Source organism: Halobaculum sp. EA56 (assembly GCF_051195075.1).
Taxonomy (GTDB): Archaea; Halobacteriota; Halobacteria; order Halobacteriales; family Haloferacaceae; genus Halobaculum.
This window is the reverse complement of sequence record NZ_JBNTJX010000008.1, coordinates 1-54,024: the sequence shown is the minus strand read 5'-3', so window position 1 is coordinate 54,024 and position 54,024 is coordinate 1. Positions and strand designations below refer to the sequence as shown.

Sequence of the window (54,024 nt, the reverse complement as noted above, 5' to 3'; positions counted from 1 at the left end):
CGAACGCGACGACGGCGAGGTCGACGTCGTACTCGTCGCCGAGGTCGGCGAAGCCGTCGTGGGGCTTCGTGTCGCCGCCGTGGAAGACCGTCGCGTCGCCGTACCGGATCACGTAGCCGACGGGGTGGGTCGCGTCGGCGTCGCTGACCTCCACCACGTCCACGTCGAACCCCCCGACGGAGAACGAGTCGCCCTCGGCGACCTCGACGAGCTGGTCGTCGGTCACCTCCCAGTTCTCGGTCCACCCCTCCTCCTCCGTCACCGCGAGGGAGTCGTCGGCGGCGTAGAACTGCGCCCCGGAGTTGGCGAGGATCGGCGCCTGCGAGGGGCCGTGGACGTGGTCGGTGTGCTCGTGGGTGGCGAGGACGGCGTCCGCGTCGTACACGTCGTGCGGATCGAACGGCACCGGGATCATCCGGACGGTGCGCGGCGGGTCGCCGAGGCCGACGTAGGGGTCGATCCACAGGCTGGTCCCGTCGCCCGCCTTCAGGACGAAGCCGTTGCAGCCGAGGTACCACAGCGCCACGCCGTCGGGCTCGGCCGCCTCGACGGTCCGCGGCAGCCAGTCGCCCCAGTCGGATGCGATCGTCGGGTCGCTCGCGTCGCTCATGCGCCGTCGTTCCGGGGGGCGGCGGTAATGCCTATCGGCTCGCCGTGCGGTCTCGGCGTCGGCCTGCCGTCCGGTTATGCACACGGTTCGGGACGGTAAGCCGGCAGGTAACTATGCGACCTGATACCGTGCCCGGAAAGCATATGCCGGAGAGCGCGAACGACGACGACATGGCGACGGGAGCACGGCGGACGCTGGAGTTCGCGGCGATGCGGCACAACATCGCCGAGTGCGTCACCCTGGTCGACGAACAGACGTTCGGGCGTCCGGCGAAGTGAGGCCGCGCGCCGGGTCGACACCGGCGGTCCCGCCCGTTCGACGGCCGCCTCACGGGTCGGTCGCGACCGACCTATCGTCCCTTCCAGGACCGGTAGATGTCGTGGCCGACCATCCCGATCCCGGGGAGGCCGACGACCCAGTTGATCAGGCCGCCGAGCACCGGGATCGCGGTCACGAGCGCCAGCACGAGCGCGCCGACCAGCACCTCGGAGCCGCCGGGGTCGTCCCCGCCGGTGAGGAGGCTGCCGACGACGCCCACCATCACGGCCGAGCCGACGATCCCCACGACCGCGAGGACGATCACCCCGGGGATGGCCACCACCAGCCCGATGATCGTGATCGCGAGGATCGCCAGCGCGATCGGGACGCCGACGCCGACGATCAACCCCCACACGACCGTCTCTGCGGGGTCGTCGCGGAACTCCCCGAGCTTTCGCGCGGCGTACTCTGGGCCGAGCGCGACGAGCGCGCCGCCCAGGAGGAGGTTGACCACGAACCCCGCGCCGAAGCTCACCGCGAGCCTGGTCCCGAGGTCGAGCGACGACCGCGGGTCGTTCACCCCGGGCTGAGCGGCCGCGACGCCGACGGCGGCGGCGACGAACGCGAGGGTGCAGAGCGCGCCGACCGCGCTGCGGGCTGTGCGTGCGGAGGGCTTCGCTGCGGAGGGCATCGAACGTGGCAGGTATCCGAGGGGACGAATAGCTTCCGGTCCGTCGGCGGCCCCCGCGGCGGCGGAGTGCCGGGGACGGCGACGGTCGGTCCTCTCCCCTACCAGGTGCCGTGAAAGGTGTCGAACTCCAGGTCCTCGAGCGGCTTGTTCCCGACGGCGATCTCGTACTCGCCGGGGGTGAGCATCGGCTTGTGGAACTGCGGGCCGTCGTCGGTCGTGATGCGCGGACAGCCCGTGTTGACGAACGCGTCGAAGTCGAAGTTGCGCAGGCGGTCCGGCGTCACCTCGTCCATCGTGATGAGGTGGGCGTTCTCGTTCTCCTCGACGATCTCCTCGGCCGTCTCCCAGCGGCCCTGGCCGATCTTGGTGCAGAAGATGACGCCGAAGGTGTCGGCGTCCATCGCGCGGTGGACGGCGCCGTAGCGCTGCTTGAGGAACTTCTCGGTGTCGGCGATCGTGACGACGTTGTTGACGGGGTCGCCGATGACGACCGTCTTGTCGGGGTGTTCCATCGCCAGCCCGAGCGGGTGGAACTTGCCGCCGCCGACGTACAGCACCTGGTCGGCGTCGATGTCGGCGCTGGCGTAGTTGCACCCGAGCACCTGCCCCTCGTGGGTGAGGCGGTCGTCGCCGCGGCGGGTGTGGACCTCGTAGCCGCGCTCCTCCAGCCACTCGACCATGTCGCCGAAGAGGTTCATGTGCTGGGCGGTCGTCACCAACCCGACGTCGGGGTCGTCCTCGGGGTCGGCGAGCTCCTCCAGCGACTCCTCCATGATCGGGAAGGGGTCGACGTTCGAGAAGAGGGGGACGTAGATGATCTTGTCCGACTCCTTCATCGGCGAGTGGCCGAAGTGGACGAACACGTCACACCGCCGCATCAGGTAGGTGTCGAGGTCGCAGGCGCCGTAGCACGGCTGGCCGGAGATGAGGTACGTGACGTCCTCGGTCAGCTCCCGGAGGTCGTCGGCGACCGCGGGCGCGCGGCGCTTCAGGCCCTCGGGGAACTGGAGACCGACTTTGTCGGCGTCGCGCTCCTCGACCGCCTCGACGATCCGGTCGAGCTCGTAGTCCCACTCGCGGTCGTGTTTGAGCGACATCCCCGTGTTGGTGAGGTCGCCCTCGCTCCGCTGGCTCATTGCACCCCGCTAACTACCGGAGGCGGTTAAGGGGTCCGCTCCCCGGATCCCCGCGCGAACGGCTCGCACGGCCCCGGTACACCCTTTAGGCCCCCCGACGCAGTCGTCGACGTGACCGGACACCGGCCCCCCGCCGTCGACGGCGGATCCCCGTCTGCCCGCGGAACGACGTTCCACGTGGTCGACGTGTTCGCCCGCGACGGCGAGCGCTTCACCGGCAACCAGCTCGCCGTGTTCCACGACGCCGCGGACCTCCCGGACGACGAACTGCTCGCGCTCACCCGGGAGACGAACTTCTCGGAGTGCACCTTCGTCGAGGGGACGACGGACGGCGGGTTCGACGTCCGCATCTTCGACCCGGCCGAGGAGATCCCGTTCGCGGGCCACCCGACGCTCGGCACCGCGGCGGTCCTGCGCGAGTTGGTCGGGGACGACCCGACGGGCCGCGGCGAGCCGGCGACCCCCGGCGACGACGGCGCGGACGCCGCCCGCGACGATGCCGCGACGGACCGCGGCGCCGTCGGCGACGAGCTGACGCTGAACCTCGGCGTCGGCCCGATCGACGTGTGGGTCGAACGCGCCGACGGCGGCGACCGCGATGGCGGCGACCACGACTGCGCCGACACGGCGAGCGACGACGCCCGCGAGGAATACTGGATGCGCCAGGTCCCGCCCGAGTTCGGGGAGACGGTCCCCGCCGAGGTCGCCGCGGACGTGCTCGGCCTCGACCCCGCCGATGTCGACGCCGAGTACCCAGTGCAAGCGATGTCGACGGGGCTCCCGACGCTGGTGGTCCCGCTCGCGTCGGTCGACGCGGTCGAGCGCGCGGCCACGACCGAGCCCGCGTACGGCGAGTTCATCGACGAGCACGGGGGTCACAACGTCCTCGCGTTCGCCCGCGGCGGCGTCGACGGCGGCGACCTCCACGCGCGGGTGTTCGCGGACTGGGCGGGGGTCCCCGAGGACCCCGCGACCGGGTCGGCCGCCGGCTGTCTCGCCGGTTGGCTGCTCGAACACGGCTACCTCGGGGCGGGGCCGGTCGCGGCGACCGTCGAGCAGGGGTACGAGCTGGGCCGGCCCTCGCGGCTTCGCCTCCGCGCCCACCGCGACGCGGACGGGGACCCGACTGTCGAGGTCGGCGGCGCGGTCGTCCCGGTCGCCGAGGGACGGCTGCTGTAGCTCGCCGGGCGTCGACGTCTCCGGCCGGGTCGGTGGCGCAACGCCGCCGCGGCGCGACGGCACCCTACCTCGGCTACGCGATGTCGCGGGAGGTGTCGATGGCGACCTGCTCCTCCAGCTTCAGTTTCACCGTCTCGTCGAGCGCGCGGCCGCCGCGGAACTTCGGGACGGCGAGCTTGTTGATCACGTCGTTGCCGCGGACCTGCGTGTCGAGGTCCCACACGACGTCGGCGACGTGCTCGGTCATCGCGCGGTTCCGCGGCTCGTCGCCGCCCTTCATCGCGTGGAGGAACGCGACGCTGTCGGTGTTGACCATCGTGGTCTGCAGTTCGTTGAGGAAGCGCCGGTACCGCGAGCGCTCGGTCCGCTCCAGCGGGTCGAGCGCGTCGACGATCAGGTTGGCGTTCTCGGGGAGCGCGCCGATCAGCCTGTTGGCGGCGTCCAGCGGGGCGTCGCCGCCGACGTCCCGAACCGTCGGCGTCCCGACCCGGGACTTCGTCCGCTGGATGGCGTCGGAGACGGCCTGGTCCGAGCGCAGCGTCGTGAGGTACAGCGTTCCCCGCGCGGCCGTGAGTTCGTACAGCAGCAGCTCCGACTGGCTCGCCGGGTCCGCCGAGAACAGCACGATGCTGCCCGCGGGGATCCCCCCGTCGAGCCGGCGATCGAGCACCTCGATGCCGGTCGGGAGCCGCTGGGCCATGCCCCAATCTGACTACCTACTGGGACATAACCGTTTCCTCGCGTCAGACGCCGCGCACGCGGGCCGGCGCCTCGACCGCCAGCGCCGCCGCCGCCTCCGCGTACGCTGCCCGGACCCGCTCGTCGTCGAGCGGGGGCGCCGACCCGCGGGGCACGGACGCGACGACCGGGCAGCCGAGCGCGTCGGCGACGCCGGGCGGGACGGCGGTCGCTCGGGTCACCGCCGCGGCGACGACGGGCGTCCCGAGCGCCCGGGCCATCCCGGCCGTCTTGACGGCGTCGCGCACCGCCGCCGCGCACGGCTCGGTCACGAGAACGGCTCCGTCGGCGACGCCCAGCGGGGCGACGGCGTCCGGTCCGGCGCCCGCGGGACAGTCGACGAGGACGACCGTCCCCTCCGGGGTGTCCCGCCGGATCGCCCGAAGGACGCGACCGGGGTCGCGCTCCGCGGGCGTCGCCGGCGCGGGGAGCACGCGCACGTCGGCCGCGTCGCGGTGGCCGTCCGCGTCGTCGAGACGGAACGCGACCGAGAGCGGCGACGCCGCGGCCTCGCCGTCGGTGAACTCCGTCCGCCGTGGTCCGCCCGCAAGCGCGCCCAGATCCGGGAGGTCCCAGTCGGCGTCGACGGCGACGACCGCCGTGCCCGCCGCCGCGAACGCCCGCGCGAGCCCGAGCGTCGTCGTCGTCTTCCCCGTGCCGCCCTTGCCGCCGGTGACCGCGAGCATGGGGGCGGCTGCGTCGCTATCGGGTTTCAACTCTCGCGAAGCGAACGGGCGTCGCGGGCCGACCGAACGGGGAACGAACCGGGGTCGCCGACCGGGCGGCTCAGTCCTTACAACAGCCGCCGGCTTCGCCGCCGAAGTCGACGTCGAGGGGCGCGGAGACGGCCTCGTTCAGCGTCTCCAGGCGGTCCTGTAGGTCGTCCTGCGCCGCGACGTACTCCCGCATCACGTCCAGCGAGTGGAGTTCCTGCTGGGCCGCCTGTACCTTCTCCATCGCCTCCTGATCCGCACGTCCGGCCTGGCGGGCCATCGCGAACTCCTGACGGAGCTGCTCGAACTCGGAGATGCGCTCCTGGGCCTCCTCGTCGTCGCGCACGGCCGCCTTCGCCTCCTCGAAGCGCCGGTACTCCGGCGTCTCGGCTATCGCCTCGCCCAGCTCCGCCGCCAGTTCCTCGACGGGGTCGTCCGCCGCCGCGGCCTCGGGGGCGTCCGTCTCGATGCTCATGGCTCGCCTTGGAATCGGTCGCTGTTAAGCCCCGCGACTGTGGACACGGCGGTGGACGGGGATCGATCGCCGCCCCCAAGTCGCGGGACCGTCGGTCGCGACAGCCGGGGTCGGTCACGTCGCCACGGCGTACGCGCCGGCGGCGAGGGTGACCACGACGACGAGGACCGTCCAGTTCCGCGGCGTATCGAACGACCCGTACGGTCCGCCCTTGCGGGTGAACAGGTACGCGAAGTAGACCACGAGCGGGGCCACCCGTGCCGCGAGGGGGACGGGGACGCCGGCGAGCAGGTCGAGCCCGACGGTCAGCGCGACCGCGCCGAGGGCGGCGGCGCCGGCGACAGCGAGGTCCTCGCGTGCGTCGCTGAGATCCATCTGTGGGTGGATGGGTGAAGCGGAAGTAATCGGTGTCGGTTCAACGGGGCGACCGCGCGAGCGGGGTTACTCCTCGGCGTCCTCGAGCTCCTCGACGAGTTCGTCGGCGTCGACGTCGACGTCGTCCATGTCCACGTCGTCGAGGGCCTCCTCGATGTCCTCGCCGCCCATGCCGCCGCCCATACCGCCCATCATGCCGCCCATACCGCCCATCATGCCGCCGCCGGAGCCGTCGATGACCTCCTCGATGACGACCCGGTCGAGGTCCAGCCGGCCCATGATGTCCTGGGCGATCTGCTGCTTCGAGAACATCCACTGCTGGTTCATCTGCATCATCGGCGTCGCCTCGATGTACAGCGAGCGCTTCTCGACCTCCTTCGTCTCGGTCTCGCGCTCGACCTCGCCGGTCTCCTCGTCCTCGTGGGCCTCGACGGTGACCTCCTCCTCGACGGTCTCGGTCTCGATGCGGACCTCGGGGGCCTCCTGGAGGTACATGCCGATGAGTCCGGCGGCCTTCTCCTCGTCGTCGTCGACGAGCCCGACGATCTCGTAGTCGTACTCCAGGTCGTCGCCGGCCAGCGGGTGGTTGAAGTCGACGCGCGAGCGCCCGCCGATGACCGTCTCGACGTAGCCCTGCTCGCCGTCGATGGTGACCTGCGCGCCGGGGTAGCGGTCGTCCTCGGGGATCTTCTCGGCGCTCACGGTGCGCACGTCGTCGGGGTCGAACTCGCCGAACGCCTCCTCGGCGGGCACGGTGACGACGTTCGAGTCGCCGACCTCGCGGCCGACGAGGTCGTCGTCGACGGAGGCGAAGACGTGGCCCTCGCCGACGACGACGGTGCGCGGGGAGAAGTCGTACTCGTCGTCGTCGATGCCGGCCTCCTCGGCGACCTCCTTCGAGGTCGTGTCGACGACCCGGCCCTCCTCCTCGTCCTCGCCGGGCACGGTCCGGACGGTGTACTCCAGCCGGACGAAGTCGCCGTTCTCGATCCCGTCGGCGGACTCCTCGGTCTCGACCTCGGCGTCCTCGCTCGCCTCATCGCCGGCGTCGGCGGCCTCCGCCGCCTCCGCCTGCTCTTCTTCGCTCATGTCCGGACCGTCGCTCGTCCGCTTCTTAACACTCACGTTTCGGCCGGACGGCAGATCCCGCCCGATCGGGCCGAGACGGCCCGCCTCCCGGCGGCTCGCGACACGCTTTTCCCCCGCCCCGCGGACCGTCGGCGTATGGACGAGGTGGGCGGATGTACGAGGTCGAGGTGAAGGTGCGCGCCGACCACGACGCGGTGCGCGACCGACTCGCCGACCGCGACGCCGACCGCCTGCGCACCGTCGAGCAGGTGGACACGTACTACGACGCGCCCCACCGCGACTTCGCGGAGACGGACGAGGCGCTCCGGCTTCGCCGGGAGACGGTCGTCTCCGGAGGGGACGCCGGCGACACGGACGGCGAACCGTCGACGGAGACGAGGGTCACCTACAAGGGGCCGCTCGTCGAGGCCGAGTCGAAGACCCGCGAGGAGTTCGAAACCGGCGTCGCCGACGCGGAGGCGACCGAGGGGATCCTCGCGGGGCTGGGCTTCGAACCCGCCGCGACCGTCGAGAAGGACCGGGCGTTCTACGCGCTCGACGGCTACACCGTCACCCTCGACGAGATACCCGGCCTCGGACAGTTCGTCGAGGTCGAGCGCGAGGCCGAGGAGGCGGACATCGAGTCGGTTCGCGAGGGCGCCTACGACGTGCTCGCCGACCTCGGGCTGGACCCCGACGAACAGATCCGGACCTCCTACCTCGGCCTGCTGCTCGCGTCGCAAGATTCGCCAGATAATACTCGGTAGTTATCTCCGACGGCGTATCTGTTTTCGCAAGTTATAGTTCGGCCCGTCTCCTCACCGCGACTAATGAGGAACATCCAGGTCTCCGAGCTCGACCGACGCGCGGTCGAGGACCAGGAGGTAGAGATCGTCGAGCGAAAGGGGATCGGCCACCCCGACTCCATCTGCGACGGCATCGCGGAGGCCGTCTCCCGCGGCCTCTCACAGCTGTACCTCGACCGCGTGGGGAAGGTGCTCCACTACAACACCGACGAGACACAGCTCGTCGCCGGGCGTGCCGCGCCCTCCTACGGGGGCGGGGAGATGCTCGACCCGATCTACGTGCTCATCGTCGGTCGGGCGACCAAGACGTACGAACTCGACGACGGCACGGAGCTGACGCTCCCCGTCGAGCGCGTCGCGCTGGAGTCGGCCCGCGCGTACCTGGAGGAGCACGTCCCCGAACTGGACGTCGGCACCGACATCGTCCTCGACGTCGACCTGGGCGAGGGCTCGGGGGACCTCCAGGACGTCTTCGGCGAGGAGGACGCGCAGGTGCCGATGGCCAACGACACCTCCTTCGGCGTCGGCCACGCGCCGCTCACCGAGACCGAGCGGATCGTCCTCGACGCCGAGCGCGAGCTCAACGGTCCCTACGCCGACGAACACCCCGAGCTCGGCCCGGACGTGAAGATCATGGGCAAGCGTGAGGGCGACCAGATCGACATCACCGTCGCGGCGGCGATGATCGACGCCCACGTCGGCGGCCTCGACGACTACCGCGAGGCGACCGAGCGGGTCGAGCGGTTCGTCACGGATCTCGCCGAGGACTACACCGACCGCGAGGTGCACGTCGACGTGAACACGGCCGACGACTTGGAGGAGGGCTCCATCTACCTCACGACGACCGGGACCTCCGCGGAGCAGGGCGACGACGGCTCCGTCGGCCGCGGCAACCGCGCGAACGGACTGATCACGCCGAACCGCCCGATGAGCATGGAGGCCACCTCCGGCAAGAACCCCGTGAACCACATCGGGAAGATCTACAACCTCCTGTCGACGGACATCGCCGAGGCCGTCGTCGAGGAGGTCGACGGCATCCGCGACCTGCAGGTCCGACTGCTCTCACAGATCGGTCGTCCCATCGACGAGCCCCACGTCGCCGACGCGCAGGTCGTCACCGAGGAGGGTGTCGCCGTCTCCGACATCGAGGCCGACGCACGCGCCATCATCGACCGGCGCCTCGCGAACGTCACCGACGTGACCCGCCGGGTCATCGAGGGCGACCTCTCGACGTTCTGAGCCGGCGCGGTCGCTCGGTCCCCGCCTACCCCCGCGTCGGTTTCGCGTACACCCGGCGGTGACCGTTCGCGCGGCGGCTCCGCCGGGGATTTCGCTCCCCGCCACGCGGCGATCCTCAGGTCACGCGGGGGGTGGCCCCGTCTTCCCGCAAAAGGGTTCGCGCCGCCTCGGGTCGCGCTCGTCCCCGCCGCTCGCTCGTTCCCGTCTCAGTCGCCGCCGAGTTCCCGAGCGAGGTACGTGGCGATGTCCGTGTCCGCGGACTCGACGAACCGGGCGACCTCCTCGCCGTCGGCGAAGACGATCACCGTCGGGATGCGGGTGACGCCGTACTCGTCCATGCCCGGCCCCTCCTTCTCGCCGTCGACCTTCTCGACGGGGTACTGCTCGACGCGGTCGGCGGGGACGCCGGCGGCCTCCAGGGCCGCTGCGAAGCCCGGCAGTTGTCCCGTGCAGTCGGGGCACCAGTCGCCGCCCCAGACCTTGTACGTCAGGCCGTCGGCACCGAGGGCCGCGGCCACGTCGGGGTCGACGTCGGCCGCGTCGTCGGGCTCCATCGTCGCGAGCGTCGCGCTCATACCGGATCTGGATCGCCGACCCGGTTAAGCGCGACGCCGGCGGCAGACCCGACGGACGGAAGGTTTCCGGACCCTCCGGGGTGCGCCCCGCCACGCTCGTGCGCTCCGACCGCCCGAGGGCTTGCCGGCGACGCGGGTGGCTTTAGGCGCGACGCGAGTATCCGGGGTATGGACGATTCCGTACTCGACACCGTCGGCTCGCCGCTCGTGCGGGTCGACTCCCCGCCCGGCGCGACCGTCGCGGCGAAGCTGGAGTCGCGCAACCCGGGCGGATCGGCGAAGGACCGCCCGGCGTTGCGCATGATCGAGCGCGCGGAGGCGGACGGGACGCTGGAACCGGGCGACGAACTGGTCGAACCCACCTCCGGCAACACGGGGATCGGACTGGCGATGGTCGGCGCGGCGAAGGGGTACGACGTGACGCTCGTGATGCCGGCCTCCAAGAGCGAGGAGCGCCGGCGGATCATGGCGGCCTACGGCGCCGACCTCGAACTCGTCGACGGCGATATCGACGCCGCGAAGGAGCGCGCCGACGAGCTGGAGGCCGAGGGAAAGGTCCAGCTCAGACAGTTCGAGAACGCGGCCAACCCCGACTCCCACTACGAGCTGACGGGCGGGGAGGTGCTGGAACAGCTCGACGGCCGGGAGCCGGACGCGCTCGTCGCGGGCGTCGGCACCGGCGGCACGGTCACCGGGATCGGCCGCCGGCTCCGCGAGGAGTTCCCCGCGATGGACGTGGTCGCGGTGGAGCCGACCGACTCCGCGGTCCTCTCGGGCGAGGAGCCCACCGCCGACTCCTTCCAGGGGATGGGCCCGGGGTTCGTCAGCCCGAACCTCGACACGGACCTCCTCGACGGCGTGCTCACCGTCGACGTCGAGGAGGCGGAGGCGGAGTGCCGCCGGCTCGCCCGCGAGGAGGGGATCCTCGTCGGGCAGTCGTCGGGCGGGTCGAACGTCCGCGCACGCGACGTGGCGGCGGCGTTCGCCGCCGGCGACGACCCCGGCTACCGCGACGTGGCCGTCGACGGGTGGGAGCCCCGGGAGGACGACAGGGTCGGCGTCGCCGGCGACGACCCGCTCGTGCTCACGGTGTTCTGGGACTCCGGCGAGCGATACATGTCGACCGGGCTGTACGACTGAGCGGGCGGGAGGGACTCGGCGCCCGGACGGCACCCGCGGTCGCTCAGTTCTCGAACTCCTCGCGGGTGACGCGGACGCCGACTGTCTCGTCCACGTCCCGGAGGTCGTACTCCGGGAGCTCCGCGTCGTCGCTGCGGGCGAGGTACATGGGCTCGACCAGCCGGCCCTCCTCGACCCCGTACAGCTTCAGGAAGCGGTCGGTCTCCTCGCGCCGGATCGCGTCGTTGCGGACGGCGGTCGCCAGTTTCCGGGAGAGCCACTCCTCGCTCGACACCGACGGCTCCCGGATCAGCACCTCGTCGGCGAACCGCACGAGGTACCAGTTGAGGTCGTTGCACAGCGACACCGCCGCGCCGAGGCTGACGGTGTCGAGGGCGACGGCGTTCTCGTAGGGGGCCCGGAGGTCGTACGTCGCGAGCGCGTCCCGCGCCGTCTCCCGCGAGAGCAGCTCGTAGCGGAGGTCCACCTCGGGGTCGCCGACGAGACAGACCGTGGTCATACGACCGCGTCGCCGCCGGCGGGCAAAGCGGTTACGCTCCCCGGGCGGACGGCGCGGTCCACCGACCCCTCCTCCCGGGGCGGACGCGAGGGTGGCGGGACCCGTCGCTCACTCCTCGGCGGCCCACTCCAGCGCCGCCCGGAGGTCGTGGTTCGGGGGCGAGCACGTGAACTCCCGGCAGGCGTACGCGGTCGGCTCGCCGTCGCGGGCCTCGCGTCCCCGCCAGACGGGCGGCGCCTCGTCGACGCCGATCCGCTCCAGCCACGGGTCGAGCGCGTTGTCCGTCGGCGGGCGCGGCGCGACGAGGACGCCGGGGAGGTAGCGGCCGGCGAGGGTGTCCCACCACTCCTCGGGCAGGTCCTCGCAGGCGAGCGTCAGCTCGAACGGCCCGCTCTCGGCGCGGGCGGCCGCCAACGCCAGCGTGACGTGTTCCAACGGCGCCGCCGTCACGTCGTCCGCGTGCGTCGCGAGCACGTCGCGGGCGACGTCCTCGAAGCCCTCGTCGGGCGCGAAGGGGTCCAGGTCGAGCAGCAGCCGCGTCGCCACGCCGAGGCTCGACGGCGTCGACGCGTCGGTCGGCTCCTGCGGGCGGACGACGAGGTCCTCGGCGTCCTCGGGGGTCGCGTAGATGGTGGCGTCGTCGGCGTCGTAGAAGGCGTCGACGACGACCCGAGCGAGGTCGAGCGCGAACGCGAGGTGGTCCACCTCGCCGGTGACGCCGTACAGCTCCAGCGCCGCGCGCCCGAGGTACGCGTAGTCCTCCAGGTAGCCGATCCCCTTCACCTCGCCCTCGCCGACGTCGTCGCCCTCGGTCTCGATGTAGCGCCGGCCGAGCCGGTCGCCGTCCCAGAGGTGCTCGCGGACGAACCCGAGCGCGTCGACCCCGCGGTCGGCCAGCGACGGGTCGAGCGTGCGCGCGCCGGCGGCGAACGCCGATATCGCGAGCCCGTTCCACCCCGCCAGCACCTTCTCGTCGCGGGGCGGGCGCTCGCGGGTCGCCTCGCGGCGGTCGAACAGCGCGGTCCGCGCCCGCATCAGCCGCTCGCGGACGTCCTCGACCGCGAGGTCGTACTCCTCGGCGAGGTCGGCGACCGGGCGCGACCGCGTGAGCACGGTCGTGCCGCGCTCGAAGTTGCCGCCGGGCTCGACGCCGAAGCGGTCGCACACGAGGTCGGCCGTCTCGCCGTCGTCGAGGCCGGCGGCCGCCAGCGCCCCGGCGACGGAGTCGGGCGTCCACACGTAGAACTCGCCCTCGCCCTCGCCGGAGTCGGCGTCGAGGGTGCCGTAGAAGCCGCCCTCGGGGTGGGAGAGCTCGCGGTCGAGGAACGCAAGCGTCTCCTGTCCCACGAGGCCGTACGTCGGGCGCCCGAGCAGCCGGTGGGCGTCGAGGTAGACCCGCGCGAGTTCGGCGTTGTCGTACAGCATCTTCTCGAAGTGGGGGACCACCCACTCGCGGTCGGTGCAGTAGCGGTGGAAGCCGCCGCCGACCTGGTCGTAGAGGCCGCCGTTCGCCATCGCGTCGAGCGTCTCGACGGCGACGCTCAGCGGCTCCTCCCGGCCGCTGCGGGCGTATGCCTGCATGAGCAGGTCGAGCCGGCCGGTCTGGGGGAACTTGGGGCCCTGACGACCGAATCCGCCGTGTTCGCGGTCGGCGCTCCGGAGCGCGGCGGTCACGGCGCCCGAGAGCACGTCCGCGTCGGGGAGGCCGTCGGCCGCCCCGCCCTCTCCGGCGTCGGGGGCGTCGCCCGCGGCGTCCGCCGCGGCCCCGCCGTCTCCGCCGGTCGACTCCAGCTCGTCGCGCGCGGCGGCGGTCCACTGCTCGGCGCGCGCCTCGACGTCCTCGCGCTGGTCGGGGTCGTTCCAGGAGTTCGCGAGGTTGCGACAGACATCGAGGAAGCCGGGCATCCCCTGGCGTCCCTCGCGCGGGAAGTACGTCCCCACGTAGAACGGCTTCCCGTCGGGCGTGAGCCACGCCGAGAGCGGCCAGCCGCCGCGACCGTTCACCAGCTGACAGACGGTCTGGTACACACGGTCGAGGTCGGGGCGTTCCTCGCGGTCCACCTTCACGGGGACGAACTCCTCGTTCAGCACCGCCGCGACGGCCTCGTCCTCGAACGACTCCTCCTCCATCACGTGACACCAGTGGCACGCGGAGTAGCCCACCGAGAGGAATATCGGCACGTCCCGCTCGCGGGCGGCCGCGAGCGCCTCCTCGTCCCACGGCTGCCAGTGGACCGGGTTGTCCGCGTGTTGGCGCAGGTACGGGCTGGCCTCCTCCCCCAGCCGGTTCCGCGCCGTCGGATCGCTCATTGTCGGGGCGTCGGCGTCGGGACGGATAAGCGGGGCGGCCGCGGCACGGGCGCGGCGGCTCGCTCTCGTCGGCGACCTCGCGGGTCGTCGTCCCCTCGACGACCGATCGATGCACGAACGCGTACAACAACTGTCGGTGAGACCGCAACGGTTACACTCCCGTGTATTGATCCGTCGACCATGTCGGAGACAGTTCTCCTCGTCGGCGGCGGCGGCCGCGAGCACGCCATCGCCCGCGCGCTCGCCGACGACTGTACCCTGTACGCCTGTGCGAGCAACCGGAACCCGGGCATCGCGTCGCTGGCCGACGGGTTCGAGCAGGTCGGCGAGCGCGACGCCGACGCCGTCGTCGCCTACGCCGAGGACACGGGTGCGGATCTCGCGGTGATCGGCCCCGAGTCGGCGCTGGAGGCCGGCGTCGCCGACGCGCTCGACGCGGCGGGCGTGTACACGTTCGGCCCGCGCGCCGACGAGGCCCGCATCGAGACGGACAAGGCGTTCCAGCGGCGCTTCCTCGACGAGCACGACGTCCCCGGTAACCCGGACTACGAGACGTTCCACTCCGCGGAGGCGGCCGCCGAGTACGTCCGCGAGTACGACGGCGACGTGGCCGTGAAGCCGGTCGGCCTCACCGGCGGCAAGGGCGTCCGCGTGACGGGCGACCAGCTGACGACGGAGGCGGCCGTCGACTACGTCCTCGACGCCGAGTGGGACGACTGGGTGGTGGAGGAGCGCCTCGTCGGCGAGGAGTTCACCGTGCAGGCGTTCGTCGCGAACGGGGAGGTCCGGACGACGCCCGCGGTGCAGGACCACAAGCGCGCCTACGAGGGCGACGAGGGCCCGAACACCGGCGGGATGGGGAGCTACTCGGACACGGATTTGACGCTCCCATTCATGACCGAGGTGGACTACGAGGACGCCGTCGAGATCATCGAGTCGGTGGTCGACGCCCTCCCGGGGTACAAGGGCGTCCTGTACGGCCAGTTCATGCTCGGCGCCGACGGCCCGAAGGTGGTGGAGTTCAACGCCCGCTTCGGCGACCCCGAGGCGATGAACACCCTCCCGGTGCTGGAGACGCCGTTCCTCGACGTGCTGACGGCCGCCCGCGACGGCGAGCCGCTGCCCGAGCTGACGTTCTCGGGCGAGGCGACCGTCTGCAAGTACGCCGTGCCGGCGGGCTACCCGGTCGAGCCGGAGGCCGGCGAGCGCATCGAGGTCGACGAGGCGAGCGTCGGCGACGCCCTCCTCTTCTACGCGAGCGTCGACCAGCGGGAGGACGGCCTGTTCACGACCACCTCGCGGTCGTTCGCGGTCGTCGGCCTCGGCGACTCCATCGCCGCGGCGGAGGCGGACGCGGAGTCGGCGCTCTCGGTCGTCGACGAGGGGTTCCACGTCCGCCACGACATCGGGACCGCGGAGCTGGTGCAGTCGCGGGTCGACCACATGGCGGAACTGCGCGGCGAGTAACGCCGGGCGACCGCGCCGCGCCGCTCCGGGGCGCGGATCCCTCCGTCCCGTTCCCGCCCGCCGCGCCTCCGCCGGATGTCATCCCCGCCCGCCGGCGAGTTCCCGCGCGTCGTCGCTCCGGGCGAGCGCGACCATCGCGAGCGTGCCGACCGCCGGCCCGACCGCCAGCGGCGCGAACGCCCACCGCCAGCCGACCGCGTCCGCGACGACGGGCGTGAGCTGGATCGACGCGACCGTCAGGAGAAAGCCCACCGCCGTCTGGAGCGTGAGCGCCGAGCCGACGTACTCGTCGTCGGCCAGCTCCGAGACGGCCGCCGAGAACTGCGCGGAGTCGGCGACGATCAGGAACCCCCACAGGAGGACGAACGGCGCGATCAGGACGGTCGGAGCGCCGAAGGCGACGCCCGCGAGCAGGCACGCCAGCCCGGAGCCGACCATGCTCACGGAGGTGACGGTCGTGCGGCCGACGCGGTCGGCGGCGGCGCCGAACGTCCACGCGCCCACGCCGCCGATCGCGATGGCCCCGAACGCGAGCAGGGAGCCGAGCGCGCCGGCGGCGTCGACGCCGCGGGACGCGTAGCTTGCGGCGAGGTAGACGGGGAGCCACGTCCAGACGGCGTACAGCTCCCACATGTGTCCGAAGTAGCCGAGGTCCGCCAGCACCACCCCGCGGTCGCGGGCGATCCGGACGACGGCCCGCGGGTCGAACGCCGACGAGGGCGAGACGTGGGGGCCGTCCTCGAAGAACAGCACGAGCACGCCGGCGACGGTCGCGAGCCCCGCCGCCCCGAGCAACACCAGCCCGGGATCGCCGACGCCGGCGGTCGCAGCGCCGTCGGCGCCGCCGCCCCCGCCGGCTCCCAGGCCGCCCAGCGCGCGGAGGAGGTGCGGCGTCGCCGACCCCACCGTGAGCGCGCCCACCAGCACGCCGATGGCGAGGCCGCGCCCCTCCCGGAACCACCCCGCGAGCATCTTCATCCCGGTCGGGTAGACGCCGGCGAGCGCGACGCCGGTGGCGAACCGCAACGCGATCGCCGGCTCCGGCGAGTCGACCGCCAGTGCGATGGCCGCCGTCGCGGCCGCGCCGGCGAACGCCGACGCGGCGAACAGCACCTTCGGCCGGACCACGTCGGCGAGGGTCAGCGCGGCCGACGCCAGCGCCCCGGCGACGAATCCCAACTGGACCGCGGTCGTCAACAGCCCCTCCTCGGTCGGCGTCATCCCCCACGTCGCACTCAGCTCCGGCGCCACGGCGGAGGCGCTGAACCACAGCGTCATCGCGAACAGTTCGGCGACGCCGACGAGCGCGAGCGCCCGTCTCCGACCAGCCTGCGGAGTCGACCCCATCACGCTCCCCGAGCCGGCCGGCCCCGGAAAGCGTTCCTCCCCGATGTGCGGACCACGCACCCGCGTCGGGGAACGCACGAGATTGATTACGCCGGGGGCGTACGTACGGCCGTGAACGCCGACGACGCCGCGGACAACGCTCCGCCGGCCCGGTACGACCGACTGGAGCGACATCCGACACCCGGCGGGGGAAACTCCCTCCGGTACTGGACGGACGCCAAGTCGCCGCTGCGGGTCGCACTCAACTACCTCGTCGTGTGGCTGATCCGGGTCTCCCCGAGCCTCCAGCTGAAGACCTGGCTCCTCCGGCGACTGGGAGCGACCGTCGGCGGGGGCGTCTCGTGGGGGCTGGAGGCGACACCGGACGTGTTCTGGCCCGAGCGCATCGAACTGGGCGAGGACGCCATCGTCGGCTACGACTCGGTGTTGCTGTGCCACGAGTTCCTGCAGGACGAGTACCGCCTCGGCGACGTGGTCGTCGGGGACCGGGCCATGCTGGGCGCCAAGGTGACGGTGCTCCCGGGCGTCCGAATCGGCGAGGACGCGCAGGTGGCGGCGAACTCCCTCGTCGCCGACGACGTGCCGCCGGGCGCGACCGTCGCGGGCGTCCCGGCGACGCCGGTCGAGCGCGGCGACGACGGGGAGGGGACGACGGCGGACGCGCCGGAGGAGGACGCGACCGACTCGCGCGGGGACGGCTGACCTACTCGCGGATCCGCACGACGCCCTCGGTGAACGCCCGGCGGTTCGGGACGACGTACTCGGCGCCCTCGCTCTCGACGTGCGTGACGAACACGTTCACCTCCTGGACGACGCCGTCGGTGTCGCCGATGCGGACGCGGTCGCCGATGCTGTACGGCTGTTCGAGCAGGAGGTAGAACCCCGCGGCGCCCGAGGCGAGCAGGTCGCGGAAGGCCAGCCCCCCGAACAGGACCAGCGCGAAGCCGTACGTCGCGAGCAGGACGACGAGCGCGCCGGTGTGGACGCCGAGCTGTCCGAGCGCGACGAGGACGGCGACGAACACGACCGACCACTTCGCGACCGCCGGGACGATGCCCATCTGTGGCAGTTTGATGCCGCTGAGGCGGTCGTCGACGAGCAGCTCCACCTTGTCGCCGACGACGAGGCCGACGATGAGCACGAGGACGGCGAGGAACAGCGAGGGGAGGAAGCCGGCGGTCCGGTTCCAGAACGTCGAGATGTACTCGACCCGGGCGATGGTGAGCGCGACGATGACGCCGAGGATGAAGATGAAGTACCCCGAGAGGTTGGCGACCAGCGACACCGTCGAGGTGCCGAACTCGCGGGCGGTCCGCTCGAAGGCGGTCCCCTCGATGGTCTCCGGGACGCCCGCGCCCACGAGGATCCGGCGGTTCACCCGGACGACGAGGTAGCCGAGGAACGCCCCCAGCACGAGGACGCCCAGCGCCAGCCAGATCCGGGCGGTGATGCTCGTCAGCGCGGACTCGACGATGCCGGCGGGCGACTGGAGGGGTGTCGGGCCCGCCGCCGCGGCGGCCAGCGCCCGCTCGGCGGCCGGCGTGAGGTCGACGTCGGACATGGGTCAGTACTCCTCCGGGTCGAGTTCGAGAACGAGCGATCCACCCTTGAAAGCTCGGACGAGGCCGTCGGACTCCGAGAGGACGATGGCGATGGCGTTCGTGTCGCGGGTGATCGCGCCGCCGGCCATGTGGCGCGCGCCCAGCCCCTTCGGGATGTCGACGCCCTCCGCCCCCGGTTCGAGGTAGCGGTACGCCGAGACGATCTTCCCCGAGTCGGAGATGACGAACGCGCCGTCGAGGCGAGAGAACTCCTTGAGCATCACGTTCACGATGGGGTCGCCGACGTGGACGTGGCTCTTCTCGAAGGGGTTGTACGAGAGCGGGCGGGACTTGTTCATCACCTTGCCCGCGTCGCCGACGACGAACAGCGCGCCGACGGGCTTGCCCTTCTGGCCCTTCTTCCCGAGCTCGATCGCCACGTCGAACACGTCGCGGACGACGTTCGGGTCCGCGCGGGAGTTGGCGAACAGGTCGTAGATCCCCGAGTGCATCGACTCCGAGACGGCGGTGCGGATCACGCCGTCGAGGGGGTCGCCGAAGACGCCGACGGCGCAGGCGACTTCGTCGCCCTCGGCGCAGTAGCCGTGGTCCATGGCGCCCTCGACGCCGAAGCGGATCCGGTCGCGGACGTTGTCGAACTCCAGGGGGAGCTCCACGAACCGCTCGGCGTCGTGGTCGTTCTCCGGGGCGACGACGACCGCCGGCTCGTCGTCGACCTCCCGGTACTCGTCGTACACCGACCCGGTCGGCGAGAAGAGGAACACCTCGTCGACGTCCGCGACGAGGTCCGCGAGGAGATCGACGGAAGTAGTCATGGCCGGAACGTTTCGCGGCGCGTTGATATCGGTTTCGGCACGTGTCTTGCGCACGGCTTGCGGCCGCATCGCACCCCCGTGTTCGGATCCGGTAACCGGCCCCTACCGCCGCTCCCGGCGGCAGCTCCGTCGCCCTCGGGCTATCCGGGCTCGTCGCCGCGCTCGACCACGGCGTAGCCGTCGGCCTCCAGCGCCGCGCGGATCCGCCGGTCGAGCAGGTCCTCGACGTCCCCGTCGAAGCCGCGGAGGGGCCGGTCCTCCTTCCAGAGGTACACCTCCGTCGAGTCGGGCTCGACGAACCGGTAGCGCCGGCCGTACTTCAGACCGTTGTCGCCGTACGCGACCACCGAGACGTAGGGCCGTCCGGTGTACCGGGTGTCCGCGTCGTCCCGGTCGCCCTCGGGGTCGTACTCGTCCCAGTCGCCGACCTGATAGACGCTCACCCACTCGAAGTCCGTCAGGTTCGTGGAGTACTCTCCGGTTGCCAGCCGGCGTTCGACCGTCTCGCGGTCCATCGTGACCGCCTCGTCCGTGTCGAGGTCCCTCGCGACGACCGTCTCGGGGGTGATCTCCGTCACCTCCCACGTGTCGAGCGTCGGCGCGTCGGCGCCGACCCGCTCGCGTCTGAACGGGTCGCCCTCCTGCAGGTAGTCGCCCTCGCGCACGTGGATGTAGGCGGGGCTCCCCAGCCGGAGTTCGATGTATATCTCCGACGGGTCGGTCCCGATGCGGGCCCTGTCGCCGTCGACGGTCGTCGTGCGCGTGCGCTCGGTGGTCGATCCCCGTTCGCCGTCCGATTCCTGTCCGTATTGCTTCATGGCTTTTCGTGTCTGTCTCCTCTCGTCGGTCTGGATCCTCCGGTAGCTATAGGTCGGTTCTCGCCGGGATAGCAACGGAACTCTCGGCCCCGTAAACGACCGATGCCGCCGGCGTCCCGGTGGGTTCCCGGGAGTGCCGGAGCTCGATCCCGCGGGGTGTGCGACGAGCCGGTCCCGGTGGACCGGGCTCAGCCCTCGACCTCGATCCGGGTGCCGGTCGCGATCGCGTCCTCGGGGATCGGCAGCGTCACCTCGAGGACGCCGTTGCGGTACGAGGCGGCGATACCGTCCTCCTCGATGTCCTTCGGCAGCCGGAACGACCGGTGGTAGGTCTTCTTGCTGTTGTGGGCGTCGTCGACGTGTTCGGCCGCGACGTTGAGCCGGCCCTCGTCCCACGTCACGTCGATCTCCTCCCGCTCGAACCCGGGCATGTCGACCGTCAGGACGAACGCGTCGTCCTCCTCGTACAGCTCGACGCCCTCCATCGCGGCGCCGAACACGCCCGGGAACAGGCGGGACGGCAGGTCGAGGCTCTGGGTCCAGCTGCTCGGCGTTGTGACTGGTAGCATCTGTGTTCACCTCGCTACTCGGGAGGGAGGTACGCAGCGATCCGATATGACCGTTTCGTGCGCCGTGCTAACAGTGATTCCTCGCGACGCTGTCGCGCTCTCACCGTCGGTCGACCGTGCCGCTCCCCGTTCGCCGGCGGCGGCGCGAACGCGGTGCGCGCCCTTCCCGGTTCGAATCCGCTCCGAGAAGCATTCGACCCCTCGCTATCGCTCGGGGCACTCATGCGCGGGACCGGATTCGAACCGCGGTCGGTACGCTCGCTCCCGCTCGCTTCCCTCCCTGATTCGAATCCGCTCCGTGTCGATTCTCACGGCTCTCCCGTTCGGTCGAGCCGGAGAATGCGCGGGACCGGATTCGAACCGGCGGACCCCTATGGGACAGCGTCCTAAGCGCTGCGCCGTTGGCCTGGCTTGGCTACCCGCGCTCGCCACACAGTATCCCGAATCGCGGTAAGTAGCTGTCGGACGCGGGCGACGATTTATCACCGCCGGCACCGAACCCCGCACCGATGTACCGCGCCAGCGACGAGGTGGAGCACGAGGAGTGGCTCGCCCGGCTCCGCCGGGCCGCCGAGTCGCTGGAGCTGTCGGCGGAGGCGCGCTCGAACGCCACGGACCTCTTCCTGTCGGCCGTGCCCGAGGAGGACCGATCGAAGCCCGCGATGGCGGCGGCCGCGCTGTACGCCGGCGCGCTCATCGCCGGCGACGAGCGCCCGCAGACCGCCGTCGCCGAGGCGATGGGCGTGAGCCGGCTCTCCGTCCAGCAGCGCTGGAAGGACGTGATGGACGACGCCGGCTTCCGGCCGCCGACGTGGTGAGCCGGAGGCTGCCGGATCTCCCTTCGGGCTACTGCCACACGGCCCCCCGAAAACCCGGTTGTCGTTGAGCGAACCGGTCAGCCGTACTCCGCCAGGAGCAGTCGGTAGGCCCACAGCGCCAGCCCCGTGAACACGCCGAGTTGGCCCAGGAGGAACAGCGCGCCGCCGACGTACGCGAGCAGGCTGTCGGGGTCCCGGCCGGCGTAGCGGATCGCCTGGTAGCCGACGAGCAGGAACAGGCCGCCGACGAGGAGCAGTCGGGTCGTGCGGGAGCGGCGGCGCAGCCAGCCGACGGCGTCCATCTCACTCCGCGTCCGGGGGAGCGGTGCCGCGCCCCTCGCGCTCGGGGGTGAGGTTGCCGTGGCGGTCGATCTCGCCGCGCACGATCCGCGTCGAGGAGATGCGGTCGCCGTCCTCGGCGGGCACGTGGTCGACCACCTCGATCCGGAGGCTGGGTAGCCCCTTCTCCTCGCGGATCTCGTTGACGCGCTCGGCGCCGTCGCGCGTCTCCGGGGAGACGACGAGCGCGTCGAACCCCGGCTCGACAGCGATCCCGGTGGGCTCGGTGAGCTCCCGGATCTCGTACTCGCGGTCGTACTCCTCCGCGAGCGGCGCGAGCTCCTCGTCGAGGTCGCGCTTCCGGTCCTCGAACGGGCGGACGTACCGCTCCGTGTGGCGGGTGGCCGGGGCGAGTTCGTCGGCGGTGAGCCCGACCGTGAGGTCCCCCAGCTCGAACGCGCGCTCGAACAGCGCGCGGTGGCCGTCGTGGACCGGATCGAATGTCCCGCCCAGCGCGACGTTCATACCCCGCCGTGGGCTCCCCCGGAATTAAAAGCGACGTTACCCGGCGTCCTCGCGCTCGGCGTCCACCGAGATGTGGACCGGCCCGCGGGGGTCCTCCTCCTCGTCGCCGTCGCCGTCGCCGTTCAGCCGGGCGTCGAGGTTGAACACGGTGTTCAGCTGGTCCTGCACCTGCCCGACGACGCCCCGGACCAGCGCCGACGGCTCGATCGCCTCGTACTCGTAGGGGTTGTTCCCGGCGCCGGCGGACTCGCGCTTCGTCCGCGTGACCGTCTCCTCGTCGTGGAGTTCGGCGAGGGCCTCGCGCACCGTGCTCGGGTACAGGCCGGTGCCGTCGGCGACCTCCTCGCTCGTCGACCCGGGGTGCTCGCGGAGGTAGACGTAGATCCGCGCCCGCGTCTCGGTGTCGAGGAGCCACGACAGGAGGTCGACGATCCGCTCGTCGAAGCCGTCCGCGACCCCGCCGGCCTCGGCCTCCAGCCGCTCGGCGGCCTCCCGGAGCTCCGAGCGCGCGTCGTCCTCGCCGGCGGCGTCGTCCGTCTCTCCGCCGTCCTCGGGTTCCTCGTCGGGAGCCATGTGTCGCATTTCGTCGGTCAGAACTCCGGAGTGAAAACCCCGTCGCCGCCGGCGGCGCGCGCGGAGGGGAGCCGCGGCGGTCCGGGCCGTCCCCCGCCGGGTCGGCTCCCTACCCGCCGTGTTCGTCGATGAGCAGGTCGCGACACAGCGCCTCCAGACCCGCTTCCTCCCGGATCCGCCGCTGGCGCCGGGCGCCGGACTCGCGGTCGAGCAGCGTCCGCGGTCCCTCGACTCCCAGCCGGTCGGCCTCCCGGTCGACGACCGTCGCGAGGTCGACGACGGAGTCGCCGTCGCGGCCGAGGAAGTCGGCGTCGCGGCCGTGGCGCATCGCGCGCCACTTGTTCTCGTCGAGCAGTTCGCGGCGCAACCCCCCGCCGGGACCGCCCGCGTCGCCGCCGTCGCCGACGGCGACGCCGGACGTCGGGTCCGCCTCGTCCTCGTAGCGTTCCGCCAGGTCGACCACGAGCGCGTGGACGTACTCGACGAAGGCGCACACCACGTCGGGGTCCGACTGTCCGTCGGGCGTGCGCACCTCGACGGTGCCGTGGCCGGTGTGGGGGCGCACGTCGAACCAGAGTTCCCCGCGGTCCTCGATGGAGCCGTGCTCCACCATCCGCCGCTCGAACTCGTCGTAGGCGGCGAAGTCCTCGAAGTGCCCCGGTATGCCCGTGTTCGGGAGGTTCTCGAACACCTTCGCCCGCGCGGAGGCGAGCCCGGTGTCGAACCCGTTCCAGAACGGGGAGTTCGCCGACAGCGCGAGCATCGGGGGGAGACACCAGCGGATCTCGTTCGCGATCCACGTCGCCTTGTCCGCGTCGTCGACGCCGACGTGCACGTGCAGGCCGGCGGTCGTGTTCCGGTGTTGGGGGTACTGGATGCGGTCCAACTGCGAGCGGTAGCGTGGCTTCTCGGCGTGGTCGAGTTCGCGCCACACCGCGGCGGGGTGGAGTCCGGCGCCGGCGATCCGGAAGCCGTACGACTCGGCGTGGTCGACGAGCGCCTCCCGGACCGAGACGACGTGTTCGCGCACCGCCCCCGGGTCCTCGATCAGCGGCGTCTGCGTCTCGACGACGAACTTGAACAGCTCGTGGTCGATGCGGTCGGTCAGGGGTTCGGGCGGGTCGCGGTCGCCGTAGACGAGCTCGTCGCTCCCGGCGGTCGGCCGCCCCTCGCCGTCGACGACGTAGAACTCCTCCTCGACTCCGAGCGTGCCCATCCGGTCGAACGCCGTCGCCGAACCCGTGTCCATCGCCGACGGCTTCGGCGGCGGCCGGTATATATCTCGGGAAACCGGCCCCGATGGAACGGCCCCGACCGTGGCTGTGCGAGGGTTCAAGTCGGATGCCGGCACCAGACCGTCGCGGACGGTCGAGGTTCCGGAACGGCGCGGGAGGGAACCGGGGCACGCCCGCGACTCCTCGGCGTGGGTAGCGGGGTTCGGTTCACGAGCGGGAACCGGGACCGACAGTCCGAGTAGTCCCGCACGGACGGGACCGAGCATGTCAGCGAGCGACGGGACCGGCGCCGAGCGGCCGCGCTACCGCGGCGTCGCGACGACGGCGAGGTGATCCTCGTGGAACCGGTCGAGCCGGCGGGTCTCCAGCACCTCGTACGCCTCCGCCAGGTCGGCGAGCACCTCGTCGAACACGTCGTCGGGAGCGGCGGCCACGTCCTCCGAGCGGGCCTTCACCGCCAGCAGGAGGCGGCCGTCGTCCGAGAGGAACCGACGGTTGCGCACGGCCACGTCCGCCTGCCCGCGGGTCGCGACGTCCTGCACGAGGACGTCGCAGTCCGCCTCGACGACGTGGGCGTACGTCTCCGGGCGGCGGGCGTCCTTGAGCAGCGGGAACAGGTTCGTCCGCGACTCGCAGGCGTCGAGCAGGTCCCGAACCGGGCGCGGGGAGAACTCCACCGCGTAGGTGGGCCCCGCGAAGTCGGCCACGTGGCTGACGGTGGTTCCGTTGGCGGCCCCGAGGTACAGAACCGTCTCCCCGCCGGACAGCCCCGTGTCCATTCCCAGTTCGAGCATCGCGCCGAGCTTCGACCGGCCGGCGTCCCACGCGCGCCACCCGCCGTCGGTCGGCTCGCCGTACACCGGCTCCCCGCGGGTGCACAGCCGCTGGTCGCCGTCGACGACGCGTCGCTCGACGCCCGTCGGGAGCGACGCGTCGGTCCCCGTCATTCCGAATCACCGCCGTCGCCCCCGGCGCGGGCGCGGATCGTCCGGATGCGCTCGTCGAGTTCCGCCTCCAGTTCGGGGCGGTAGTCGCCGGAATAGTGGTCGATCCGAGCGGCGATGGTCAGCTTTCCCGCGAGCGCACGCGACGCCGACCCCCGGTCCTCCGGCCGCGTCCCGCGGACGTACTCGTGGGTGTAGATGACGCCGTGCTTCGGCGAGGTGCCGTGGCCGCGGAGGTGCGCGAACAGCGCGTCCTCGGCGCCGAGCACCTGGAGGGTGCCGGAGGGCTTCCTCGCGAGGGTCTCCAGCCCGCCCGCCAAGGAGATGAGGCGCGCGGCCAGCACCGGCCCCGCCAGCGCCGCGAGGTTCGGCGCCGCGACCGGCGCGCGCGACTCGATGAACGCCTCCAGTTCGTCGGCCTCGCGGTCGAGGTCGGCGACGCGGCGGGCAAGCGAGACGACGCGCTCCTCGGCGGGGCCGTCGGGATCCCGTTCGGCGAGCGCGCGACAGCCCCCCACGCCGGTGCCGGCGTCCGGGAAGAGCGTGCCGGCCCACTCGGCGACGCGCTCGGCGAGTTCGTTGGCGACGCGCTCGGCGTCGTCCATCGCGCGGACGGCGTGGAGCAGTTGCCGGTCGTCGGCGCGCTCGCGCTCGTCCACCGCCGCGCGGGTCGCCGCGAGCGTCGCCTCCCGCAGCGCCGCGTAGTAGTGCTCCTCGTCGTCGGCGAAGCCGGACTCGACCGCGAGCGCGGGCCAGTCGGCGGGCGCGTCCGCGGTCCCGTTCCGAACGCGGTCGGTCAGCGACTCGTCGTCGCCGACGGCGAACCACGCCGGGGAGTCGGCGTCGTCAGTGGTCATGCTCCCCCGTTCCCGGCGACCGTTCATGAGCGTTGTCTCCGCGAGCGACGGTCGACCGTCAGATCCGTCGATCCGCCCTCGCGCCCGAACCGAGCAACCTTTGGCCGCGCCAGGGCCAGAACCGCGCATGCAACAGCCGGAACTCGACGAGAGGGAGGCGCCCGAGGCGGGCGAACTCACGCCGCCCGACCGCACCCTGATGGGGCCGGGTCCGAGCGACGTGCACCCGCGCGTCCTCCGGGCGATGAGCACGCCGCTGGTCGGCCACCTCGACCCGTCGTTCGTCGAGTTCATGGACGAGACGCAGGAGCTGCTCCGGTACGCCTTTCGGACGGACAACCAGTGGACTATCCCCGTCTCCGGCACCGGATCGGCGTCGATGGAGGCGGCCATCGGCAACCTCGTCGAGCCCGGCGACACGATGCTCGTCCCCACGAACGGCTACTTCGGCGGTCGAATGGCCGAGATGGCCCGCCGCGCCGGCGGCAGCGTCGTCGAGGTCCACGCGCCGTGGGGCGAACCGCTGGATCCGGTCGACGTGCAGGCGGCCTTCGACGAGCACCAGCCGGACGTGTTCGGGTTCGTCCACGCCGAGACCTCCACGGGCGTCCGCCAGCCCGACGTCCCCGAACTGACGAGTATCGCCCACAACCACGACGCGTACGTGATCGCCGACTGCGTCACCTCGCTCGGCGGCGTCCCGCTGGAGGTCGACGAGTGGGGCATCGACGCGGCCTACTCCGGGCCGCAGAAGTGCCTCTCGTGCCCGCCGGGGGCGTCGCCGCTGACGCTCAACGACCGCGCGATGGACAAGGTCCTGGGCCGGGAGGAGCCGTCCCGGTCGTGGTACCTCGACCTCTCGCTCCTGGAGGGGTACTGGGGCGAGGAGCGCGCGTACCACCACACCGCGCCGATCACGAACGTCTACGCGCTCCGGGAGGCGCTCCGCCTCGTCGCCGAGGAGGGGATCGAGTCGCGCTGGGCCCGCCACCGCGGGACGGCCGGCGCCCTGAAGGCCGGGGTCGAGGCCATGGGCCTGGAGCTGAACGCCGCCGACGAGTACTGGCTCCCGAGCCTGAACGCGGTTCGCGTGCCGGACGGCGTGGACGACGGCGCCGTCATCGCTGACTTGCTGGAGGGGTACGATCTGGAGATAGCGTCCGGGCTCGGCGACCTCGCGGGCGACGTCTTCCGGATCGGCTGCATGGGCCACTCCGCGCGGCCGGCGAACGTCTCGTTGCTCGTGTCCGCGCTCGGCCAGACGCTGGCGGAGCACGGCGCCGACGTGGACGTGGGCGCGGGCGTCGAGGCGACGGCATCGCGTCTGTAGCTCCCGGAACGGCCCGTTCTCGCTCCCGTCGGCCGGCCACCGATCTGAAGTGGCTGGCGCGACCATCCGCCGGGCGCACATGGACGAGGTACTCGACGCCGCCGAGGTCGTCGCGGACTCGGAACTGGAGGGTGCCGTCGTCTGGTTGCTGCGGGTGGTCGGGATCGTGCTCGTGCTCGCCGGCGCGGGCCTGTGGCTCCTCACGGAGGCGGGCCTGCTGTGGCTCCCGGCGCTCGCGATGGTCGCCGGGGCGGCGCTGATCGTCGTGCCCGGCGTCCTCCTCGAACTGCTCGAACTGTTCGGCTGAGCGCTCCGCCGCCCCCATCGTCGCGGTCACGTCACGGGCCGTCGGAGACTCTGCGGAGCCGGCACCGCCGAGCGGGGGTCGCCGGGCGGCTTTTTCGCCCCGGCGCCGCAACGGATCGGCGTATGTACGAGGACATCCTCCTGGCGACGAACGGCGGCGTCGCGTCGATCCGGGCGACCGAGCACGCGCTGGAGCTGGCGGCCGACCGCGCCCGGTTGCTCGACGACCTGGACATCGCCGTCGAGCGGAAGGCGACGCTGCACGCGCTGTTCGTCGTCGACGAGGCGGCCATCACCACCTACCCCGGCGACGAGTACGTCGACGGCCACGAGGGGCCGGAGTACGGGTTCGAGGACCTCGGGGAGGAGACCCTCGCGGACGTGCGCGACCGGGGGGCGAAGCAGAGCGTGACCGTCGAGACGCACCTCCGCCACGGCACCCCCGAGGAGACGATCCTGGCGGTCGCCGACGAGGTGGACGCGGACCTGATCGTCGCGGGCAGCCAGCGGCGACCCGACGAGTACCGGATGCTCGTCGGGAGCGTCACCGAGCGGGTCGTCCGCGCGAGCGAGCGGCCGGTGCTCGTGGTGAAGACCCCCGTCGACGAGACCGGCGAGCCCGTCGCGTGAGTCGTCGCCGGCGGAGCGCCCGCCCCCGCCCTCGACGGCGTCGGCGCGGCGTCCGGCGGGGCCGCGGCCCGAACGACCCTACCACTCGGCGAGCGCGTTCGCGCCGTGGTACCGCCGGAGGACGCCGAGGAACGTGAGCGCCCCGAGGACGGCGAACCCGCCGCCGACGTAGAACACCCACTCCATCCCGACGGTGCCCATGAGCCAGCCGGCGGCGACCGGGCCGATCACCGAGCCGGGCCGCCACACCAGCTCCCGGATCCCGAAGCTGGAGGCGACGCCGTCGCCGTCGCTCCCCTCGTCGGCGAACAGCGCCATGCTCGCGGGCTCGCGGAAGCTGTCGGCGACCCCGAGCCCCGCGTTCAACAGCAGCAGCGGGAGGAACGCCGCGGAGACGGCGCCGAGGAACGGGAGCGACGAGGGGAGCCCGAGCGCGTCGCCGACCAGCGGGGTGAACGGCACCGCCACCGCGACGACGCCGTAGGCGCCCCCGCCGGCGAAGACGAACAGCGAGCGTCCGTAGCTGTCCGACAGCCGGCCGGTGAACGGCTGGAGGAGCATGTTGGTGAACTTCTCGGAGACCGTGATGACGGAGACGGCGAACGCCGGCATCGCGAGCCCGCCGCTGGCGGCGGCGTAGCCGGCGAACACCGGGATCCAGTTGCGCACGAGCGTCACGGCGACGGAGTACTGCGCCCGGAAGGAGGTGAGCGTGAGGATGCGGCGGTTCACCGCGAGGTCCGCGAACGGGAACCCCTCGACGCGCGTCTCGTCGGCCGAGAGCAGCAGCGCCGTCCCGAGGAACGTGACCACGTACAGGCCGGTGATGACGAGGAACAGTTCCCGCGAGCCGCCGAAGTAGTCGTAGAGGAACCCCGCCGACAGCCCGCCGACGATGGAGGCCGCGAAGGAGGCGGCGTTGGCCTTGCCGATGCGGTTCGCGCGGGTCCGCCTCGTCGCGAGCTCGCCGACCAGCCCCAGCGTCATCAGCCCCATCCCGGTGAAGACGACGCCCTGCATCGCGCGCACCGCGAGCAGGCCCGTTCCGTCGGAGACGACGCTGAAGGCCGCGTAGGTGGCGACCCCGATCCCGAGCGTCCCGAGGAGGACGAGCCGCTTGTCGTAGCGGTCGCCCGCCCACGCCAGCGGGACGACCGCTGCGGTCTGCGCGAGCGTGTACGCCGTGTACAGGAGGCCGAACGCGACGCCGTCGATGCCGAGGTCCGTCGCGATCTTCGGGAGCACGATGATCAGCGCGATGCTCCCGAAGCCGCCGGCGAACCGCGAGAGATACAGCGTCCAGAACTGGAGGGGAGAGGTCGAGGAGTCGCTCACGTCCCGGCGTTCGCGGCGGGGGGCAAATGACCGTCGAAGCCGGCCGACGGCGCCGCGTCTTCTTCACTCCGGGGATCGAACGGGTCGCATGGTCACGCTGCTCGACACCTACATCGAGAACCGCGAGCGGGTCCAGCCCGACGACACCAACAACCACGACACCGCACACGGCGGCAACGTCGCCAAGTGGATGGACGAGGTGGGCGCCATGTCGGCGATGCGCCTGGCGGGGTCGCCGTGCGTCACCGCCAGCATCGACCGCCTCGACTTCGAGCGGCCGATCCCCCGCGGCGACACCTGCCTCATCGAGTCGTACGCCTTCGCGACGGGGCGGACCTCGATCCGCGTCCGCCTGCGGGCCTCGCGGGAGATCCCCGAGACCGGCGAGCGCGAGCGGACGACCGAGGCGTCGTTCGTCTTCGTCGCCATCGACGAGGACCTCCGACCCACGGAGGTGCCCGACCTGACGGTCGAGACCGACCGCGGGGAGGCGCTCCGGTCGGAGGCGCTCGCGGCCGAGCCCGACGAGTGACCCGGGACCGGTCGGGGGGCGGGGCAAGCGCTACCTCCTCCCGGCGCGTCCGTCGGTCATGGAACTCACGGGGTCGCTGCGCGACCGACTCGACGGGGTGGCGCTGTCGGCACACCTCGCGACCGCCGTCGACGACCGCCCCCACGTCGCCCCGGTGTGGTTCGTCCTCGACGACGGATCGGACGCGCTGTGGCTGTTCACCGGCGGCCGGAAGCTCGACAACCTCCGTCGCAACCCCCGCGTCGCGCTGTCGGTGGAGTCGGCCGACCGGGCCGGGAACGTGGACTGGCAGGCGACCCTGCTGGGCACCGCGCGCGTCGTGGACGACCCGGAGCGGGCCGCGTGGGTCGACAGACGGCTCTCGGAGACGTACGGGATGAACGGGGACGACGCCGGGGCCGAGGCGGACGCGACGGGGAAGGGTGCGGTCGCGGACGACGCCGGCTCGGACGGCGCCGATGGGGAGGGCGCACTCGTCAGGGTCGACGTGCGGACCGCGACGCTGACGGCGTTTTGAGCCGTCGATCCCGGCGACCGTCCGTGCGGGCCACCGTCGTCGCTGACGACGAGGGTCGCTTCGCTCGTCACTTCCTTCCTCGCAGAAACGGGCTGGGAGGGAGTTGAACCACGCCGTCGGCTCGCTCCGCTCGCCGCCGTCTACTTCAACTCCCTCGGACGCCGTTCCGCGACACGGCTCCTCGACCCGCTCGCTCCGCTCGCGGGTCTCGTCGCGACGTGTCGCTTCAGAAACGGGCTGGGAGGGAGTTGAACCCCCGACCGACGGATTAAGAGTCCGTCGCTCTCCCTGACTGAGCTACCAGCCCTCGCGTTTCCGAGATACGTGGGTACGCTAAAAGGCCTTCCGTTTCCCCGACGGCGCCCCCGTGAACGAACATCACCGCTTAAGTAGCGGCCGTCCCGACTCCGCGTCACATGAGTACCGGGGTCACCGTCTCCTCGATGTCGACGTACGCCATTCTCGGCTGCGGCAGCGTCGGCCACGCGGTCGCCGACGAGCTGACCGACGAGGAGAAGGACGTGCTGATCCTCGACAAGGACGAGTCCCGCGTGGAGGCGCTGCGCGACCAGGACCTCAACGCGCAGGTCCAGGACATCGCGGACCCGGACGTCGTCGAGGCGGTCGCCGACCGCGACGTGCTCCTCATCCTCTCGTCGGACGTCGACGCCAACAAGGAGGCGGTCCGCGCGATCCGCGACAGCGGCGGGGACCAGTACGTCGTCGTGCGGGCGTCCGATCCGGTCAGCGAGGACGAGCTCGTGGAGCTGGGCGCGGACGTGGTGATCAACCCCTCGACGGTGATCGCCGACTCCGCGCTCCGCTCGCTGGAGTCGGGCGAGCTGGAGTACAAGGCCCGCCAGCTCGCCGACATCCTCCGGAACACGACCGGGAAGCTCGCCGTCCTCGCGCACGACAACCCCGACCCCGACTCCATCGCCGCGGCGGTCGCGCTGCAGGCCATCGCCGCCGAGTTCGACGTGGAGGCGGACATCCTCTACGACGGGGAGATCGGCCACCAGGAGAACCGCGCGTTCGTCAACACCCTCGGCATCGACCTCCACGCCCGCGACGAGGCCCAGCCGCTCGGCGAGTACGGCGCGCTCGCGCTCGTCGACTACGCCGAGACCGGCGGGAAGGACGTCGACGCCGAGGTCGACATCTACATCGACCACGACGAGCCTGAGGAGCCGATCGAGGCGGCGTTCACGGACATCCGCAAGAACGTCTCCTCCACCTCGACGATCCTCACGAAGTACCTCCAGGAGTTCGACCTCTCGCCGGACGAGACGGTCGCGACCGCCCTGCTGTACGGGATCCGCGCGGAGACGGTCGACTTCAAGCGCGACACGACGCCCGCGGACCTGACGGCGGCGGCGTACCTCCACCCGTTCGCGAACCACGACACCCTGGAGGACGTGGAGTCGCCGAGCATGAGCCCGGAGACGCTGGACGTGCTCGCGGAGGCGATCCAGAACCGCGAGGTGCAGGGGAGCCACCTCATCTCGAACGCCGGCTTCGTCCGCGACCGCGAGGCGCTCGCGCAGGCGGCCCAACAGCTGCTCAACCTCGAGGGGATCACCACCTCCGCCGTCTTCGGCATCGCCGACGACACCATCACGCTCGCGGCGCGCTCGAAGGACATCCGCATCAACATCGGGAACGTCCTCCGGGACGGCTTCTCGGACGTGGGCGAGGCGGCCGGTCACTCCAAGCAGGGCAGCGCCGAGATCCCGCTCGGCCTGTTCACCGGGATCGAGACGACCGAGTCGAACCGCGACACGCTGCTCCAGCTCTCCGAGGAGGCCGTCAGGAAGAAGCTGTTCGACGCGATGGGGGTCGAGAGCACCTCCGGCTCGGGGTCCGGGGCCACCGAGTCCGGCAACGGCTCCTGAGCGCCCCGACCCGCAAACACTGCCGCCAGCCGAAACCTTCTTCCCTACCGTGACACTAGTTAACACACGTCGGAGGTGGTCGTCATCGGAGGGTACGCCGAACGCGACGAAACAGGCTCGAGGACGACCGAGCGCCAGATCCGTATCGACCGAGAACCGTATCAGAACTAGGCCGGATCGCCGGGGGTCCCGCCCCGGCGCCGACCGTCGGCATCGCACGACCGACACGCTCGAATCGCACGACCAACGCAGCACCGTTCCCCGGACCGACCGCGTCCCGCTCGCGGTCGCTTCGGGTACTGCCGTCCGCACGCCGCAGCGGACGCTCCGGGAGTCGGATCGGGTCGGGGGGCGGGACGCGGCCGCCTCGGCCGTCTCCCCCGAGGCGGCTCACGCTCGCGCGCTGCGCTCGCCGGCGTCGGACACTCGTCCGGGGTCGGTCGCGTGCGCCTACGCGACCGCCTCCTCCTCGTTCTCCTCCTTCAGCCGCTCGATGGTGTCGTTCACGAGGATCACGTCGCCGACCGCCCGCACCCAGCGGTACGGGATCATCACGCCCTTCCCCGGCTCGATCCGGCCGGCGAACAGCTCGTCGCTCAGCTGCGACAGCGCCAGCCCCGTGACCGCCTGCGAATCCAGGTCGAGGCGCACGTCCTCGACTTCCCCCACGAACACGCCGTTGTTGGAGTAGACCTCCCGCCCCACGAGGTTCGTGATCTCCTGCGGCGCCGCGTCTGCGTTCATGCTCCGAGGATCGGTACGCCGGGTCTTAAAATCGTTCCTCGGTGCCACGCGCGCGTCTGACGCGGGGCGGACGCCTCCCGCCCCGAGCGCGGCGATCCCGGTCGCTACCGCCCCGTCGGCGCGATGGCCTCGACGGGGTGTTCGGCCGGCTCCCCGAGGAGCGCGTCCAGTTGCTCACAGCAGGAGGTGCCCGAGGCCAGCACGCGGTCGGCGTCGCCGAACTGCTCGGCCAGCGGCTCGCCCACGTCCATCGACAGCTCGTAGTACTGGGACTTGTAGCCGAAGCTCCCGGCCATGCCGCAGCACTCCGTCTCGGAGGTGTCCACCTCGTAGCCGAGCCGCTCCAGCACCGCGACGGTGTGCGCCTCCAGGTCGAGCGTCCGCTGCTGGCAGTGGGCGTGGTACGCCACCGGCTCGCCGTCGCCGCCGGTCAGGCCGCCCGGGTCCGCGCCGTTCTCCAGCAGGCCGAACACGTACTCCAGCACCTCGTAGGAGCCCTCGGCGAGCCGGTCGGCGTCCGACTCGGGCAACAGCTTCCCGTACTCCCGCTCGAACGCCGCGAGGTCGCTCGGCTCGATCACCACCACGTCGCGGCCGGCGTCGAGTTCGGGGAGCAGCGCGTCGCGGCACCGCTCGGCCTTCCCCCGCGCCGTCTCGATCATCCCCTGCGACAGCGGCGCGCGCCCGCTCCCGACCGCTGCGGACTCGGGGACGCGCACCCGGACGCCGAGCGCCTCCAGCGTCCGGACGGCCGCCCTCCCGCGGTCCACGGCGACGTGGTTCGTGTAGACGTCGGGGTACAGCACCGCCTCCCTGCGGGCCATCTCCCGGGAGACGCGGGGCCCGCCGCGGTCCTCGAACCAGTCGACGAGCGTCTCGCGCTCGAAGGCCGGCAGGTCGCGCTCGGGGGCGACGCCGAGCCAGCGGTCCATCGCCGCCCGGACCGGGCCGAGGTTCGCGCCCCAGTTCGACAGCGGCGCGGTCGCGCTCCCGAGCCGCGCGAGCGTCTCGAAGTTGCCGAACAGCCGCTTGGCCGGGTCGAGGCCGGCCGGCTCCTCGTCGGGCGTGAGCCCCTCGACGAGCGGGTCGAACGTCCCCGGGTCGGCGCCGCGGTTGATCCGGTCGCGGACGACCGTGTTTATCCACGGGATGTCGATCTCCACCGGACAGGCGGGCACACAGCGGGTGCAGCCGGTGCAGAGGTCGTTGAACTCGGCGGCCGTGTCCAGCCCCTCGACGCCGGCCTCCCAGCCGGTGGCGATGCCGCCGGAGTACGTCTCGCCGCCGAAGGCGTGGCCGCCGACCGACTGGAAGTTCCCGCAGGAGTTCGAGCAGGCGCCACAACGGATGCAGTACAGCGTCTCCCGGAGGTCGTCGTCCTCGCGCATCGCGAGGCGGCCGTTGTCGACGAGCACGAGGTGGAACTCCCGGTCGGGGTGGGGCTCGGTCGCGCCGTCGCCGGCGGCGGTCCCGGGCTCCGCCATCGCGACGTCGGGGTCGCCGAACCGCACCGGCGGCGACGGCACCGGCGGCGTGAGCAGCGACACGTACGAGGTGATGTCCTGGCCCGTCCCGGAGCGGCCGATCAGCTCGACGAACGGCGCGAGGTCCTCGACGCTCGGGATCACCTTCTCGACGCCCGCGACGGCGACGTGCGTGTCGGGCACGACCGCGGTCTTGCGGGCGTTGCCCTCGCTGGTGACGAGCGCGACCGTCCCCGAGTCGGCCGTGAGGAAGTTCGCGCCCGTGACGCCCACGTCCGCCTCGCGGATCTCCGCCAGCAGCTTCTCGCGGGCGAACCGGGTGAGCTCCTCGGCGGTCTCCGGGCGGTCGTCGCCGTCGAGGTCGAAGCGCTCCGCGAACAGGTCCGCGATCCCCTCGCGCGACTTGTGGATCGCCGGGCCGACGATGTGGCTCGGCGCCTCGTCGGCCAGCTGGAGCACCCACTCGCCCAGATCCGTCTCGGTGACGTGGGCCCCGTCGGCCTCCAGCGCCCCGTTCAGCTCCAGCTCCTCGGTCGTCATCGACTTGCTCTTGACGACGTTCCCGCCGGCGACCACCTCGCGGACGTACTCGTTGGCGTCGGCGGCGTCGTCGGCGACGTACAGGTGTCCGCCGCGCGCCTCGACCGCCTCGCGGAGGTCGTCGATCAGATCGGGGAGCCGCTCGATGGCGTCCTCCTTGACCGCCCGCGCCTCCGACTTCAGCGACTCGTAGTCCGAGAGCTCGCGGGTCGACTCGTAGCGGCCGCGGTTGAACCCGCGGGTGTTCTCCGCGACCGCGTCGCCCTCGGTGTCGAGCAGGCGACGGATCCGCGCGGCCGTCTCCGCGCGCGAGTCGGGCTTACTCATCGGCGTCCCCTCCGTCCACGGCGACGTCGTCGCCCCTCGCGTCCGCGGCTCCGGGCTCGCCGCCCCCGCCGTCCGACTCCACGAGCACGACGTCGACCTCGCGGGGGCCGTGCGCGCCGATCACCAGATCCCCCATGTCGGCGGTCGCGGAGGGACCGGTGGCCAGTACCGCGCTCGCGCCCTCGCGGAGACGGTCGCCGAGGGCGGCCATCGCCTCGCGCATCCCGGGAACGACGTCCGCCGCGCGGACCACGGCGACGTGGCGCTCGGGGAACAGCGAGACCGCCTCGCTGCCGGCGGCGTCCGATTCCAGCACGACGGTCCCGTAGTCGGCGATGGCGAGCCGGGCGGCCGTGACGCCCGTGTTCGCGGCGTCCAGATCCGCCGGCGTCGGGTCGGTCGCGACCGCGTCCGGGAAGTCGAGCCCGTGTGGGAGCCGGACCCCGACCGCCGGCGGATCGATCAGGTCGGCGACGGTTCCCGTGACCGCGTGCGGGGCGACCCGGTGGACGGTCGCGTGGTGGTCCTCGGCGTTGGCGACGAACGCCGAGAGGGTGTCCGCGCTCATGTGACCGAGTACCGTACCGGGGTCCCTTGGCTGTTGTGTCGGGTCCGGGGCGGGCGCCTCCCCCGCGCGGGACCGCGTGCCGGCCGTCGCGACAGCCGTGAGGGCCCGCCGCGGGACCCGCTGCGCCCCGTCGTGGAACGCGCGAGGCCCCGCGGACTGAAACGCGCTTCAGGGACCGCTTTTCCCGTCGGGCGCCGTCGCGCCGGCATGGACACCGATCGTACGACGCGGTACCTCGCCCGGATCGGCGTCGACCCCGCGACGGTCGCGGTCGACCGCGAGGGCCTCCGTCGCCTCCAGCGCGCACACGTCCTGTCGGTCCCGTTCGAGACGCTGGCGGTCGTCGGGCACCCACACCGCCCGGACGACCCGGAGGGGGTCGACCACGACCCCGACGCGCTGTACCGGAAGGTCGTCGACCGCGAGCGGGGCCGCGGCGGCTTCTGTTACGAGCTGAACGAGCTGTTCCGGACGCTGCTGGCCTCGCTCGGCTTCGAGGTGACGAGGGTCGCCGCCCGCGTCGCCGACGGCCCCGACGACCCCGGCCACCCGCCGGCGAACCACCAGACGACGCTCGTCTCGCTTCCCGACGCGTCCGCCCCGGTCGTCGCCGACGTGGGGATGGGCGTGCCGACGATGCGCCGCCCGACGCCGCTGACGGGCGAGCCCCTGACCGACGAGGCCGGCGTGTCGTGGCGCGTCCGCGAGTGCGACCGCCCGGACGCGGACTACCGGACCGAGTACCGACGGGCGGGGGACGGGGAGTGGACCGTCCGCTACCGGTTCGGGGCCGTCGCCCGCGAGCGCCCCTTCTTCGCGGCCGCCCGCGAGTTCCTCACGGCCGCGCCGGAGTCGCCGTTCACCGGCGATCCTGTGGTGTCGCGGGCGACCACGGAGGGGCACCTGAAGCTCCGTCCGGACGAACTCGTCCGCGTCGAGCGGGGCGAGGAGCGGACCGATCCGGTCGCGCCCGGGTTCTGGGACGCGGTCGCCCGCGAGGAGTTCGGGCTCGCGTACGACCCCGCCCGACGGTCGCGGGATCCGGACGTGTGACCGCGTCGCGGCGCGAGCGGCGGCGCGACGGCCCCGGCGTCCCGCCGCATTCGCCGGCTCCCCGCGGGCTTATGTGACTCCCCCGCAGACCACCGACCACTCGATGTCTTCCGATGCCCCGTCCCCGCCCGACGGCGGGCCGGACCTGGCGGACGCCGACTACGACTACGTCTCCGACGACGTCGCGGAGCCGGGACTCGTGGCGGACCTGGAGGAACTGGTCGAGGGCGACGTCCGCTTCGACACCTACTCGCGACAGCTGTACGCGACCGACGCCTCGGCGTACCAGCGGACGCCGATCGGCGTCGTGCTCCCGCGCGACACCGACGACGTGGCCGCGGTGATGCGCTACTGTGCCGACCACGGGATCCCGGTGCTCCCCCGCGGCGGCGGCACGTCGCTCGCGGGCCAGGCGGTGAACGAGGCGGTGGTCCTCGACTTCACCCGGTACATGGACGAGGTCCACGATCTGGACCCGGAGGCGCGCGAGGCGACCGTCGACGCCGGCTGCATCGTCGCCGAGCTCAACGAGGCGGCCGAGCCGCACGGCCTGAAGTTCGGCCCCGACCCGGCGTGGCGCGACAAGTCCGCCGTCGGCGGCGCGATCGGGAACAACTCGACCGGGTCGCACTCGCTGAAGTACGGCAAGACCGACGCGTACGTCGAGTCCTGCGAGGTCGTCCTCGCGGACGGGTCCGTCGAGACGTTCGGCGAGGTCGAGGTGGAGGAGATGCGCGCGGAGGCCGATCCCGAGGGCGACCTCCTCGAACGGATCTACGCGGAACTCGTGCGGGTCCTCGACGAGGAGAGCGACGAGGTCACGGCCCGCTACCCGGACATGAAGCGCAACGTCTCCGGCTACAACCTCGACGTGCTCGTCGAGGAGGCCCGGGGGGAGTGGGCGGACGGCGACGGCCCGGGCGAGGAGGGCGTCGTGAACCTCGCGCGGCTCCTGTGCGGGAGCGAGGGGACCCTGGGGGTCGTCACGCGGGCGACGCTGTCGCTGGTCGAGATCCCCGCGACGAAGTCCGTAGCGCTCCTCACCTACGACTCGCTGATCGACGCGATGGAGGACGTGGCCCCGATCCTCGAACACGACCCCGCCGCCGTCGAGGTGATGGACGACACGTTCCTCGATCTGGCCCGGCAGACGGCGGAGTTCGGCGACGTGGTCGGCCTGCTCCCGGACGGGACCGGCTCGGTGCTGCTGGTGGAGTTCTACGCCGAGGACGACGACGACGGGCGCGCGAAGGTCGCGGGGCTGGCGGCGGACCGCTGTCCCGGGTCGGAGACGGAGGTCGGGCCGGGCGACGAGGCCGTGAGCACCGGCGAGCCGGCGCGCGCGACCCACGTGTTGGAGGCGCACGACGCCGACCGCCGCGCCACGTTCTGGAAGATGCGCAAGGCGGGGATGCCGATCCTCCTCAGCCGGACCTCCGACGCGAAGCACATCTCGTTCATCGAGGACTGCGCGGTGCCCCCGGAGCACCTCCCCGGCTACGTCGAGGGGTTCCAGGAGCTGCTCGACGAGGTCGGCACCTTCGCCTCCTTCTACGCCCACGCCGGGCCGGGCGTGCTCCACGTCCGCCCGCTGGTGAACACGAAGTCGCTCGAGGGGATGGAGCAACTGGAGCGTATCGCCGAGGGCGCGACCGACCTCGTCGTGCAGTACGGCGGCAGCGTCTCCGGCGAACACGGCGACGGACACGCGCGCACCCAGTGGAACCGCAAGCTGTACGGCGACGACCTCTGGAACACGTTCCGCGACCTCAAGACGGCGTTCGACCCCGACTGGGTCCTGAACCCCGGGAACGTCTGTGGCGACCACTCCCTCACCGAGCACCTCCGATTCGACCCCGAGTACGCCTTCGACGCGGGCTTCGAGCCGGCGCTGAACTGGGACAACGAGAACGGCTTCCAGGGCATGACGGAGCTGTGTCACGGCTGCGGCGGCTGCCGCGGCGGCCAGTCGACGACCGGCGGCGTGATGTGCCCCACCTTCCGGGCGGCCGAGGAGGAGATACAGAGCACCCGCGGCCGCGCGAACCTCCTCCGGGGGGCGATGTCGGGCGACCTCCCCGGGGACCCGTTCTCCGAGGAGTTCGCGGACGAGGTGATGGACCTCTGTATCGGCTGCAAGGGCTGCAAGCGGAACTGCCCCAGCGGCGTCGACATGGCGAAGCTGAAGGCGGAGGTGGCCCACGAGCGCCACGAGCGCGAGGGGCCGAGCCTGCGCGACCGCCTGTTCGCGAACATCAACCTCGTCTCGCGGGTCGGGTCGGCGCTCGCGCCCGTCTCGAACCTCGCGACGAGGCTCCCCGGCTCGGGGGTGCTCGGTGAGAAACTGCTCGGCATCGCCGCCGAGCGCGACCTCCCGTCGTTCCGTCGGACCACGCTGCGCGACTGGTACGACGCCCGCGGCGGCCCGACCGTCGCCGAGGCGGACGCCGAGCGCGTCGCCGTGCTCGTCCCGGACACGTACACGAACTACAACCACCCCGAGGCAGGGAAGGCCGCGGTCCGGGTGCTGGAGGCCGCCGGCGTGCGCGTCGAACTCGCGGACGTGGAGGACACCGGCCGGCCGGCCCACAGCATGGGCTTCATCGACACGGCGCGCGAGCGGACGGCGGAGGCGGTCGAGGACCTCGCCCCCCGGATCGCCGACGGCCGCGACGTGGTGGTCGTCGAGCCCAGCGAGGCCGTGATGCTCCAGTCGGACCTGCTCGACCTCCACGACTCGGCCGACGCCGAGCGCGTTGCCGCCAACAGCTACGGCGTGCTGGAGTACGTCGACGCGTTCCGGCTGGACGAGGCGATGGACCTCGCCGGCTCCGGGTCGCTCACCTACCACGGCCACTGCCACCAGAAGGCGACCAAGAAGGACCACCACGCGGTCGGCGTGCTCCGGCGCGCGGGCTACGAGGTCGACCCGCTGGACTCGACCTGCTGCGGCATGGCCGGGAGCTTCGGCTACGAGGCCGAGCACTACTCGATGAGCACGGCCATCGCGTCGATCCTCTTCGACCAGGTCGAGGAGAGCGCGGGCGAGGAGGTCACCGCCCCGGGCGCCTCCTGCCGGTCGCAGTTGGCCGACCGCGAGGGCGCCGACGGCGACCCGCCCCACCCGGTCGAGAAGGTCGCGGCGGCGCTGCGGTGAGGAGGCGGCGTGCCGACGCCGGCGGCGGTAACGCCGACCGCCCGTCTCCGGTGCCGTGCCCCGAAGTCCCGTCCCGCGACACCGTTAACACGGCCCGCGTCCAGCGTCGGGTATGAACCGGCTGACCGCGCTCCCGCTGTTCGGCTTCCTCACCGTCTTCGGCGTCCTGTACGTCGCGGGGGCGTTCGAGGGCGTCCCGCCGGCCGACCGCGTCGGCGGCTTCGTCCTCGGGGTGCCCGCGGTGCTCGCGCTCGTGGCGGGCTTCTCCTTCGCGAAGGGGTACCGCGGCGACGACGAGGAGTCGACGTAGCCGGCTGGTCCTCGGGCCGCCGCCCGGTCCCGGGGGCCGTGGAGACGCGGCTCAGGCGTCGAGCACGCCCGGGAACGCCCGGCCGTCGACCACGACGGTGCCGTCGCCCGAGACGGCCACGTCGTGGCCGGCGAACTCGAAGTCGAGCCGCCAGCGGTCGCTCTCGTGGGTCACGAGCGTCTCCAGCGCGCCCGTGTCGACGGCGTCCTGGAGGTAGCCGTCGAGCTCGAACGGGTCGACCCCCTCGGCGGCGGCGACCGTCCGCACCACGGCCGCCCCGGGGTCCGAACTGTCGGGCGGACCCACGTCGGATCCGGCGGTCTCGTCGATCGGTTCGGTCGGTCGCTGTTGCGGGTGGGTTCCTCCGTGAGTCATCGGTGAATATAGTGCCGACGCCGGCCCCGGTCGAGGGGACCAACGACGGGCGTTGACATGGCGCACGTATCGACTCAGTAAAAATACACGTCAGACGCGAGTCAGACGCCACGCCGTACCCGACGTTCGTTCGCCCGAGCGCGCCGGCGCCACTCACAGGTCGTCGAGGACCGAGCCGAGGGCGTCGAGCGCCGCCTCGCAGTGGGCGGGGTCGCGACCGAGCGACACCCTGACGCCGGCGTCGAGGTCGAAGAACCGCCCCGGGACGACGAGGACGCCGGCGTCCCACGCGGCCTCGGCCACCGCGTCGCCGTCGGCACGCTCGTGCTCCAGGTAGGCGAACGGGGACCCGGGGTCGACGCGCCCCGAGACGTCGTCGCGTCCGTCGACGAACGAGCGGAGGAGGTCGTGGTTCGCCCGACAGTGGTCGCGCGCGTCCGCGACCAGGGCGTCGCGGTGGGCGAAGAACCGCCGCGCGAGGGCCGCGCTCGGTCCGGCGAGCGCGGGGACGTGGTGTTCGACCAGGCGGGCGCGCTCGACGAACTCGGCCGGGCCGACGAGCCAGCCGACGCGGAGGTCGCCGAGGCCGTGGAACTTGGTGAGCGAGCCGACGGCGACCGTCGACGGGAGTCCCGCGGCGGTCGGCCCGCCGAACGCGCCGGCGCCGTCGTCGCGGGTGTACGGGGCGTACACCTCGTCGACGAGCAGGTAGCCGTCGAGGTCCGACACCGCCCGCGCCGTCTCCGCGAGCCGCGACCGCGTCTCCAGCCGGCCGGTGGGGTTGTGACGGTTGGTGACGGTCACGTGCGCGAGCGGCCCCGCGAGGTCCGCGGCCGCCCGGCGGACGCGGTCGGCGTCGAGGCGCGACTCGGGAGCCGGCCGGCGGAACCGCCTGACGCGCAGGCCGAGCCCCCTCGGCGTCTCCACCAGCGGCTCGTACCCCGGCTTCTCCACCAGCGCGCGCGGCCGAGACCCGTTCGCGACGACGCCCGCGGGACCGTCGCCGTACCCCGCTCCGGAGCCGTCGGCCGCGTCACGCTCGTCGCCGTCGCGCTCCACCGCAAGCGTCGCCGCGGTCGCGACCGCGAGGAAGCCGCCGTGGGTCGCGCCGGCGGTCGGGAGGACCCGCGATGGGTCGAGGTCGTACTCGGCGGCGACGCGCTCGCGCAGGGAGGCGTCGTCCGCCGGGGCCGCCAGTCCCTCCAGCCTCGGCGGCACCGGGTCGTCCGGGGCGGCGTCGCGGCGACGCCGGAGGTCGCTGGAGCCGAGGTCGTGCTCGGCCGCCTCCGGGCGCCCCTCGATCCACTGCAGGTACGCGAGCGGCGGGAACATGCCCGCGAGTTCGCGCCCCGGCGGAAAAGCGCTCCGTCCGCGGCGCGGGGGGAGGCGGTCTGCCCGTGGCGCGGTGGACGGCCGCGAACCGTCGACGCTCGCGGTCGACGGCCGCCGACCGGGCCGCCGGGCTACCCCCGAAGCGACGCGTACGCCGACTCGACGGCCGTCACCGCGTCGTCGACGGCGTCGAACCGGGCCAGGTGCGACGGACAGTCGCAGTCGGAGGCGCCGAACCCCGGGACGGGCTCGTCGGCGCCTCCAGCGGCCGCGAGCGTCCGCGCGACCCGGCACTCGGCGTCGCGGCCGCCGCCGAGCCGCTCGACGCCGACGAGCGAGACGGCGGGGTGACCGCCGAGGTGGTCGACGTGCCAGTGCCGAACGTCGTGGTCGCCGGCGGCGACGCGGCGGTGCCTGTCGATCCGCGAGAAGCCCCCGGACCCGAGCGCGCTCCCGGTGTAGGCGTACCCGCCCGGGGACAGCTCACGGTCCCCGAGCGCCCCCACCTCCACCGTGATCGGGTCGGGGACCGCGAACACCAGCGTGTACGTGCCGGCGCCGCTCACGGTCGGGAGCCGCCACCCCCGTCGGGGGCGAAGCCGTCGCCGTCGCCCGGGTCGTCGTCGCCGTCGGCGTCCGCGAGCGTCGTCTGGACGGAGCCGCTGCGCTCGTGGTCGAGCAGGCGGCGCTTCAGTTCCGGGCCGCCCTCGGCGGAGTAGCCGCCGACGCCGTCGGCGGCGACGACGCGGTGACACGGCACGACCAGCGGGATGGGGTTGCGCCCGCAGGCGGCGCCGACCGCCTGCGGCGCGCTGTCGAGGTCGGCGGCGACCTCGCCGTACGTGCGCGTCTCCCCGTACGGGATGGCCGCCATCGCGCCCATCACCCGCCCGGTGAACCCGTTCGGGTACCGGACCGGGAGGTCGAACTCGCGGCGCCGCCCCTCGCGGTACTCGCGCGCCTGTCGGCGGATCTCGTCGGCGTCGGCCCCGACGTAGGCGGCGTCGAGGGTGAGCCGCCCCCCGGGGACCTCGACGGTCACCGGGTCGTCGTAGCCGGCCGCCGTCGCCGTCGGTTCCATACCGGGGTTCGGGGGCGGGAGGTAATCAACTCCGGGGGCGGACCGGGAAACCCGCCCGTCTCGCCTCGTCCGATGCCGTCCCGTCTCGTCCCACCGCCCCTCTCCTCCCGACCGACGCGCGACGGGAGCGTTTTTCCCGCCCCACACGTACATCTCGGTATGCGACACCCGTCGGACCGCCTGGCCGCGCTCCCCGACGCGGAGTTCGCCGCGTTCGCCGAGCGCCTCGGCGGCGTCTGGCCGGAGTACGACGCGACGGCCTCGCCGGTCACGCCCGACGGGACCGTCGAGCTGTCGCTCGTGCGCGAGCGCCCGGACGGCCCGTCCGAGCGGGCGGTCGTCAGGCTCCGCCGCGGCCGCGTCACCCTGGAGGACGTGAACGACTTCGCCGTCTTCGCCGCCGAGCGGGGGCTCTCATTCGCCGTGCTCGCGACCGTCGACGAGGTCTCGAAACAGGCGGCCGACCGGGCGCGGGCGGCGCCGGTCGAGCTGTACGACGGCGTCGGCCTCGTCGCGCTCGCCCGCGACGCCGGCATCGGCCTCCCCGACGCGGAGGACGCCCCCGACACGGCCGACGAGGACGACGAGAGCGCCGGCGACGACGGGGGGAGCGAGGACGTCGGTGACGACCCCGGCGCCGACGCCTCGGAGACGGACGACCCCGACGGCGTCGACCCGGACTCCGACCCCGACGCCTGACCCCGCGGGCCTCGACGGATCGGGGCCCGCCGGATCGAGGCGCGGACCGCGTCGCCGCCGTACCGACGTTCATACGGCTCGCGCCCCAAGCGACTGCCATGACGAGCGTCCGGGCGGGCGTCGAGGTCGACGCGCCGCCGGCGGCGGTGTGGCGCGCGCTGACGGCGTTCGACGCCTACCCGCGGTGGAACCCGCTGATCCGTCGCGTCGAGGGTCGCCCCGAGGAGGGACGCAGGCTCCGGGTCGTGATCACGCAGTCGGGCGTCCCGCCGGCGCTGGTCGCCCCGGAGGTGACGCGGGTCGTCCCGGAGCGGGAGCTGGCCTGGCGCTCGGCGGCGCCGATCCCGGGGTCGTTCGACGCGACCCACCGCTTCCTGCTGGAGCCGCTCGACGGCGGCGCGCGGACCCGGTTCACGCAGACGGAGACGTTCGGCGGCGTCGCCGGCACGTTCGTGCCAAGGTCCCTTCGTGCCCGCCTCCGCGACGGGTTCGCCTCGATGAACGAGGCGCTGCGCGAGCGGGTGGAGGCCGAGGCGGGGGCGAACGCGGGCGTGGGCGTGAGCGACGGGAGGTGACCGTCGAGATCCGGCCGCGGGACCCGGATCGACCGGAACCCGTAAGCGCCCCCGAGCCCACGACGAGATAGACGTGGACGACACCGTCGAGTGGCTCCGCTCGCGCCCCTACTACGAGGGGCAGATCGCGGACCGCCGGACCCTCCCCGGCCGCGAGGCCGCCGTCGCCGACGTGGACCTGGAGCCGCGGCTCGCGAGCGCGCTCGCGGACGACGGCATCGACTCCCTGTACGAGCACCAGGCGCGGGCGGTCGGGGCCGTCCGCGACGGCGACGACGTGGTGCTCGCCACGCGGACGGCCAGCGGGAAGTCGCTGGCGTACACCGTCCCCGCGTTCGAGCGGGCGATGGACCACGGCGGCCGGACGCTGTATCTCGCCCCGCAGAACGCGCTCATCGCCGACCAGGAGGAGACGCTCTCGGAGCTGGCACGGGGGCTCGGCTTCGGGTCGCGCGTCTCCGTGGACCAGTACACCGGCCGGCTCTCCAAGTCGGAGAAGCGGGACGTGCGCGACCGCCGGCCGACCGTCCTCCTGTCGAACCCCGACATGCTCCACTACGGGCTGCTCCCGTGGGCGTACAAGCACTGGGAGTGGTTCTTCTCGTCGCTGGAGACGGTCGTGATCGACGAGGTGCACGGCTACCGCGGCGTCTTCGGCAGCCACGTCGCGCTGGTGCTGCGCCGGCTGAACCGGATCTGCGAGCGCTACGGCGCCGACCCGCAGTTCGTCTGCTGCTCGGCGACCATCGGCAACCCCGTCGAGCACGCCGCGCGCGTGACCGCCCGGCCGGAGTCCGGGTTCACGCTCGTCGACGAGGACACCTCCGCCCGCGGGCCGCGCCACTGGCTCCTGTGGAACCCCCCGGAGTACGAAGGCGAGCGGGCGGACCGGCAGTCCGGGCGTCGCCGGTCGAGCCACACCGAGACCAAGCGGATCTTCTGTGACCTCGTGCAGGAGGGGTACCAGACGCTCGTGTTCACGCGGGCGCGCCAGACCGCCGAGCGCTACGCGACGGATTCGGCGTCGGAGCTCCGACAGCGGGGGGCACACGACGCCGCCGGGAAGGTCGAGGCGTACCAGGCGTCGCTGACGAACGAGCGCCGCCGGGAGATCGAGGCCGGCCTGCACTCGGGCGACGTGATCGGCGTCTGGTCGACGAACGCCCTGGAGCTGGGCGTCGACGTGGGCGGCCTCGACGCGGTGATCCTCGACGGCTACCCCGGGACCAGGATGTCGGCGTTCCAGCAGGCCGGGCGCGCCGGCCGCGGCACCGACGACGCGCTGGTCGTCATGGTCGCCGGCGAGGACCAGCTCGACCAGTACCTGATGGGGAATCCGGACGACCTGTTCGAGGGCGATCCCGAACGCGCGATGGTCGACCCCGAGAACGGCGAACTCCTCCCCGGCCACGTCGCCAGCGCGGCCGACGAGAACTGGCTCCGCCCCGAGGACGAGTCCCACTTCGGCGAGTCCTTCCCGGACGTGGTGTCGTCGCTCGAGGCCTCCGGGGACCTGGAGCGGATGGACACCTCCCGGGGCGTCCGCTGGACGTACGACGGCCCGGGCAGCGCCCAGCACTCGATGAGCCTCCGGACCATCGACGACCGCGAGGTGGACCTCATGGACGCCCGCGACGACTCCGTGATCGCGTCGCTGTCGTTCCCGGACGCGCTACGCGACGCCCATCCGGGCGCCGTCTATCACCACCAGGGCGAGACGTACGAGGTGGACGACCTGGACCTCGACCGGGACGTGGCGCGCCTGCGCCCCACCTGGGCGGACTACTACACCCGCGTCCTGACGGACAAGGACGTGACCGTGAACGAGGACCTGCGCGCCCGGCCGTTCGACGCGCGCGGGGACACCGAGGTCCGCTTCGCGGACATCACCGTGACCGAGCGGATCACCGGGTTCGAGCGGAAGGACGGCTCGACCGGCGAGACGATGGGATCGCGGGCGCTGGATCTGCCCGAGACCGAGTTGCGGACGCGTGCGCTGTACTACACCGTCCCCGAGGACGTGGAGCGGGAGATGCGCGCCATCGGCGGGGAAACCGGGTTCAACGGCGGCATCCACGCGGCCGAGCACGGCTCCATCTCGCTCATGCCGCTGGACCTGCTGTGCGACCGCGCCGACATCGGGGGCGTGTCCACCCCGTTCCACCCGCACACGGGGCAGTCGACGGTGTTCATCTACGACGGCTACCCCGGCGGCGTCGGGCTGACCCGCGAGGCGTACCGGACCGCCGACGAGCTGCTCGCGCGCACCGCGCGGCTGATCGCCGGCTGCGAGTGCGCAGACGGCTGCCCGGCCTGCGTCCAGTCGCCCCACTGCGGCAACGCGAACGAGCCGCTCTCGAAGCCCGAGGCGGTCGTCCTGTCGAACGCGCTCGCCGGCGTCGACGAACCCGTCCCCGGCCCCTCGGGGGCGACCTGACGCCGGCGACCACGTGAAACACCGAACCACTCTGTTTCGGTTGGTACAACGGCCGTTGTACCATATTTTCACTCGCAGCGGAGTAAATATCGGAAAGGGTTAAGTGCCGCCTCGGAATATCGTGAGGCGACTCCACGCACGGAGGAACGATGATGAAGGACACTGAACCCACTCGACGGGACGTACTGAAGGGCGCCGGCGGCGTCGGCGCCGCCGGAATGGTCGGAATCGCTGGCTGTACCGGAGGCGGCGGTGGCGGCGGCTCCGCCACGGTCGAGGTCCTCCACGGCTGGACCGGAGGCGACGGCGCGAAGGCGGCCGAATCGCTCGCGTCCGCCTGGGAGGAGGCCCACCCGGACATCACCCTGGAGTTCAAGCCGATCGGCGGCGGCGGCAACACGAACCTCAACACTGTCGTCTCCAACCGGCTCTCGAACAACAACCCGCCCGCCTCCTTCGCCGGCTGGCCCGGCAAGAACCTGGTGAAGTACGAGGGCGTCCTCGGCGACATCACGAGCGTCTGGGAGGACGGCCTCAAGGGCGCGCACGTCCAGGAGGCGTCCGAGCTGTGCAAGTACAACGGCGCCTATCGGGCCGTTCCCATCGGCTCCCACCGGCTCAACTGCCTGTTCTACAACACGTCCGTCGTCGAGGAGGCGGGCGTCAACCCCGACGACCTCACGAGCGCCTCGGCGCTGATCGACGCGCTCGACACGATCAAGAGCGAGACGGACAAGGCGCCGATGGCGCACGCGATGAAGGCGCCCTGGACGACCCTCCAGCTGGTCGGCGCGGTGCTGCTGTCCACGGGCGGGTACGACACCTACATGAAGGTGGTGAACGGCGAGGGCGGCAAGTCGGCCGTCCGGACGGCGTTCGAGACGACGAAGACGATCCTCCAGAACTACATCAACGACGACGCCTCCTCGATCGGGTTCACCTCGGCGAACCAGAAGATCATGAACGGCGAGGCGGCGTTCATCCACCAGGGCAACTGGGCCGCCGGCGCGTTCCGCAACAAGGAGAACTTCGCGTACAACGAGGACTGGGGCTTCAAGACGTTCCCGGGGACGGAGGGACTGTACACCCTTCACTTCGACTCGTTCATCTACCCGGCGAACAACCCGGCGCCCGAGGCGGCCAAGACCTGGGAGGCGTTCGTCGGCTCGAAGAAGGCCCAGATCGCCTTCAACAAGTTCAAGGGGTCGATCCCCACTCGGACGGACGTCTCGAAGAGCGAGTTCGGCCCGTACCTCTCGGAGACGATGGACCAGTTCGCCTCGGCGGACAACCGGCCGCCGACACTGGCACACGGCCTCGCCGTTGTCCCGGAGAAGCTGACGGCGCTGAAGGGCGTCATCTCGAACAACTTCTCCGGCCCGTACAACGTGGACAAGGCGACGAACGAGTTCGTCTCCACGATCCAGGGCTGACGCCCGGGACGGAGCACTCGAATGCGCACCTTTTTCGACCGATTGAGGCGGGCTGTCAGCGGCCGGTCGAGCGACCGGTCCGACGACGCGGAGGGGCGGAAAGCGGCACCCGAGGGCGAGCGAGCGGCGACCGACGGCGGCGTTCCCGCCGGGACCGCAGCCGGAGACGAGCCCGGCCCCGACGCGACCCCAGCCGAGGGGGCGGGCGCGCTCGGCCGGGGGATCGCACGGCTGAACGACCGCTTCGGGGAGGACTTCGTCGAGTCGTCGCCGTTCTGGCTCCCGCCGTTCCTGCTGATGGGCTTCTTCGTCTACGGCGCCATCGCCTGGAACGTCCTCATCTCGCTGACCGACTACGAGGGGTTCGGCAGCGCCGACTACTCCCAGCTCGACTTCGAGATGTACGCGCGGGCGTTCGGCGACCCGACGGTCGTGCAGGCGGCGGTCAACACGTTCGTCCTGCTGATCGCGTTCACCGGGATCTGTCTGGTGTTCGGGATGCTCATCGCCATCCTCGTCGACCGGAACGTCCGGTTCGACAACACCCTGCGGACGGTCTACCTGTTGCCGATGAGCCTCTCGTTCGTCGTCACCGCGCAGTTTTGGCTGTGGATGTACGACTTCAACAACGGGATCGTGAACCAGCTACTCGCGCTCGTGAACCTCGGGCCGTACAACTTCATCGGCAACCCGCAGCTCGTGCTCGGGGCGGTCGTCTTCGCGCTGGTGTGGCAGTTCAGCGGGTACGCGATGGTGGTGTACCTGGCGGCCCTGCGTGCGATCCCGCGCTCGCACTTCGAGGCCGCGAAGGTCGACGGCGCGTCGATCCCGCGGATGTACTGGCGGGTCATCGTCCCGCAACTGAAGGGCGCGACGATCAGCGCGGCGGTCGTGCTGATGGTGTTCGCGCTCAAGGCGTTCGACTTCCTCTACTCGCTCGTCGGCGGGTACAGGCCGCCGAACGGCGCGGACATCCTCGCCACGAAGATGGTCCGTGAGGCGTACCAGAACACGAACTGGGCGTACGGCTCCGCGATCGCGGTGCTGCTGTTCCTGATGGCGCTCGGGATCATCGGACCGTACCTCGCCCACCAGTACCGCAACGACAACCTATGAGCACCGATACACACACGCACGCGGAGACGACGGACCGACTCGACACGATCGACGGCTACCGGGTCGCCCTGTACGCGACGCTGGCCCTGCTCGTGGCGTTCTTCCTGACGCCGATCGAGTCGGGGCTCGTCACCTCGATCAAGACCGACGCCGCCGTCACGAACACCGCCCCGTACCTCCCGCCCCTCGTCGAGGGGTTCTCCCTCGCCAACTACGTGACCGCCGTGGAGGTGCTGGGGCGGGGCATGGGGAACAGCTTGCTGTTCGCGGTGCCGGCGACGCTCCTGTCGGCGCTGCTGGGGAGTTTCGCCGCCTACGGACTGACGCTCGTGGACTGGAAGTACCAGGTCCCGATCCTCCTGCTGTTCGTCGCCGGCGTGTTCATCCCGTACCAGGCGGTGCTGGTGCCGCTGTCGCGGCTCTACTCGATCGTCAACGTCGCGGACCTGTTGTGGTTCGTGTGGGCGTACACGCCGGTGAGCGTCCAGTACGCCGACCTGGTCGAGCTGACGGTCACGCACGTCGCGTACGGGATCCCGATCTGTACGGTCCTGTTCCGGTCGTACTACACCTCGATGAGCACCGAGATGATGGAGGCCGCGCGCCTCGACGGGGCGAGCATCCGCCGCGTGTACCGGCGTATCGTGTTCCCCCTCTCGACGCCGATGTTCGCGGTCGTGCTCATCTACCAGTTCACGCAGATCTGGAACGACCTGCTGTTCGCGCTCGTCATCGTCTCGACCGGGTCGAGCCCGGCCGCGCCGGTGACGCTGAAGCTGGCCGGTCTCGGGTCGTCGCTGGAGGGGCTCGACTTCGGTCTCCGGATGGCCGGCGCGTTCGTCGCGGCCCTCCCGACGCTGCTCGTCTACATCGCGTTCGGCGACGAGTTCGCCGAGGGGGTCGCATCCTGACACAACCATGGCACAACTCTCACTCGACCACCTGACGAAGGTGTTCACCGACGACGACGGCAGCGACATCGTCGCAGTAGACGACGTGACGGTCGACATCGAAGACGGGGAGTTCCTCGTCCTCGTCGGTCCGTCCGGCTGCGGCAAGTCGACCACCCTGCGGATGGTCGCAGGGCTCGAAACGGTCACCAGCGGGGACATCCGCCTCGGCGACGAGTCCATCGCGGACCAGAAGCCGCAGGACCGGGACATCGCGATGGTGTTCCAGTCGTACGCGCTGTACCCGCACATGACCGTCCGCGAGAACATGTCGTTCGGGCTGGAGGAGTCCACCGACATGTCCGACGGCGAGATCCACGAGCGCGTCGAGGACGCGGCCGACCTCCTCGACATCCCGGAGCTGCTCGACCGCAAGCCCGGGGAGCTATCGGGCGGCCAGCAGCAGCGCGTCGCGCTCGGGCGCGCCATCGTGCGCGAGCCCGAGGTGTTCCTGATGGACGAGCCGCTGTCGAACCTCGACGCGAAGCTCCGCTCGCAGATGCGGACGGAACTGCAGCGGCTCCAGGAGGACTTGGACACGACGACGATGTACGTCACCCACGACCAGACGGAGGCGATGACGATGGGCGACCGGATCGCCGTCCTCGACGGCGGCGAACTCCAGCAGGCGGGGACGCCCCTGGAGTGTTACCACCGCCCCGCCAACCGCTTCGTCGCGGGGTTCATCGGCGAGCCGTCGATGAACTTCTTCGAGACGACGCTGGAGGGGGACACCCTCGTCGCCGACCGCTTCGAGTACCCGCTCTCGTCGGACGTCTGCGACGACGTGGCGGGCGCCGACGGCGTGACGCTGGGCGTCCGTCCCGAGGACGTCGAGGTCCTCGCGGGCGAGCCGTCGGCCGGCGACGAGTTCGCGACCGTCGTCGACGTCGTCGAGCCGATGGGCAACGAGAACGCCGTCTACCTCGGCTTCGAGACCGACCCGACGGACCCGTTCGTGGCGACCGTCGGCGGGATGCGGCAGGTCGAGGCGGGCGAGCGCGTCGTCGCCCGGTTCCCCGAGGACGCGATCCACCTGTTCGACGTCGCCACCGGCGAGGCCCTGCACAACCGCTCGCTGGAGGAGGCCGCCGAGACGGAACCGCGGATCTGAGCCGGCGCCGCCGCCTCGGCGCCCGCCGGCGCGTCCGTCTCGTCTCCCGCTCTCGTTCCGCTCCGTGTCGTCCCTCCTTTCGGTCTCCAGTCGTGCGGTTTGTCGACCGATCGACGGGCTACAGCAGGCTCACGGCGACGCCGACGGCGATGATCGCGAAGATCAACAGCGACACGAGCAGGAAGAAGCGGTCGGACCCGTCCATGCCTCGGGGTTGCTCGCCGCCGGCGGAAAAACGTTCACCCGAACGCGCGCGGGCCGGTCCGGGTTCGGTCAGGTCCGCTCCGGTCCCGTTCGGTCGCGCCCGCCTACAGGTCGATGTCGGCCTCGGTCATCCCCCGGACGTGGAGGTACGCCGCGGCCACCTGCAGCCAGACGCCGAGACACAGCGCCGTGACGGCGACGGTGCCGACGTCGAGGTTCACGCCGCTGGGGGCGTAGGGGTTCCCGCCGCCGAAGGCGACCCACGCGCGCACCAGGTCGACGCCGCCGAACCCCATGAGGACGAACGTGTACGTCGCCACGGTCGCGATACCGCCGGTCGCGAGCCCGGCCATCGAACACAGGTCCTCGAGGTTGATCACCGAGTGGGCGGTGTGTTCGTCGAACTCGTCGTCCCGGTACAGCCGGATCGCCGCCACGGCCACCAGCCCCGTCGCGGCGGCGGCGATGACGCCCACGGCGACGAACGCGAGCAGCCCCACCTTCGGGGCGGCCGACGCGACGGACCCGGCGAAGTAGGCCTCGCGGAGTTCCCCGGGGAGGAGCGCCAGCACCGGCAACACGCCGGCGAGGACGTGCAGCAGGTAGCTCTGGAGCGTGATCTTCCTCGTGACCGGCTGTTTGAACCAGCCGAACCGTTGCCGGCGCACCCGCTCGTACGTCGAGTCCGACAGGAGCGCGGAGGCGATCGGGTCGTCGCGACTCATCGTTGCCGGACTTCTCACGGGGCCTGATAACCGTGGCGGTCGCCGCAGTGGCTACCTGGCTGCCATCTCGTCGCTACGTCGTGCGTATCGCGCATCGACCCGGCTCCCGACCGGGGGCGGGCGCCGAGGAGCCGCCGGGCGACGCTCGCGGGGCGACCGGCCGTCGACGGACGCCCGTGTCGGCGCGCCTCACCGGGTCGACCGCTCGCCGACGACCGACCCGGTGGGACCGCCGCCGGTCCGTGGCAGCGGCGTGACGCACGCCCGACAGAACCGGTAGGCGTCGTCGTTCGCCGTCCCGCAGGCGCGACACCGGACGCGGCCGGCGGGCGCGTCGCCGGCGGGCGGCCCCTCTCTGGCCGGGCCCTCCTCGCGCGAGGGGAACGCCTCCCCGGGGGTCGGGTCCACCCCCGCGACGCGGTCCCCGAGGTCCCCGCGGTCGCCGCGACGCAGGGCCCCGTAGACGACCAGCGCCACCTGGACGGCGAACAGCCCCGCGATGACGGCCAGGAGCGTGACCTGTTCCATGCCTATCGTTGACATACGTACTCCGGGGGCTAATGCGTTCCGTCCGTTCGACCGTCCCGGTCCCGTCCCCGTCCCGGTACCGGCTCTCCCCACGGTTCCCGCGCGACGGCTTCCGACGACGCGGACGTTTTCCCGGCCGACCGTCACCGACGGGTATGGAGGAGACACGGCGTTGAGCGGGACCGGCCCGATCCCGGGCGGCCGCGTCCGCCACGGCACCGGCGTGCGTTCGACGCGGGCGTTCCCGACGGAGGAGCACCCCGACCACCTCGACCCGTTCGTGCTGTTCGAGCGCTTCTACATCGACCCCGACGCGGGGTTCCCGACGCACCCCCACCGCGGGTTCGAGATCGTCTCGTACATGCTGGAGGGGGGAATGGACCACGAGGACTCGCTGGGCGTCGCCCACACCGCGCGCGAGGGGGGCGCGATGCGGATCACGACCGGGAGCGGCATCCGCCACTCGGAGTTCCCCGCCGACGGCGCGGCCTGCACCGGGCTCCAACTGTGGGTGAACCTCCCCCGCGACCGCAAGGAGGTCGACGCGGACTACGCCGACGCGGGCGCGGACGACCTCCCGACCGCCGAGCGCGACGGCGCGACGGTGACGACCGTCGTCGGCGAGGGATCGCCGCTGGACCTCCACACCCCCGTCGAGTACCTCGACGCCCGCGTCGACGGCGCGTGGACCTGGGAGGTGCCCGAGGGACGGTCCGGGTTCGTCTTCGGCGTCGACGGCGCGGGCACCGTCGACGGCGACCCGTTCGGCGTCGGCGACGCGCTCCCGCTCACGGAAGCTCGCCCCGTCGACCTCGTCGCCGACGACGGCACCGATCCCGGCGGGGACGAGGCGACCGCCGCGGAGTTCCGCGTCGTCTGCGTCGCCGGCGAACCCCACGGCGAGCCGATCCGACAGCGCGGCCCGTACGTCCTGTGAGCCGGCGTCGACATCGTATCAGCCGAGCTACGTAATCGCGATTCAGGGAACGCTCTTTTGAACGACGACCGAACGACGGAACGCGACATGAGCTACGAACTCGATCCGTTACCGTACGAGTACGACGCCTTGGAGCCGCACATCTCAGAGCAGGTGCTGACGTGGCATC

56 protein-coding genes, 2 tRNA genes and 1 pseudogene (1 of these 59 only partly in view) are annotated in these 54,024 nt (G+C 72.1%); 25 read left to right on the top strand and 34 right to left on the bottom strand.

Annotated features, from left to right (window positions below; translation table 11 throughout):
- From ACQUQ1_RS14040 to dph2, 3 genes are all read right to left on the bottom strand, one after another.
- Positions 1 to 610 carry the 5' portion of an MBL fold metallo-hydrolase gene (locus ACQUQ1_RS14040; protein ID WP_435064930.1) on the bottom strand. Its footprint begins 242 nt before the window's first position, so 610 of the gene's 852 nt are visible here — the first part of the coding sequence; its start codon is at positions 608 to 610; its stop codon lies off the left edge, out of view.
- Between the two features lie 349 nt (positions 611 to 959).
- A complete protein-coding gene (locus ACQUQ1_RS14035; protein WP_435064929.1) occupies positions 960 to 1,559 on the bottom strand; it encodes a hypothetical protein in 600 nt (199 codons plus the stop codon).
- A 98-nt stretch (positions 1,560 to 1,657) separates the two neighbouring features.
- Complete coding sequence (dph2, locus tag ACQUQ1_RS14030; protein ID WP_435064928.1) at positions 1,658 to 2,695, bottom strand: diphthamide biosynthesis enzyme Dph2; 1,038 nt, start codon at positions 2,693 to 2,695, stop codon at positions 1,658 to 1,660.
- A 111-nt stretch (positions 2,696 to 2,806) separates the two neighbouring features.
- On the opposite strand from dph2, the gene ACQUQ1_RS14025 reads away from it, so the two are divergent.
- A complete protein-coding gene (locus tag ACQUQ1_RS14025) occupies positions 2,807 to 3,874 on the top strand; it encodes a PhzF family phenazine biosynthesis protein (protein WP_435064927.1) in 1,068 nt (355 codons plus the stop codon).
- 73 nt (positions 3,875 to 3,947) lie between these two features.
- On the opposite strand, the gene ACQUQ1_RS14020 is transcribed toward ACQUQ1_RS14025, so the two are convergent.
- From ACQUQ1_RS14020 to ACQUQ1_RS14000, 5 genes are all read right to left on the bottom strand, one after another.
- Positions 3,948 to 4,574, bottom strand: coding sequence for an RAD55 family ATPase (locus ACQUQ1_RS14020; RefSeq protein WP_435064926.1), 627 nt, complete (start codon positions 4,572 to 4,574; stop codon positions 3,948 to 3,950).
- Between the two features lie 43 nt (positions 4,575 to 4,617).
- Positions 4,618 to 5,298: a MinD/ParA family ATP-binding protein gene (locus ACQUQ1_RS14015; protein WP_435064925.1), complete on the bottom strand. Its 681-nt coding sequence runs from the start codon at positions 5,296 to 5,298 to the stop codon at positions 4,618 to 4,620.
- Positions 5,299 to 5,398: 100 nt separating this feature from the next.
- Positions 5,399 to 5,800, bottom strand: coding sequence for a YlbF family regulator (locus ACQUQ1_RS14010; protein ID WP_435064924.1), 402 nt, complete (start codon positions 5,798 to 5,800; stop codon positions 5,399 to 5,401).
- A 114-nt stretch (positions 5,801 to 5,914) separates the two neighbouring features.
- Complete coding sequence (locus tag ACQUQ1_RS14005; protein WP_435064923.1) at positions 5,915 to 6,175, bottom strand: hypothetical protein; 261 nt, start codon at positions 6,173 to 6,175, stop codon at positions 5,915 to 5,917.
- A 66-nt stretch (positions 6,176 to 6,241) separates the two neighbouring features.
- Positions 6,242 to 7,264, bottom strand: coding sequence for an FKBP-type peptidyl-prolyl cis-trans isomerase (locus ACQUQ1_RS14000; protein WP_435064922.1), 1,023 nt, complete (start codon positions 7,262 to 7,264; stop codon positions 6,242 to 6,244).
- Between the two features lie 152 nt (positions 7,265 to 7,416).
- On the opposite strand from ACQUQ1_RS14000, the gene cyaB reads away from it, so the two are divergent.
- Together cyaB and ACQUQ1_RS13990 are read left to right on the top strand one after the other, a co-directional pair.
- Positions 7,417 to 8,010 carry a class IV adenylate cyclase gene (cyaB, locus tag ACQUQ1_RS13995; RefSeq protein ID WP_435064921.1) on the top strand — a complete coding sequence of 198 codons (594 nt, stop codon included), beginning with the start codon at positions 7,417 to 7,419 and terminating at the stop codon, positions 8,008 to 8,010.
- Positions 8,011 to 8,073: 63 nt separating this feature from the next.
- A complete protein-coding gene (locus ACQUQ1_RS13990) occupies positions 8,074 to 9,288 on the top strand; it encodes a methionine adenosyltransferase (protein WP_435064920.1) in 1,215 nt (404 codons plus the stop codon).
- 206 nt (positions 9,289 to 9,494) lie between these two features.
- Here ACQUQ1_RS13990 and ACQUQ1_RS13985 read toward each other — a convergent pair whose 3' ends face one another.
- Positions 9,495 to 9,863: a thioredoxin family protein gene (locus tag ACQUQ1_RS13985; protein ID WP_435064919.1), complete on the bottom strand. Its 369-nt coding sequence runs from the start codon at positions 9,861 to 9,863 to the stop codon at positions 9,495 to 9,497.
- A 168-nt stretch (positions 9,864 to 10,031) separates the two neighbouring features.
- Between ACQUQ1_RS13985 and ACQUQ1_RS13980 the strand changes: the two genes are divergently transcribed.
- Positions 10,032 to 11,003 carry a PLP-dependent cysteine synthase family protein gene (locus ACQUQ1_RS13980; protein WP_435064918.1) on the top strand — a complete coding sequence of 324 codons (972 nt, stop codon included), beginning with the start codon at positions 10,032 to 10,034 and terminating at the stop codon, positions 11,001 to 11,003.
- A 43-nt stretch (positions 11,004 to 11,046) separates the two neighbouring features.
- Here the strand turns inward: ACQUQ1_RS13980 and ACQUQ1_RS13975 are convergent, their stop codons facing one another.
- Positions 11,047 to 11,502, bottom strand: a complete 456-nt coding sequence (locus ACQUQ1_RS13975) for a DUF5804 family protein (RefSeq protein ID WP_435064917.1) — start codon at positions 11,500 to 11,502, stop codon at positions 11,047 to 11,049.
- Between the two features lie 108 nt (positions 11,503 to 11,610).
- On the bottom strand, positions 11,611 to 13,812 hold the full coding sequence (locus ACQUQ1_RS13970) for a thioredoxin domain-containing protein (RefSeq protein WP_435064916.1): 2,202 nt from the start codon (positions 13,810 to 13,812) through the stop codon (positions 11,611 to 11,613).
- Between the two features lie 180 nt (positions 13,813 to 13,992).
- Between ACQUQ1_RS13970 and purD the strand changes: the two genes are divergently transcribed.
- Positions 13,993 to 15,279 (top strand): phosphoribosylamine--glycine ligase, encoded by a 1,287-nt coding sequence (gene purD, locus ACQUQ1_RS13965; RefSeq protein WP_435064915.1) that lies wholly within the window; start codon positions 13,993 to 13,995, stop codon positions 15,277 to 15,279.
- 78 nt (positions 15,280 to 15,357) lie between these two features.
- Here purD and ACQUQ1_RS13960 read toward each other — a convergent pair whose 3' ends face one another.
- Positions 15,358 to 16,626: an MFS transporter gene (locus ACQUQ1_RS13960; protein ID WP_435064914.1), complete on the bottom strand. Its 1,269-nt coding sequence runs from the start codon at positions 16,624 to 16,626 to the stop codon at positions 15,358 to 15,360.
- Between the two features lie 111 nt (positions 16,627 to 16,737).
- Here ACQUQ1_RS13960 and ACQUQ1_RS13955 point away from each other — a divergent pair, with 111 nt between their 5' ends.
- Positions 16,738 to 17,328, top strand: coding sequence for an acyltransferase (locus ACQUQ1_RS13955; RefSeq protein ID WP_435064913.1), 591 nt, complete (start codon positions 16,738 to 16,740; stop codon positions 17,326 to 17,328).
- Position 17,329: 1 nt separating this feature from the next.
- Here ACQUQ1_RS13955 and ACQUQ1_RS13950 read toward each other — a convergent pair whose 3' ends face one another.
- The 5 genes from ACQUQ1_RS13950 to ACQUQ1_RS13930 all read right to left on the bottom strand — a co-directional run bounded on the left by ACQUQ1_RS13950 (position 17,330) and on the right by ACQUQ1_RS13930 (position 20,815).
- Positions 17,330 to 18,187, bottom strand: a complete 858-nt coding sequence (locus tag ACQUQ1_RS13950) for a mechanosensitive ion channel domain-containing protein (RefSeq protein ID WP_435064912.1) — start codon at positions 18,185 to 18,187, stop codon at positions 17,330 to 17,332.
- A gap of 3 nt (positions 18,188 to 18,190) precedes the next feature.
- Complete coding sequence (gene dacZ, locus ACQUQ1_RS13945; protein ID WP_435064911.1) at positions 18,191 to 19,003, bottom strand: diadenylate cyclase DacZ; 813 nt, start codon at positions 19,001 to 19,003, stop codon at positions 18,191 to 18,193.
- A 140-nt stretch (positions 19,004 to 19,143) separates the two neighbouring features.
- Positions 19,144 to 19,821: a hypothetical protein gene (locus ACQUQ1_RS13940; RefSeq protein WP_435064910.1), complete on the bottom strand. Its 678-nt coding sequence runs from the start codon at positions 19,819 to 19,821 to the stop codon at positions 19,144 to 19,146.
- 188 nt (positions 19,822 to 20,009) lie between these two features.
- Positions 20,010 to 20,390: an Hsp20/alpha crystallin family protein gene (locus ACQUQ1_RS13935; protein ID WP_435064909.1), complete on the bottom strand. Its 381-nt coding sequence runs from the start codon at positions 20,388 to 20,390 to the stop codon at positions 20,010 to 20,012.
- Positions 20,391 to 20,730: 340 nt separating this feature from the next.
- Positions 20,731 to 20,815 (bottom strand) — tRNA-Leu (locus tag ACQUQ1_RS13930).
- An 84-nt stretch (positions 20,816 to 20,899) separates the two neighbouring features.
- Between ACQUQ1_RS13930 and ACQUQ1_RS13925 the strand changes: the two genes are divergently transcribed.
- A complete protein-coding gene (locus ACQUQ1_RS13925; protein WP_435064908.1) occupies positions 20,900 to 21,208 on the top strand; it encodes a transcription initiation factor IIB family protein in 309 nt (102 codons plus the stop codon).
- Between the two features lie 77 nt (positions 21,209 to 21,285).
- Here ACQUQ1_RS13925 and ACQUQ1_RS13920 read toward each other — a convergent pair whose 3' ends face one another.
- The 6 genes from ACQUQ1_RS13920 to ACQUQ1_RS13895 form a co-directional block, all read right to left on the bottom strand.
- Positions 21,286 to 21,510 carry a hypothetical protein gene (locus tag ACQUQ1_RS13920; protein WP_435064907.1) on the bottom strand — a complete coding sequence of 75 codons (225 nt, stop codon included), beginning with the start codon at positions 21,508 to 21,510 and terminating at the stop codon, positions 21,286 to 21,288.
- Between the two features lies 1 nt (position 21,511).
- Positions 21,512 to 22,012, bottom strand: coding sequence for a phosphopantetheine adenylyltransferase (locus ACQUQ1_RS13915; protein ID WP_435064906.1), 501 nt, complete (start codon positions 22,010 to 22,012; stop codon positions 21,512 to 21,514).
- A 36-nt stretch (positions 22,013 to 22,048) separates the two neighbouring features.
- Positions 22,049 to 22,585, bottom strand: a complete 537-nt coding sequence (locus ACQUQ1_RS13910; protein WP_435065038.1) for a helix-turn-helix domain-containing protein — start codon at positions 22,583 to 22,585, stop codon at positions 22,049 to 22,051.
- Between the two features lie 109 nt (positions 22,586 to 22,694).
- Positions 22,695 to 23,834 carry a glutamate--cysteine ligase gene (locus ACQUQ1_RS13905; RefSeq protein ID WP_435064905.1) on the bottom strand — a complete coding sequence of 380 codons (1,140 nt, stop codon included), beginning with the start codon at positions 23,832 to 23,834 and terminating at the stop codon, positions 22,695 to 22,697.
- A 288-nt stretch (positions 23,835 to 24,122) separates the two neighbouring features.
- The gene (locus ACQUQ1_RS13900) at positions 24,123 to 24,767 is read right to left on the bottom strand and encodes a fibrillarin-like rRNA/tRNA 2'-O-methyltransferase (RefSeq protein WP_435064904.1); all 645 of its coding nucleotides are present in this window, start codon (positions 24,765 to 24,767) and stop codon (positions 24,123 to 24,125) included.
- Complete coding sequence (locus ACQUQ1_RS13895) at positions 24,764 to 25,621, bottom strand: NOP5/NOP56 family protein (protein ID WP_435064903.1); 858 nt, start codon at positions 25,619 to 25,621, stop codon at positions 24,764 to 24,766. The genes ACQUQ1_RS13900 and ACQUQ1_RS13895 overlap by 4 nt, the downstream gene beginning before the upstream one ends.
- Positions 25,622 to 25,748: 127 nt before the next feature.
- Here ACQUQ1_RS13895 and ACQUQ1_RS13890 point away from each other — a divergent pair, with 127 nt between their 5' ends.
- The 3 genes from ACQUQ1_RS13890 to ACQUQ1_RS13880 all read left to right on the top strand — a co-directional run bounded on the left by ACQUQ1_RS13890 (position 25,749) and on the right by ACQUQ1_RS13880 (position 27,887).
- A complete protein-coding gene (locus ACQUQ1_RS13890) occupies positions 25,749 to 26,951 on the top strand; it encodes a pyridoxal-phosphate-dependent aminotransferase family protein (protein ID WP_435064902.1) in 1,203 nt (400 codons plus the stop codon).
- Positions 26,952 to 27,030: 79 nt separating this feature from the next.
- Positions 27,031 to 27,258 carry a hypothetical protein gene (locus tag ACQUQ1_RS13885; RefSeq protein WP_435064901.1) on the top strand — a complete coding sequence of 76 codons (228 nt, stop codon included), beginning with the start codon at positions 27,031 to 27,033 and terminating at the stop codon, positions 27,256 to 27,258.
- Between the two features lie 122 nt (positions 27,259 to 27,380).
- The gene (locus ACQUQ1_RS13880) at positions 27,381 to 27,887 is read left to right on the top strand and encodes a universal stress protein (RefSeq protein ID WP_435064900.1); all 507 of its coding nucleotides are present in this window, start codon (positions 27,381 to 27,383) and stop codon (positions 27,885 to 27,887) included.
- Between the two features lie 78 nt (positions 27,888 to 27,965).
- Here ACQUQ1_RS13880 and ACQUQ1_RS13875 read toward each other — a convergent pair whose 3' ends face one another.
- On the bottom strand, positions 27,966 to 29,222 hold the full coding sequence (locus tag ACQUQ1_RS13875; protein WP_435064899.1) for an MFS transporter: 1,257 nt from the start codon (positions 29,220 to 29,222) through the stop codon (positions 27,966 to 27,968).
- Between the two features lie 88 nt (positions 29,223 to 29,310).
- Between ACQUQ1_RS13875 and ACQUQ1_RS13870 the strand changes: the two genes are divergently transcribed.
- Together ACQUQ1_RS13870 and ACQUQ1_RS13865 are read left to right on the top strand one after the other, a co-directional pair.
- Positions 29,311 to 29,754, top strand: coding sequence for an acyl-CoA thioesterase (locus ACQUQ1_RS13870; protein ID WP_435064898.1), 444 nt, complete (start codon positions 29,311 to 29,313; stop codon positions 29,752 to 29,754).
- Positions 29,755 to 29,812: 58 nt separating this feature from the next.
- Entirely contained in the window at positions 29,813 to 30,271 is a 459-nt protein-coding gene (locus ACQUQ1_RS13865) for a pyridoxamine 5'-phosphate oxidase family protein (protein WP_435064897.1), read from the top strand.
- Between the two features lie 233 nt (positions 30,272 to 30,504).
- On the opposite strand, the gene ACQUQ1_RS13860 is transcribed toward ACQUQ1_RS13865, so the two are convergent.
- A tRNA-Lys gene (locus ACQUQ1_RS13860) sits at positions 30,505 to 30,578 on the bottom strand.
- A gap of 109 nt (positions 30,579 to 30,687) precedes the next feature.
- On the opposite strand from ACQUQ1_RS13860, the gene ACQUQ1_RS13855 reads away from it, so the two are divergent.
- On the top strand, positions 30,688 to 32,166 hold the full coding sequence (locus ACQUQ1_RS13855) for a DHH family phosphoesterase (RefSeq protein ID WP_435064896.1): 1,479 nt from the start codon (positions 30,688 to 30,690) through the stop codon (positions 32,164 to 32,166).
- A gap of 450 nt (positions 32,167 to 32,616) precedes the next feature.
- On the opposite strand, the gene ACQUQ1_RS13850 is transcribed toward ACQUQ1_RS13855, so the two are convergent.
- The 3 genes from ACQUQ1_RS13850 to ACQUQ1_RS13840 form a co-directional block, all read right to left on the bottom strand.
- A complete protein-coding gene (locus ACQUQ1_RS13850) occupies positions 32,617 to 32,910 on the bottom strand; it encodes a PRC-barrel domain-containing protein (RefSeq protein WP_435064895.1) in 294 nt (97 codons plus the stop codon).
- A 104-nt stretch (positions 32,911 to 33,014) separates the two neighbouring features.
- Positions 33,015 to 35,261 (bottom strand): LUD domain-containing protein, encoded by a 2,247-nt coding sequence (locus tag ACQUQ1_RS13845; RefSeq protein WP_435064894.1) that lies wholly within the window; start codon positions 35,259 to 35,261, stop codon positions 33,015 to 33,017.
- Positions 35,254 to 35,829, bottom strand: a complete 576-nt coding sequence (locus ACQUQ1_RS13840) for an LUD domain-containing protein (protein WP_435064893.1) — start codon at positions 35,827 to 35,829, stop codon at positions 35,254 to 35,256. The genes ACQUQ1_RS13845 and ACQUQ1_RS13840 overlap by 8 nt, the downstream gene beginning before the upstream one ends.
- Positions 35,830 to 36,036: 207 nt before the next feature.
- Between ACQUQ1_RS13840 and ACQUQ1_RS13835 the strand changes: the two genes are divergently transcribed.
- The 3 genes from ACQUQ1_RS13835 (at position 36,037) to ACQUQ1_RS13825 (ending at position 40,349) form a co-directional block, all read left to right on the top strand.
- A complete protein-coding gene (locus tag ACQUQ1_RS13835; RefSeq protein WP_435064892.1) occupies positions 36,037 to 36,882 on the top strand; it encodes an arylamine N-acetyltransferase family protein in 846 nt (281 codons plus the stop codon).
- 103 nt (positions 36,883 to 36,985) lie between these two features.
- Positions 36,986 to 40,039 carry an FAD-binding and (Fe-S)-binding domain-containing protein gene (locus ACQUQ1_RS13830; RefSeq protein WP_435064891.1) on the top strand — a complete coding sequence of 1,018 codons (3,054 nt, stop codon included), beginning with the start codon at positions 36,986 to 36,988 and terminating at the stop codon, positions 40,037 to 40,039.
- Positions 40,040 to 40,151: 112 nt separating this feature from the next.
- Positions 40,152 to 40,349: a hypothetical protein gene (locus ACQUQ1_RS13825; protein WP_435064890.1), complete on the top strand. Its 198-nt coding sequence runs from the start codon at positions 40,152 to 40,154 to the stop codon at positions 40,347 to 40,349.
- Between the two features lie 51 nt (positions 40,350 to 40,400).
- On the opposite strand, the gene ACQUQ1_RS13820 is transcribed toward ACQUQ1_RS13825, so the two are convergent.
- From ACQUQ1_RS13820 to ACQUQ1_RS13805, 4 genes are all read right to left on the bottom strand, one after another.
- Entirely contained in the window at positions 40,401 to 40,724 is a 324-nt protein-coding gene (locus ACQUQ1_RS13820; RefSeq protein ID WP_435064889.1) for a HalOD1 output domain-containing protein, read from the bottom strand.
- Between the two features lie 153 nt (positions 40,725 to 40,877).
- Entirely contained in the window at positions 40,878 to 42,056 is a 1,179-nt protein-coding gene (locus ACQUQ1_RS13815) for a pyridoxal phosphate-dependent aminotransferase (protein ID WP_435064888.1), read from the bottom strand.
- A 131-nt stretch (positions 42,057 to 42,187) separates the two neighbouring features.
- On the bottom strand, positions 42,188 to 42,622 hold the full coding sequence (locus ACQUQ1_RS13810; protein WP_435064887.1) for a GIY-YIG nuclease family protein: 435 nt from the start codon (positions 42,620 to 42,622) through the stop codon (positions 42,188 to 42,190).
- Entirely contained in the window at positions 42,619 to 43,098 is a 480-nt protein-coding gene (locus tag ACQUQ1_RS13805) for a methylated-DNA--[protein]-cysteine S-methyltransferase (protein WP_435065037.1), read from the bottom strand. The genes ACQUQ1_RS13810 and ACQUQ1_RS13805 overlap by 4 nt, the downstream gene beginning before the upstream one ends.
- A gap of 198 nt (positions 43,099 to 43,296) precedes the next feature.
- Between ACQUQ1_RS13805 and ACQUQ1_RS13800 the strand changes: the two genes are divergently transcribed.
- The 7 genes from ACQUQ1_RS13800 to ACQUQ1_RS13770 all read left to right on the top strand — a co-directional run bounded on the left by ACQUQ1_RS13800 (position 43,297) and on the right by ACQUQ1_RS13770 (position 51,461).
- Positions 43,297 to 43,836, top strand: coding sequence for a restriction endonuclease (locus tag ACQUQ1_RS13800; protein ID WP_435064886.1), 540 nt, complete (start codon positions 43,297 to 43,299; stop codon positions 43,834 to 43,836).
- A gap of 98 nt (positions 43,837 to 43,934) precedes the next feature.
- Positions 43,935 to 44,411, top strand: a complete 477-nt coding sequence (locus tag ACQUQ1_RS13795) for an SRPBCC family protein (protein ID WP_435064885.1) — start codon at positions 43,935 to 43,937, stop codon at positions 44,409 to 44,411.
- 73 nt (positions 44,412 to 44,484) lie between these two features.
- Complete coding sequence (locus tag ACQUQ1_RS13790; protein ID WP_435064884.1) at positions 44,485 to 46,848, top strand: DEAD/DEAH box helicase; 2,364 nt, start codon at positions 44,485 to 44,487, stop codon at positions 46,846 to 46,848.
- A gap of 149 nt (positions 46,849 to 46,997) precedes the next feature.
- Positions 46,998 to 48,281: an extracellular solute-binding protein gene (locus tag ACQUQ1_RS13785; RefSeq protein ID WP_435064883.1), complete on the top strand. Its 1,284-nt coding sequence runs from the start codon at positions 46,998 to 47,000 to the stop codon at positions 48,279 to 48,281.
- Between the two features lie 42 nt (positions 48,282 to 48,323).
- Positions 48,324 to 49,397: a carbohydrate ABC transporter permease gene (locus ACQUQ1_RS13780; RefSeq protein ID WP_435065036.1), complete on the top strand. Its 1,074-nt coding sequence runs from the start codon at positions 48,324 to 48,326 to the stop codon at positions 49,395 to 49,397.
- On the top strand, positions 49,394 to 50,308 hold the full coding sequence (locus ACQUQ1_RS13775; protein WP_435064882.1) for a carbohydrate ABC transporter permease: 915 nt from the start codon (positions 49,394 to 49,396) through the stop codon (positions 50,306 to 50,308). Before ACQUQ1_RS13780 ends, ACQUQ1_RS13775 begins: the two co-directional genes overlap by 4 nt.
- A gap of 7 nt (positions 50,309 to 50,315) precedes the next feature.
- A complete protein-coding gene (locus ACQUQ1_RS13770; protein ID WP_435064881.1) occupies positions 50,316 to 51,461 on the top strand; it encodes an ABC transporter ATP-binding protein in 1,146 nt (381 codons plus the stop codon).
- Positions 51,462 to 51,769: 308 nt separating this feature from the next.
- On the opposite strand, the gene ACQUQ1_RS13765 is transcribed toward ACQUQ1_RS13770, so the two are convergent.
- Positions 51,770 to 52,390 (bottom strand): hypothetical protein, encoded by a 621-nt coding sequence (locus tag ACQUQ1_RS13765; RefSeq protein ID WP_435064880.1) that lies wholly within the window; start codon positions 52,388 to 52,390, stop codon positions 51,770 to 51,772.
- A 189-nt stretch (positions 52,391 to 52,579) separates the two neighbouring features.
- A complete protein-coding gene (locus ACQUQ1_RS13760; RefSeq protein WP_435064879.1) occupies positions 52,580 to 52,918 on the bottom strand; it encodes a DUF7577 domain-containing protein in 339 nt (112 codons plus the stop codon).
- A gap of 172 nt (positions 52,919 to 53,090) precedes the next feature.
- Between ACQUQ1_RS13760 and ACQUQ1_RS13755 the strand changes: the two genes are divergently transcribed.
- Positions 53,091 to 53,855, top strand: a complete 765-nt coding sequence (locus ACQUQ1_RS13755; RefSeq protein WP_435064878.1) for a pirin family protein — start codon at positions 53,091 to 53,093, stop codon at positions 53,853 to 53,855.
- An 87-nt stretch (positions 53,856 to 53,942) separates the two neighbouring features.
- Positions 53,943 to 54,024, top strand: a pseudogene (locus ACQUQ1_RS13750) (superoxide dismutase); the annotation flags it as partial.

Bases quoted from the DNA above. Each gene is read 5' to 3' on its own strand.
- ACQUQ1_RS14035 (WP_435064929.1), bottom strand. From the start codon at position 1,559: ATGCCCTCCGCAGCGAAGCCCTCCGCACGCACAGCCCGCAGCGCGGTC.
- dph2 (WP_435064928.1), bottom strand. From the start codon at position 2,695: ATGAGCCAGCGGAGCGAGGGCGACCTCACCAACACGGGGATGTCGCTC.
- ACQUQ1_RS14020 (WP_435064926.1), bottom strand. From the start codon at position 4,574: ATGGCCCAGCGGCTCCCGACCGGCATCGAGGTGCTCGATCGCCGGCTC.
- ACQUQ1_RS14015 (WP_435064925.1), bottom strand. From the start codon at position 5,298: ATGCTCGCGGTCACCGGCGGCAAGGGCGGCACGGGGAAGACGACGACG.
- ACQUQ1_RS14010 (WP_435064924.1), bottom strand. From the start codon at position 5,800: ATGAGCATCGAGACGGACGCCCCCGAGGCCGCGGCGGCGGACGACCCC.
- ACQUQ1_RS14005 (WP_435064923.1), bottom strand. From the start codon at position 6,175: ATGGATCTCAGCGACGCACGCGAGGACCTCGCTGTCGCCGGCGCCGCC.
- ACQUQ1_RS14000 (WP_435064922.1), bottom strand. From the start codon at position 7,264: ATGAGCGAAGAAGAGCAGGCGGAGGCGGCGGAGGCCGCCGACGCCGGC.
- cyaB (WP_435064921.1), top strand. From the start codon at position 7,417: ATGTACGAGGTCGAGGTGAAGGTGCGCGCCGACCACGACGCGGTGCGC.
- ACQUQ1_RS13990 (WP_435064920.1), top strand. From the start codon at position 8,074: ATGAGGAACATCCAGGTCTCCGAGCTCGACCGACGCGCGGTCGAGGAC.
- ACQUQ1_RS13985 (WP_435064919.1), bottom strand. From the start codon at position 9,863: ATGAGCGCGACGCTCGCGACGATGGAGCCCGACGACGCGGCCGACGTC.
- ACQUQ1_RS13980 (WP_435064918.1), top strand. From the start codon at position 10,032: ATGGACGATTCCGTACTCGACACCGTCGGCTCGCCGCTCGTGCGGGTC.
- ACQUQ1_RS13975 (WP_435064917.1), bottom strand. From the start codon at position 11,502: ATGACCACGGTCTGTCTCGTCGGCGACCCCGAGGTGGACCTCCGCTAC.
- ACQUQ1_RS13970 (WP_435064916.1), bottom strand. From the start codon at position 13,812: ATGAGCGATCCGACGGCGCGGAACCGGCTGGGGGAGGAGGCCAGCCCG.
- purD (WP_435064915.1), top strand. From the start codon at position 13,993: ATGTCGGAGACAGTTCTCCTCGTCGGCGGCGGCGGCCGCGAGCACGCC.
- ACQUQ1_RS13960 (WP_435064914.1), bottom strand. From the start codon at position 16,626: ATGGGGTCGACTCCGCAGGCTGGTCGGAGACGGGCGCTCGCGCTCGTC.
- ACQUQ1_RS13950 (WP_435064912.1), bottom strand. From the start codon at position 18,187: ATGTCCGACGTCGACCTCACGCCGGCCGCCGAGCGGGCGCTGGCCGCC.
- dacZ (WP_435064911.1), bottom strand. From the start codon at position 19,003: ATGACTACTTCCGTCGATCTCCTCGCGGACCTCGTCGCGGACGTCGAC.
- ACQUQ1_RS13940 (WP_435064910.1), bottom strand. From the start codon at position 19,821: ATGAAGCAATACGGACAGGAATCGGACGGCGAACGGGGATCGACCACC.
- ACQUQ1_RS13935 (WP_435064909.1), bottom strand. From the start codon at position 20,390: ATGCTACCAGTCACAACGCCGAGCAGCTGGACCCAGAGCCTCGACCTG.
- ACQUQ1_RS13925 (WP_435064908.1), top strand. From the start codon at position 20,900: ATGTACCGCGCCAGCGACGAGGTGGAGCACGAGGAGTGGCTCGCCCGG.
- ACQUQ1_RS13920 (WP_435064907.1), bottom strand. From the start codon at position 21,510: ATGGACGCCGTCGGCTGGCTGCGCCGCCGCTCCCGCACGACCCGACTG.
- ACQUQ1_RS13915 (WP_435064906.1), bottom strand. From the start codon at position 22,012: ATGAACGTCGCGCTGGGCGGGACATTCGATCCGGTCCACGACGGCCAC.
- ACQUQ1_RS13910 (WP_435065038.1), bottom strand. From the start codon at position 22,585: ATGGCTCCCGACGAGGAACCCGAGGACGGCGGAGAGACGGACGACGCC.
- ACQUQ1_RS13905 (WP_435064905.1), bottom strand. From the start codon at position 23,834: ATGGACACGGGTTCGGCGACGGCGTTCGACCGGATGGGCACGCTCGGA.
- ACQUQ1_RS13900 (WP_435064904.1), bottom strand. From the start codon at position 24,767: ATGACGGGGACCGACGCGTCGCTCCCGACGGGCGTCGAGCGACGCGTC.
- ACQUQ1_RS13895 (WP_435064903.1), bottom strand. From the start codon at position 25,621: ATGACCACTGACGACGCCGACTCCCCGGCGTGGTTCGCCGTCGGCGAC.
- ACQUQ1_RS13890 (WP_435064902.1), top strand. From the start codon at position 25,749: ATGCAACAGCCGGAACTCGACGAGAGGGAGGCGCCCGAGGCGGGCGAA.
- ACQUQ1_RS13885 (WP_435064901.1), top strand. From the start codon at position 27,031: ATGGACGAGGTACTCGACGCCGCCGAGGTCGTCGCGGACTCGGAACTG.
- ACQUQ1_RS13880 (WP_435064900.1), top strand. From the start codon at position 27,381: ATGTACGAGGACATCCTCCTGGCGACGAACGGCGGCGTCGCGTCGATC.
- ACQUQ1_RS13870 (WP_435064898.1), top strand. From the start codon at position 29,311: ATGGTCACGCTGCTCGACACCTACATCGAGAACCGCGAGCGGGTCCAG.
- ACQUQ1_RS13865 (WP_435064897.1), top strand. From the start codon at position 29,813: ATGGAACTCACGGGGTCGCTGCGCGACCGACTCGACGGGGTGGCGCTG.
- ACQUQ1_RS13855 (WP_435064896.1), top strand. From the start codon at position 30,688: ATGAGTACCGGGGTCACCGTCTCCTCGATGTCGACGTACGCCATTCTC.
- ACQUQ1_RS13850 (WP_435064895.1), bottom strand. From the start codon at position 32,910: ATGAACGCAGACGCGGCGCCGCAGGAGATCACGAACCTCGTGGGGCGG.
- ACQUQ1_RS13845 (WP_435064894.1), bottom strand. From the start codon at position 35,261: ATGAGTAAGCCCGACTCGCGCGCGGAGACGGCCGCGCGGATCCGTCGC.
- ACQUQ1_RS13840 (WP_435064893.1), bottom strand. From the start codon at position 35,829: ATGAGCGCGGACACCCTCTCGGCGTTCGTCGCCAACGCCGAGGACCAC.
- ACQUQ1_RS13835 (WP_435064892.1), top strand. From the start codon at position 36,037: ATGGACACCGATCGTACGACGCGGTACCTCGCCCGGATCGGCGTCGAC.
- ACQUQ1_RS13830 (WP_435064891.1), top strand. From the start codon at position 36,986: ATGTCTTCCGATGCCCCGTCCCCGCCCGACGGCGGGCCGGACCTGGCG.
- ACQUQ1_RS13825 (WP_435064890.1), top strand. From the start codon at position 40,152: ATGAACCGGCTGACCGCGCTCCCGCTGTTCGGCTTCCTCACCGTCTTC.
- ACQUQ1_RS13820 (WP_435064889.1), bottom strand. From the start codon at position 40,724: ATGACTCACGGAGGAACCCACCCGCAACAGCGACCGACCGAACCGATC.
- ACQUQ1_RS13815 (WP_435064888.1), bottom strand. From the start codon at position 42,056: ATGTTCCCGCCGCTCGCGTACCTGCAGTGGATCGAGGGGCGCCCGGAG.
- ACQUQ1_RS13800 (WP_435064886.1), top strand. From the start codon at position 43,297: ATGCGACACCCGTCGGACCGCCTGGCCGCGCTCCCCGACGCGGAGTTC.
- ACQUQ1_RS13795 (WP_435064885.1), top strand. From the start codon at position 43,935: ATGACGAGCGTCCGGGCGGGCGTCGAGGTCGACGCGCCGCCGGCGGCG.
- ACQUQ1_RS13785 (WP_435064883.1), top strand. From the start codon at position 46,998: ATGATGAAGGACACTGAACCCACTCGACGGGACGTACTGAAGGGCGCC.
- ACQUQ1_RS13775 (WP_435064882.1), top strand. From the start codon at position 49,394: ATGAGCACCGATACACACACGCACGCGGAGACGACGGACCGACTCGAC.
- ACQUQ1_RS13770 (WP_435064881.1), top strand. From the start codon at position 50,316: ATGGCACAACTCTCACTCGACCACCTGACGAAGGTGTTCACCGACGAC.
- ACQUQ1_RS13765 (WP_435064880.1), bottom strand. From the start codon at position 52,390: ATGAGTCGCGACGACCCGATCGCCTCCGCGCTCCTGTCGGACTCGACG.
- ACQUQ1_RS13760 (WP_435064879.1), bottom strand. From the start codon at position 52,918: ATGGAACAGGTCACGCTCCTGGCCGTCATCGCGGGGCTGTTCGCCGTC.